This is a genomic window from Actinomadura miaoliensis (assembly GCF_039536785.1).
Taxonomy (GTDB): Bacteria; Actinomycetota; Actinomycetes; order Streptosporangiales; family Streptosporangiaceae; genus Spirillospora; species Spirillospora miaoliensis.
Window position 1 is genome coordinate 1 of record NZ_BAAAZG010000064.1, and the last position, 41,832, is coordinate 41,832.

General features: G+C 73.8%; 39 protein-coding genes and 1 pseudogene. 22 read left to right on the top strand and 18 right to left on the bottom strand.

The window, feature by feature from the left end:
* The 7 genes and pseudogenes from ABD811_RS39165 to ABD811_RS39195 all read left to right on the top strand — a co-directional run.
* Positions 1–391, top strand: a pseudogene (locus ABD811_RS39165) (cell division protein FtsZ); the annotation flags it as partial.
* Between the two features lie 8 nt (positions 392–399).
* The gene (gene pgeF / locus ABD811_RS39170) at positions 400–1,155 is read left to right on the top strand and encodes a peptidoglycan editing factor PgeF (RefSeq protein WP_344957963.1); all 756 of its coding nucleotides are present in this window, start codon (positions 400–402) and stop codon (positions 1,153–1,155) included.
* On the top strand, positions 1,148–1,903 hold the full coding sequence (locus ABD811_RS39175; RefSeq protein ID WP_344957965.1) for a YggS family pyridoxal phosphate-dependent enzyme: 756 nt from the start codon (positions 1,148–1,150) through the stop codon (positions 1,901–1,903). The genes pgeF and ABD811_RS39175 overlap by 8 nt, the downstream gene beginning before the upstream one ends.
* Before the next feature lie 103 nt (positions 1,904–2,006).
* A complete protein-coding gene (locus ABD811_RS39180; protein WP_344957967.1) occupies positions 2,007–2,558 on the top strand; it encodes a cell division protein SepF in 552 nt (183 codons plus the stop codon).
* 28 nt (positions 2,559–2,586) lie between these two features.
* Positions 2,587–2,871, top strand: coding sequence for a YggT family protein (locus ABD811_RS39185; protein WP_344957969.1), 285 nt, complete (start codon positions 2,587–2,589; stop codon positions 2,869–2,871).
* A gap of 48 nt (positions 2,872–2,919) precedes the next feature.
* Positions 2,920–3,837: a DivIVA domain-containing protein gene (locus tag ABD811_RS39190; RefSeq protein ID WP_344957972.1), complete on the top strand. Its 918-nt coding sequence runs from the start codon at positions 2,920–2,922 to the stop codon at positions 3,835–3,837.
* Positions 3,838–4,005: 168 nt separating this feature from the next.
* Positions 4,006–5,232 (top strand): hypothetical protein, encoded by a 1,227-nt coding sequence (locus ABD811_RS39195; protein ID WP_344957974.1) that lies wholly within the window; start codon positions 4,006–4,008, stop codon positions 5,230–5,232.
* Between the two features lie 32 nt (positions 5,233–5,264).
* Here the strand turns inward: ABD811_RS39195 and ABD811_RS39200 are convergent, their stop codons facing one another.
* A complete protein-coding gene (locus ABD811_RS39200) occupies positions 5,265–6,026 on the bottom strand; it encodes a DUF1707 SHOCT-like domain-containing protein (RefSeq protein WP_344957976.1) in 762 nt (253 codons plus the stop codon).
* 204 nt (positions 6,027–6,230) lie between these two features.
* Entirely contained in the window at positions 6,231–9,419 is a 3,189-nt protein-coding gene (gene ileS / locus ABD811_RS39205) for an isoleucine--tRNA ligase (RefSeq protein WP_344957978.1), read from the bottom strand.
* Between the two features lie 957 nt (positions 9,420–10,376).
* Here ileS and ABD811_RS39210 point away from each other — a divergent pair.
* From ABD811_RS39210 to ABD811_RS39220, 3 genes are all read left to right on the top strand, one after another.
* Positions 10,377–10,757: a TraR/DksA family transcriptional regulator gene (locus ABD811_RS39210; RefSeq protein ID WP_344958036.1), complete on the top strand. Its 381-nt coding sequence runs from the start codon at positions 10,377–10,379 to the stop codon at positions 10,755–10,757.
* A gap of 65 nt (positions 10,758–10,822) precedes the next feature.
* Complete coding sequence (locus ABD811_RS39215; RefSeq protein WP_344957980.1) at positions 10,823–11,626, top strand: signal peptidase II; 804 nt, start codon at positions 10,823–10,825, stop codon at positions 11,624–11,626.
* Entirely contained in the window at positions 11,626–12,555 is a 930-nt protein-coding gene (locus ABD811_RS39220) for an RluA family pseudouridine synthase (RefSeq protein WP_344957982.1), read from the top strand. Before ABD811_RS39215 ends, ABD811_RS39220 begins: the two co-directional genes overlap by 1 nt.
* Before the next feature lie 4 nt (positions 12,556–12,559).
* On the opposite strand, the gene ABD811_RS39225 is transcribed toward ABD811_RS39220, so the two are convergent.
* The 4 genes from ABD811_RS39225 to ABD811_RS39240 all read right to left on the bottom strand — a co-directional run bounded on the left by ABD811_RS39225 (position 12,560) and on the right by ABD811_RS39240 (position 14,718).
* A complete protein-coding gene (locus ABD811_RS39225; RefSeq protein ID WP_344957984.1) occupies positions 12,560–12,865 on the bottom strand; it encodes an AzlD domain-containing protein in 306 nt (101 codons plus the stop codon).
* Complete coding sequence (locus ABD811_RS39230; RefSeq protein WP_344958038.1) at positions 12,862–13,533, bottom strand: AzlC family ABC transporter permease; 672 nt, start codon at positions 13,531–13,533, stop codon at positions 12,862–12,864. The genes ABD811_RS39225 and ABD811_RS39230 overlap by 4 nt, the downstream gene beginning before the upstream one ends.
* A gap of 66 nt (positions 13,534–13,599) precedes the next feature.
* A complete protein-coding gene (locus tag ABD811_RS39235) occupies positions 13,600–14,028 on the bottom strand; it encodes a chorismate mutase (protein WP_344957986.1) in 429 nt (142 codons plus the stop codon).
* A gap of 267 nt (positions 14,029–14,295) precedes the next feature.
* On the bottom strand, positions 14,296–14,718 hold the full coding sequence (locus tag ABD811_RS39240) for a GNAT family N-acetyltransferase (protein WP_344957987.1): 423 nt from the start codon (positions 14,716–14,718) through the stop codon (positions 14,296–14,298).
* Between the two features lie 18 nt (positions 14,719–14,736).
* Here ABD811_RS39240 and ABD811_RS39245 point away from each other — a divergent pair, with 18 nt between their 5' ends.
* Both ABD811_RS39245 and dnaE read left to right on the top strand, forming a co-directional pair.
* Positions 14,737–15,561, top strand: coding sequence for an AraC family transcriptional regulator (locus ABD811_RS39245; protein WP_344957988.1), 825 nt, complete (start codon positions 14,737–14,739; stop codon positions 15,559–15,561).
* A 257-nt stretch (positions 15,562–15,818) separates the two neighbouring features.
* Entirely contained in the window at positions 15,819–19,349 is a 3,531-nt protein-coding gene (gene dnaE, locus ABD811_RS39250) for a DNA polymerase III subunit alpha (RefSeq protein ID WP_344957990.1), read from the top strand.
* 174 nt (positions 19,350–19,523) lie between these two features.
* Here the strand turns inward: dnaE and ABD811_RS39255 are convergent, their stop codons facing one another.
* Positions 19,524–20,243, bottom strand: a complete 720-nt coding sequence (locus ABD811_RS39255; RefSeq protein ID WP_344957992.1) for a DUF6882 domain-containing protein — start codon at positions 20,241–20,243, stop codon at positions 19,524–19,526.
* A gap of 208 nt (positions 20,244–20,451) precedes the next feature.
* Between ABD811_RS39255 and ABD811_RS39260 the strand changes: the two genes are divergently transcribed.
* Positions 20,452–21,003, top strand: coding sequence for a hypothetical protein (locus tag ABD811_RS39260; RefSeq protein ID WP_344957994.1), 552 nt, complete (start codon positions 20,452–20,454; stop codon positions 21,001–21,003).
* Here the strand turns inward: ABD811_RS39260 and ybaK are convergent.
* Complete coding sequence (gene ybaK, locus ABD811_RS39265; RefSeq protein ID WP_344957996.1) at positions 20,884–21,399, bottom strand: Cys-tRNA(Pro) deacylase; 516 nt, start codon at positions 21,397–21,399, stop codon at positions 20,884–20,886. The genes ABD811_RS39260 and ybaK overlap by 120 nt on opposite strands.
* A gap of 67 nt (positions 21,400–21,466) precedes the next feature.
* Complete coding sequence (locus ABD811_RS39270) at positions 21,467–22,129, bottom strand: LON peptidase substrate-binding domain-containing protein (RefSeq protein WP_344957998.1); 663 nt, start codon at positions 22,127–22,129, stop codon at positions 21,467–21,469.
* 290 nt (positions 22,130–22,419) lie between these two features.
* Here ABD811_RS39270 and ABD811_RS39275 point away from each other — a divergent pair, with 290 nt between their 5' ends.
* The 8 genes from ABD811_RS39275 (at position 22,420) to hisF (ending at position 28,678) form a co-directional block, all read left to right on the top strand.
* Positions 22,420–23,217, top strand: coding sequence for a PhzF family phenazine biosynthesis protein (locus ABD811_RS39275; protein WP_344958000.1), 798 nt, complete (start codon positions 22,420–22,422; stop codon positions 23,215–23,217).
* Between the two features lie 100 nt (positions 23,218–23,317).
* Positions 23,318–24,634 (top strand): histidinol dehydrogenase, encoded by a 1,317-nt coding sequence (hisD, locus tag ABD811_RS39280; RefSeq protein ID WP_344958002.1) that lies wholly within the window; start codon positions 23,318–23,320, stop codon positions 24,632–24,634.
* The gene (locus tag ABD811_RS39285) at positions 24,631–25,719 is read left to right on the top strand and encodes a histidinol-phosphate transaminase (RefSeq protein ID WP_344958004.1); all 1,089 of its coding nucleotides are present in this window, start codon (positions 24,631–24,633) and stop codon (positions 25,717–25,719) included. Before hisD ends, ABD811_RS39285 begins: the two co-directional genes overlap by 4 nt.
* A complete protein-coding gene (gene hisB, locus ABD811_RS39290; RefSeq protein WP_344958006.1) occupies positions 25,647–26,312 on the top strand; it encodes an imidazoleglycerol-phosphate dehydratase HisB in 666 nt (221 codons plus the stop codon). Before ABD811_RS39285 ends, hisB begins: the two co-directional genes overlap by 73 nt.
* A 2-nt stretch (positions 26,313–26,314) precedes the next feature.
* Positions 26,315–26,485 (top strand): hypothetical protein, encoded by a 171-nt coding sequence (locus ABD811_RS39295; protein WP_344958008.1) that lies wholly within the window; start codon positions 26,315–26,317, stop codon positions 26,483–26,485.
* Entirely contained in the window at positions 26,482–27,123 is a 642-nt protein-coding gene (gene hisH / locus ABD811_RS39300; RefSeq protein ID WP_344958010.1) for an imidazole glycerol phosphate synthase subunit HisH, read from the top strand. The genes ABD811_RS39295 and hisH overlap by 4 nt, the downstream gene beginning before the upstream one ends.
* Before the next feature lie 62 nt (positions 27,124–27,185).
* Positions 27,186–27,905: a bifunctional 1-(5-phosphoribosyl)-5-((5-phosphoribosylamino)methylideneamino)imidazole-4-carboxamide isomerase/phosphoribosylanthranilate isomerase PriA gene (gene priA / locus ABD811_RS39305; protein ID WP_344958012.1), complete on the top strand. Its 720-nt coding sequence runs from the start codon at positions 27,186–27,188 to the stop codon at positions 27,903–27,905.
* Positions 27,902–28,678, top strand: a complete 777-nt coding sequence (gene hisF, locus ABD811_RS39310) for an imidazole glycerol phosphate synthase subunit HisF (RefSeq protein ID WP_344958014.1) — start codon at positions 27,902–27,904, stop codon at positions 28,676–28,678. The genes priA and hisF overlap by 4 nt, the downstream gene beginning before the upstream one ends.
* A 73-nt stretch (positions 28,679–28,751) precedes the next feature.
* Here the strand turns inward: hisF and ABD811_RS39315 are convergent, their stop codons facing one another.
* Both ABD811_RS39315 and ABD811_RS39320 read right to left on the bottom strand, forming a co-directional pair.
* The gene (locus ABD811_RS39315) at positions 28,752–30,011 is read right to left on the bottom strand and encodes a YeeE/YedE family protein (RefSeq protein ID WP_344958016.1); all 1,260 of its coding nucleotides are present in this window, start codon (positions 30,009–30,011) and stop codon (positions 28,752–28,754) included.
* A gap of 215 nt (positions 30,012–30,226) precedes the next feature.
* Positions 30,227–31,948 carry a CocE/NonD family hydrolase gene (locus tag ABD811_RS39320; protein WP_344958018.1) on the bottom strand — a complete coding sequence of 574 codons (1,722 nt, stop codon included), beginning with the start codon at positions 31,946–31,948 and terminating at the stop codon, positions 30,227–30,229.
* Between the two features lie 226 nt (positions 31,949–32,174).
* Between ABD811_RS39320 and ABD811_RS39325 the strand changes: the two genes are divergently transcribed.
* Positions 32,175–32,771 (top strand): hypothetical protein, encoded by a 597-nt coding sequence (locus ABD811_RS39325; RefSeq protein WP_344958020.1) that lies wholly within the window; start codon positions 32,175–32,177, stop codon positions 32,769–32,771.
* A gap of 49 nt (positions 32,772–32,820) precedes the next feature.
* Here ABD811_RS39325 and ABD811_RS39330 read toward each other — a convergent pair whose 3' ends face one another.
* The 7 genes from ABD811_RS39330 to ABD811_RS39360 form a co-directional block, all read right to left on the bottom strand.
* Positions 32,821–33,990, bottom strand: coding sequence for an acyl-CoA dehydrogenase family protein (locus tag ABD811_RS39330; protein WP_344958022.1), 1,170 nt, complete (start codon positions 33,988–33,990; stop codon positions 32,821–32,823).
* Positions 33,991–34,051: 61 nt separating this feature from the next.
* A complete protein-coding gene (locus ABD811_RS39335; protein WP_344958024.1) occupies positions 34,052–35,257 on the bottom strand; it encodes a winged helix DNA-binding domain-containing protein in 1,206 nt (401 codons plus the stop codon).
* Positions 35,258–35,317: 60 nt separating this feature from the next.
* Complete coding sequence (locus ABD811_RS39340; RefSeq protein ID WP_344958026.1) at positions 35,318–35,650, bottom strand: hypothetical protein; 333 nt, start codon at positions 35,648–35,650, stop codon at positions 35,318–35,320.
* Positions 35,651–35,780: 130 nt separating this feature from the next.
* On the bottom strand, positions 35,781–36,251 hold the full coding sequence (locus ABD811_RS39345) for a hypothetical protein (protein ID WP_344958028.1): 471 nt from the start codon (positions 36,249–36,251) through the stop codon (positions 35,781–35,783).
* A gap of 98 nt (positions 36,252–36,349) precedes the next feature.
* Positions 36,350–37,600 carry a hypothetical protein gene (locus ABD811_RS39350; RefSeq protein WP_344958030.1) on the bottom strand — a complete coding sequence of 417 codons (1,251 nt, stop codon included), beginning with the start codon at positions 37,598–37,600 and terminating at the stop codon, positions 36,350–36,352.
* A gap of 104 nt (positions 37,601–37,704) precedes the next feature.
* A complete protein-coding gene (locus ABD811_RS39355; protein WP_344958032.1) occupies positions 37,705–39,486 on the bottom strand; it encodes an ABC transporter ATP-binding protein in 1,782 nt (593 codons plus the stop codon).
* A complete protein-coding gene (locus ABD811_RS39360; RefSeq protein ID WP_344958034.1) occupies positions 39,483–41,306 on the bottom strand; it encodes an ABC transporter ATP-binding protein in 1,824 nt (607 codons plus the stop codon). The genes ABD811_RS39355 and ABD811_RS39360 overlap by 4 nt, the downstream gene beginning before the upstream one ends.
* Positions 41,307–41,832: the final 526 nt, after the last annotated feature.

Genomic DNA, 41,832 nt, shown 5'->3' on the forward strand with positions numbered 1-41,832 from the left:
GCCCGCCGCGCCGCCCCCGGCGCCACCGCGGCCCGAGCAGGAGCGCCCGCAGGCCGGCGGCCCGTCCTCCGACGAGGGGGAACGGTCCGGCGGCCGTTCCGCGTCCGGCGGCGAACGCGCCGACGGCGGCGGTCCGGGTGCGCACAGCCCGTCGGCCCAGGACGGTGGCGACACCGGCGGCCCCGGTCTCGCCCCGGCGTCCGACCGCGACGCCGGACGGGGCGAGGAGCCGTCGATCCGTCCGCCCGCGCCGCGTCCCGCCCCCGACTCGTCCTCCGGCCGCGGGCCGGGCGGGGAGGGCGAGCCCGGCTCCGGCCCGGCCGGCCAGCGCCGCCGCCCCGTGGTGTTCGACGAGGACGACGATCTCGACGTGCCCGACTTCCTGAAGTGATCGGTGCAGTGATCACGACCGTCCCCCTGGGCGCGGGCGTGGGCGCCGCGTTCACCGGCCGCGCCGGCGGCCGCAGCGCCGCCCCGTTCGACGGCCTCAACCTCGGCGGCGCCGTCGGCGACGACCCCGCCGCCGTCCGCGACAACCGCCGCCGCGTCGCCGCGGCGCTGGGCGTCGACCCCGAGCGCACCGTCTGGATGCGCCAGGTGCACGGAGCCGACGTGGCGTTCGTCACCCGCCCGTTCACCGGCGACCCGGCGCCCGGCGTGGACGCGGTCGTGACGACCGAACCCGGGCTCGCGCTGGCGGTGCTGGTCGCCGACTGCGCACCCGTCCTGCTGGCCGACCCGGTCGCCCGCGTGGTGGGCGCCGCCCACTCCGGCCGTCCCGGAACGGCCCTGGGCGTCGTCCCCGCGCTGGTGGCGCGGATGCGCGAGCACGGCGCCGAGCCGGCGCGGATCGCCGCGGCGATCGGCCCGGCGGCGTGCGGCGGCTGCTACGAGGTGCCCGCCGCGATGCGCGACGAGGTCGCCGCACGGGTGCCCGAGGCCTACGCGACGACGCGGGCGGGCACGCCGGGCCTGGACATCCGCGCCGGGATCGTCGGGCAGCTCAAGGCCGACGGCGTCGCCGACATTCACGTCGACCCGCGCTGCACGATCGAGACGCCCGAGCTGTTCTCGTACCGCCGCGAGGGGCGCACCGGCCGCTTCGCCGGTTTCGTCTGGCTCACCGACGACGCGGCGGAGGCCGGTCATGGGTGACGCGGTGGCCGGGGGCGAGGCGCGCCGGGAGGAGCTGGCCGCCAACCTCGCCGAGGTCCGCAAGCGCATCGCGGCCGCCTGCGCGGCGGCCGGACGCGACGCCGGCGAGGTGACGCTGGTCGCGGTCACCAAGACGTTCCCCGCCTCCGACGTCCGGCTGCTGGCCGAGCTCGGCGTGACCGACGTCGCGGAGAACCGCGACCAGGAGGCCCGCCCCAAGGCGGAGGACTGCGCGGGGCTGCCGCTGCGCTGGCACTTCGTCGGGCAGTTGCAGACCAACAAGGCGCGTTCGGTGGCCGCCTACGCCGACGTTGTGCAGTCGGTCGACCGGGTGCGGCTGGTGCGGGCGCTGTCGGACGCCGCGACCCGCGCGGGACGGACGCTGCGCTGCCTGATCCAGGTGTCGCTGGACGAGCCGGAGCCCGGGCAGGGCGGGCGCGGCCCGGCCGCCGCCGGGGCGCGCGGCGGCGCCGACCCGGCCGACGTTCCCGCGCTGGCCGACGCGATCGCCACGGCGGACGGACTGGAGCTGGACGGCGTCATGGCGGTCGCCCCGCTGGGCGGCGACCCTTCCGTCGCGTTCGCCCGGTTGGCCCGGATTGCCGCGGACCTGCGGCGGGAGCATCCGGGGGCCGCCGTGATCTCGGCAGGGATGAGCGGCGATCTGGAGCAGGCCGTCGCGTGCGGCGCGACACATGTGCGTGTCGGTACGGCGTTGCTCGGCGGCAGGCGGGCAATCGTCAGGTAATGTCCCCCCAGGGGTACCTGCCGAAACGGCGGGGTATACGGACGGGCGGTCCGAGGCGGCGTCGAGGCGCCGGTGCCGCGGCCACAGGACGACGGAGGGGCGTATGGCCAGCGCGATGCGCAAGATGGCGGTCTACCTCGGCCTTGTGGAGGACGACCGCTACGACGACAAGTACGGCAAGTATGACGAGTACGACGAGTACGAGGTCTACGACGACGACGCCGACACCCTCACCGGCCGCCGTACCGGACGCGACGAGGAGTCCGGCGGCCAGCTTACACGGGCCGAGGACGCCGCGGAGCGGGAACGCGATCATCACAGCGCGTCACCGGGCGACCGACGCTCCGTGGCACTGTACGAGAGCGGTTCCACCGACCTCGCGCGCATCACTACGCTGCATCCCAGGACCTACAACGAGGCGAGGACCATCGGGGAGCACTTCCGTGAGGGCACACCAGTGATCATGAATCTGACCGAGATGGTCGACAGCGACGCCAAGCGCCTGGTCGACTTCGCGGCGGGTCTGGTATTCGGCCTGCACGGGAGCATCGAGCGTGTTACGAACAAGGTGTTCCTGCTGTCGCCCGCCAACGTCGAGGTGACGGCCGAGGACAAGGCCCGGATGGCAGAACGAGGGTTCTTCAACCAGAGCTGACGGCGAACATGCGAGAGACTGATACTTCGTGACCATCGTTGGATCCGTGCTCAGCGCGGTGCTGTACATCTTCCTGCTGTTCCTCATCGGGAGACTGATCCTGGAGGTGCTGCAGTCGTTCGCCCGGTCATGGCGTCCCACGGGGCTGGTGCTGGTGATCGCCGAGACCACCTACACCATCACCGATCCGCCACTGAAACTGCTGAGGCGTTTCATCCCACCGATACGGCTGGGTAACGTGGCCCTGGACCTCAGCTTCACGGTCCTCATCCTTGTGGTCTGGGTCATGATCATCTTCGTGCAGAGGCTCTGATCGGATACCGTCCTAGCGGACAGACTCCAAGCGCGCCAAGGAGACGACATGCCACTGACACCCGCCGACGTGCGGAACAAGCAGTTCAGTACCACCAGGCTGAGGCCGGGTTATGACGAGGAGGAGGTGGACGCCTTCCTCGACGAGGTCGAGGCCGAGCTCGACCGCCTCATCCAGGAGAACGAGGAGCTGCGGGCGAAGCTGGCCGAGTGCCTGCGCGGCAAGGTCCCCGCCATGGCCGCGCCGATCGTCGAGCCCAAGCCGGACGTGCCGCAGATCCCCGAGCCGCCCCGGCCCGAGCCGCAGCCCCAGCCCGAGCCGGAGCCCGCCCCGCTCGGCGGCGGCCTCGGCATGGCCCCCGCCCCCTCCGGCGAGGACAACATGGACACCGCGGCGCGCGTGCTGGCGCTGGCGCAGCAGACCGCCGACCAGGCGATCGCCGACGCCCGCCGGGAGGCCGACGAGACGCTCGGCCGGGCCCGCCGCGAGGCCGAGGAGATCCTCGGCAAGGCCCGCCGCCAGGCCGACCAGATCGTCAGCGAGGCCCGCTCCCGCGCCGAGGCCCTCGACCGGGACGCCCAGGAGCGGCACCGCCAGGTCATGGGCTCGCTGGTGCAGCAGCGCGAGGAGCTCGAACGCGAGGTCGACAACCTGCGCGCCTTCGAACGCGAGTACCGCAGCCGCCTGAAGGTCTACCTGGAGGGACAGCTGCGCGACCTGGAGGCCGGCAGCACCGAGACCGGCGCGTTCCAGCCCGGCGCCCCCGCGCAGCCCGCCCCGACCGCCACCGGCCCGCAGAGCACCCTCGCCCACGACGGCCGCACCGGCGCCCCCGGCGGCTCCGCTCCCACCGGACCCACCCCCTTCCCTCCGCCCGCCGAGCCGGCCCAGCACGCCCAGCAGGTCCAGCACTCGGCGACCGGCGCCTTCCACGCGGCTGACAACCCGCCGCACGAGAGGCGCTGAGCCCCGGCCCGCAGGCGATAGTGTCTTCCCGACCGCCGCGTCGCGCGGCCGGTCCGTCGCGGCGACCGCGCGGGCCGAAGCCGTTCCGGCGGCGTTCCGGTACGTCGGTGAAGGCCGTCCGGAGCGACGTGCTCCGGAGAGCGCCCGGCCCTGGAAGGGGAGAGACCCTTGATCATCCTCAGTGGCGTCCTCGTGGTGGTGGCGATCGCCCTGCTGGTCGCGGGCATCGTCGCGGGCAGCGGAGACAGCGCACAGGTGCTCGGCGTGGACGCGCTGGTGGTGATCTACACCTCGATCGCCGTCAGCCTGGTGTCGTTCCTGTGCCTGGCCATCGGGGTCTTCCTGCGGCGCAAGGAGCTGTTCGGCGCGGTCCCCGCCCCCGCCGCGGCCCCGCCGCGCAAGGCCAGGTCCGGCCGTAAGGACAAGAAGGAGAAGAAGAAGGGCGCCACGTCCGGCCGGTCCTCGACCGCCCCGGCGCCCACCGCCGCCCCCGCCGGCACGGCGGCCCCCGGCAAGGACGCCGGTGCCCCGCCCGCCGACGAGCCCCTGGACATTCCCGTCCAGCCGGCGAACGTCCCCGACGACGCCCTGGTGTACGTGGTGCGCGGCCGTCGCCGCTACCACCTGGACACCTGCCGCCAGCTCGCGGGACGCGACAAGGACGAGCTGACCTACATCGAGGCCAAGGAGGAGGGGTTCAGCCCCTGCACGGCCTGCATGCCCGACACCGCTCTGGCGGCGCGCGCCGCGGTGTCGGTGCCCGCACGGTCCGGTGCGCAGGGCCGCTCCTCTTCGTCGGCCTCGCCGGCCGAGAGCGTGGCCGGATCCGGCCGCTCCTCGGCGTCGTCCGCGACGGCGTCCGCGTCCGCCGAGACCGCCCCCGTCAAGCCGGCCCCGGACAAGCCCGCGGCCGGCAAGCCCGCGGCCGGGGCGGGCGCGCCGCCGTCGGCGTGGCCCGTTCCGGGAACGGCCTCCGCATCCTCCGCCGCTGCGCGTCCGTCCGACGGCGCCTCCGGGCAGGAGGCCGCCCCGACCACGCCGGCGAAGGACGGGTCCGCCAAGGACGTTCCGTCACGGGCCGCCGAGGGCGGCACGGCTGACGCTTCCCCCGCCGACACGACGACGACGCGGCCCATCTCGCCCACGGCCCCCCAGGGGGACGGGCCCGCGCGAGGCGAGGCGCACGCGGACGCGCCCGCGGCGGGCGACGGCGACGGCCCGCAGGTGCGCATCCTCAGCGGCACCAAGCGCTACCACCGCGTCGACTGCGCGCTGATCGAGGACATCGGCGACGAGGCCGAGGACCTGGAGACCCTGTCCCGGGCGGAGGCCGTGGCGCGGGGCTGCACGCCCTGCCTGGTCTGCCAGCCCGACCGCGACCAGGCCTCCTCGTAACGCCCGAGCTCCGGACGCCGGGACGCCCGGGGTCAGTGCCCCAGGTGGCCGCGGTGGCGCCTGTCGCGTGACTCGCGCAGGTGGGCGCGCCGTTCGTCGCGGACCTCCCGTTGCCGTTCGCGCAGCTCCCGGCGCCGCCGCCTGCGGTCGGCGCGGGTGCCGTCCAGTTCCCGGCGTTTGACGTTGACGCCGCCGAACAGCACGAACCCGGTGAGCCGGATGACGGGCGCGTCCGGCTCCAGCGGATCGTCGTCCGGCAGCTCCACCCCGCCGAAGATCGCCGCGGTGGAGTTGGTCACCCGCACGCCCGGCGGCACCGTGATCTCCACGCCGCCGAAGATGCAGGACACGTTGACGGTCACCTCCGCCTGCGCCAGCACGGCCTGCCGGAAGTCCAGCTCGGCCCCGCCGAACACGCAGTTGACGTGGGTGGTGGGCTCGGCCAGCCAGCGGCCCCGCCGCTGCGCCCCGGAGAAGATCGCCACGACGGCCGAGGGCTGCCGCTCGGGCGGCGGCAGGTCCGGGGCGATCTCCTTGCGCAGGTTGACGCGGGGCTGGGCCGCGCCCGGCGGGACGGGGGCCCGCTCGGCGGCCCCCGGGATGTCCGACACCAGGGGCACCAGCTCGGCGTAGGTCTTGGCCCGGTACACCGCGTCGATCCGCTCGGCGTGCTCCTCGGCGGTGATGCGGCCCTCGGCGAGGGCCTCGCGCAGCAGGTCGGCGATCCGGTCGCGGTCGGCGTCCGAGGCCCGCATGAGCGCCGGGTCCGCCGTGGCGTCGGCCTCCGCGAACACGACCCCCGCGGGCGTGGGCTCGGAGCGAACGGGCTCGGACGGAACGGGCTCGGAGGGAACGGGCTTTGAGGGAACGGGCCCGGACGGGGCCGGATCGGAGGAAGAGGGAGGTTCGGGCAGGTTCACATCGCCATCATCGCAAACGCGATGTGTCGCGATGAACCCTTTCCTCACGACCGGCCCGTCAGGCGGTCGACCGGCCCGTCAGGCGGTGGAGCGGCGCAGCCAGAACGTCAGGCCCAGCTCGTCGTCGCGGCGGGCGGGCAGGTCCCCGTCCGGGCGGCCCTCGTGGAACTCGACGGCCAGCACCTCGGCGGCGATCTCCGGGCCGTGCTCGCGCAGGGCCTCGGCGAGGTCGTCGCCGGAGGCCCGCCACCACAGGGCGACCCGGTCGGTGACGTCCAGGCCCGCGGCCTTGCGGGCGTCCTGCAGGAGCCGGACGACCTCCCGGACCTGACCGGCGCGCCGCAGCTCGGGCGTGACGGTCAGGTCGAGCGCGACGGTCTCGCCGGCGGCGCTCTCCACGGCCCAGCCGGTGCGCGGCCGTTCGGTGACGATGACCTCGGCGGGGGACAGGGCCACGGCGCCGATCCCGGGAGCCTCGACGGTGGCCGTGCCGTCGGCGCGCAGCGCGGCGACGAGCGCGGCGGGGTCGGCGGCCGCGACCGCCCCGGCGACCTTGGGGGTGTCCTTGGCGAACCGGCGGCCCAGCTCACGGAAGTTGGGCTTGACCTGGTAGTGGACGAGGTCGCCGCCGATCGACGACAGGTCCTGCAGCGCCGCGACGTTCAGCTCCTCGGCGATCTGGGCGCGCAGCTCCTCGGGCAGGTCCGGCCAGCCGGGCGCGCCGACCAGGGCGCGGCCGAGGGGCTGGCGGGTGCGCACGCCGCTGGCGGCCCGCGCGGACCGTCCCAGCTCCACCAGCCGCCGGACGAGCCCCATCCGCGCGGTCAGCCCGGGGTCGAGCAGGTCCTCGCGGACGGTGGGCCAGTCGGCCAGGTGCACCGACTCGGGGCCGTCGGCGGGACGGATGACGTCCCAGACGTAGTCGGTGACGAACGGCACCATCGGCGCCATGAGCCGGGTCAGGGTCTCCAGGCACTCGTACAGGGTGGCGAACGCGGCGGCCCCGGCGGGGGTGTCCGGGCCCTCCCAGAAGCGCCGCCGGGAGCGCCGCACGTACCAGTTGGACAGGTCGTCGACGAACTCGGCGAGACGGCGTCCCGCCGCGGCCGAGTCGAACCGCTCCAGGGCCGCGTCCACCTCACCGACGGTGCGGTGCAGTTCGGCCAGGGCCCAGCGGTCCAGCAGGGGCCGGTCGGCGGGGGCGGGGGCCTCGTCCATCCGCTCCGGCGTCCACGGGCGTCCACCCTGGGACGCGGCGGCGTCGGCGTACAGCACCAGGAACGACGCGGTGTTCCAGTAGGTGAGGAGCACCTTGCGGACGATCTCCTCCAGCGCGTTGTGGCCGACCCGGCGCGACGCCCACGGCATGCCGCTGGCGAGCATGAACCAGCGCAGCGCGTCGGCGCCGTGCTGTTCCATCAGCGGGATGGGCTCCAGCATGTTGCCCAGGTGCTTGCTCATCTTGCGGCCGTCCTCGGCCAGGATGAGCCCCAGGCACAGCACGTTCTCGTAGGACGAGCGGTCGAACACCAGGGTGCCGACGGCCATCAGGGAGTAGAACCAGCCGCGCGTCTGGTCCTGCGCCTCGCAGATGTACTGGGCGGGGTAGGAGGACTCGAAGACCTCCTTGTTGCGGTGGGGGGCGCCCCACTGCGCGAACGGCATGGAGCCGGAGTCGTACCAGGCGTCGATGACGTCGGGCACGCGGCGTGCCTGCGCACCGCACTGCGGGCAGGGGAAGGTGACGTCGTCCACATAGGGGCGGTGCGGGTCCAGGGCGGACAGGTCGCGGCCGGCCAGTTCCCCGAGTTCGGCCAGGGAGCCCACGCACGTGATGTGGTCGTCGTCGGCTTCGCACACCCACAGCGGAAGGGGCGTGCCCCAGTAGCGGCTGCGGGACAGCGCCCAGTCGACGTTGTTGCGCAGCCATTCGCCGTAGCGGCCGTACTTGACGGTCTCGGGGAACCAGCTGGTCTTCTCGTTCTCCTCCAGCAGCCGCTGCTTGATCTGCGTCGTGCGGATGTACCAGGCGGGCAGCGCGTAGTAGAGCAGCGGCGTGTGGCAGCGCCAGCAGTGCGGATAGCTGTGCTCCAGCTCCCCGTTCCGGTAGAGCAGACCGCGCTCCCGCAGGTCGGCGGTGAGGGGTTCGTCGGCGTTCTTGAAGAACCTGCCGCCCACCAGGGGGACCTCGCGCAGGAAGCGTCCGTCCGGGCCGATCGGGTTGACGACGGGCATGCCGTAGGCGCGGCAGACGGTCATGTCGTCCGCGCCGAACGCTGGGGCCTGGTGGACGAGACCGGTGCCGTCCTCCACGGTGACGTAGTCGCCCAGCACCACGTAGTGGGCGTCGGGGATGTCGACCAGGTCGAACGGGCGCCGGTAGGAGGTGCGTTCCAGATCGGTGCCCCGGAAGGTGGCGACCCGGTCCGCCCCCTCGCCCAGCACCTGCTCCAGGAGCGGCTCGGCGACGACGAGCACCTCGTTGGAACCGGCGGGACGGGCCGCGACATAGACGACGTCCGGATGCACGGCGACCGCAGTGTTGGACACCAGCGTCCACGGGGTGGTGGTCCAGATGAGCAGGGACGCGCCCATGTCGGCCAGGGGGCCGGACGTGACGGGCATGCGCACGTACACCGACGGGCTGGTGACGGTCTCGTACCCGCCGGGCTGGCCGAGCTCGTGGTCGGACAGGCCGGTGCCGCAGCGGGGGCAGTAGGGCGTGATGCGGAAGTCGCGGAACAGCAGCCCCTTGTCGAACACCACCTTCAGGGACCACCACACGGACTCCACGTACTCGGGGTCCATGGTGCGGTACGCCTGGGCGGTGTCCACCCAGAAGCCCAGCCGGTCGGACATCTCCTCGAAGGCGTCCACATGGCGCAGCACGGACTCGCGGCACCGACGGTTGAACTCCGCGACGCCGTAGGCCTCGATGTCCTTCTTGCCGGACAGGCCGAGCTCCCTCTCCACCGCCACCTCGACGGGCAGGCCGTGGCAGTCCCACCCGGCCTTGCGGGGGACGTGGAAGCCCTTCATCGTCTTGAACCTGGGGAAGACGTCCTTGAAGACGCGGGCCTCCACGTGGTGCACGCCCGGCATGCCGTTGGCGGTGGGCGGGCCCTCGTAGAACGTCCAGCGCGGCCCGGACGCGGTGCGCTCCAGGGACCGTTCGAAGACCTTGTTCTCCTGCCAGCGGCGCAGCATCTCCCGCTCCAGGGCGGGCAGGTCGACCTGCGCGGGCAGCGGGCGGAACCGACGACTCACGGGGCGGACCTCCGGATGCTCACATGTGACGGCACGTGGACCGGAGGGACGAGGCGCCATGGGGCCCCCGCGGTACCACCCTCCTTGGCCGCGCCCTGGGCGCGACCCGCTTCGTTCACCTCTCGACTGCCGGGTCTACTGGGCCCGTCCGGTCGCCGTGGGACGCGTGCGTCCCGCCGGGGCGCGGGCGGGCGGTTCTTCCGGCGGCTCCGGGGTGATCTGGCCGCCGGGCCCGCCCCCGGGCTCGCACCGTCCCCGGGTCGCTCATGGCTGCCTTCGGCGGCAGGTGTCCCCATCAAGGCCGTGCCGATGAGGCCGCTTGCTGTGACCGTAACGCACCCTGGCCCGAATCTCTTCCCTCCGCGCCACCGGCCCCACCCACGACCACGAGAATGTGGCGTAGGTCACTCTTGCGATCTGGCCGGCGGGAGGTTCCCGTGCGGTCGTGACGGGGCATATGCGGTCAGTAATCTTCGCCGGCGTCTCTGGGGCGTCGGCGCACGTCGTTTGCCGTCCCGCGAAAGGGGACCTATGCTGCCCGCACTGCGTGTGGAGGACATCAGCGCGAGGGGGGCCGAAATGGCCGGCGCGGCGAAGGGGGACAAGCCTCCCGGTGGGCGCGCCCGGGGTGGACGCGCGGCCTCGGGGAACGCCTCCGGTGCGGCCCCGTCCTCCGGGACGGACGCGCGCGCCCCTGGCAGGAAACCCGCGGGCACCAAGGGCCCCAAGGACCGGACGGCCGACGCCGTCACCCGGCGGGCGGACGCCCCGTCCGAAGGGGCGGCGGGCGCCACGGGCCCGGCGAGCCCGGCCGGGACGACGGGCACGACGACCAGGGCCGCGTCGAGGGCCGCGGCCAAGGACGGGGCGGCCACGTCGTCCAAGAACACCGCCAAGGCCCCGGCCAGGACGGCGCCGGGCGAGGGCGCGGGGGGCGCCGCGGCCAAGGCGGCCGAGCTGCCGGTCCGTGAGGACGAGGAACGCTGGACCGAGGAGGAGCTGGCCGAGGTCCGCTCGCGGCTGCGCGAGGAGAGCAGCGCGCTGGAGGCGGAGATCGCGGCCACCACCACGCACATCGCCGACGGCGACTCCACCGCCTCGGCGGGTGACGACCAGGCCGACGCGGGGGCCAAGACGTACGCGCGCGAGCACGAGCTGGCGCTGACCTACAATGCGCGTGACCTGCTCGCCCAGAACGAGCGGGCCGTCCAGCGGATGGACGCGGGCACGTACGGGATCTGCGAGTCGTGCGGCAGGCCGATCGGCAAGGCGCGCCTCCAGGCGTTCCCGCGTGCGACCCTATGTGTGAGATGCAAACAACGCGAGGAACGTCGCTGAGCGACACGAAGAAGTCGTCGACGAGCGGGGCCGAGGGATCGTCCGGATCGCCTCGGCCGCGCCGTGTGGGCACCCTGGTCGCGGTCGCGCTGACCGCGCTGGCCCTGGACGTGGTCACGAAGGTCGTCGTGGTGGCCACCCTGTCCGACCGTGAACCGATCCGGCTGCTGGGCGGGCTGCTGACGCTGCGCGAGACGCGCAACAGCGGGGCCGCGTTCTCCATCGGCACCGGCTACACGATCGTCTTCACGCTGATCGCCTGCGGGGTGGTCGTGGCGATCCTGCGCACCGCCCGCAACCTGCGCAGCCTGCCGTGGGCGGTGTGCCTGGGCCTGCTGCTGGGCGGCGCGGTGGGCAACCTGGCCGACCGGATGCTGCGCGCGCCCGCGCCGCTGAAGGGGCACGTGGTCGACTGGATCGAGCTGCCGTACTGGCCGGTCTTCAACCTCGCCGACTCGGCGATCGTGTGCGGCGGCGTGCTCGCGGTCGTGCTGGCCGCGCGCGGCCTTCAGCTCGACGGCACCCGCCTGGGCGACGAGGAGCCCGACGAACCCGATGAGCCCGACACGTCCGGCTCCGACGCGTCCGGTTCTGGCGCGTCCGGCGCCGGGACGGGCGAGGGCGACGCCGCCGGTGACCCGGCCGCGCGAGAAGGGGCCGCCGGAGCGCGTGAGGAGGCGTCTGCGGGCCCCGTCCCCGCCGACGCGGCTCCCGCGTCCGAGAGGGCGGCGAGCGCCGCCGACGGCGGCTCTGACGGCCGCGGCGGCGACGAGCCCGCCGCGTCGGCCGGGCACGGGCCGGCCGAGGAGGGCGGGACGGCCGCCGGGCCGGGCGCCCGCGGGTCCGCGGCTCCGGAGGAGAAGTCCTGATGGCCGACGTACGCAGTCTCCCCGTCCCCGACGGCCTGGAGGGCGAGCGCGTGGACGCCGCGCTGGCACGGCTGTTCGGGCTGTCGCGCGGCCGGGCCGCCGACATCATCGCCGCCGGTGACGTGCTGCTGGACGGCCGGGAGGTCGCCAAGTCCGAGCGGCTGCACGCCGGGGCCTGGCTGGAGGTGACCCTGCCGCCCCCGCCCACCGCCCCCGCCCCGGTCGCCGAACCCGTGCCCGGGATGGGAATCCTGTACGAGGACGCCGACATCGTCGTCGTCGACAAGCCCGTCGGGGTCGCCGCCCACCCCACCACGGGGTGGACCGGCCCGACCGTCCTCGGCGGGCTGCTGGGCGCCGGGCACACCGTGGCCACCAGCGGCGCCGCCGAACGGCAGGGCATCGTCCACCGGCTGGACGCCAACACCACCGGGGCGATGGTCGTGGCCAAGAGCGAGGTCGCGTACTCGCGCCTGAAGCGGGCCTTTAAGGAGCGCCGCGTCGACAAGCGCTACCACGCCCTGGTGCAGGGCCACCCGGACCCGTTCCGCGGCACGGTGGACGCGCCCATCGACCGGCACCCGTCCGGCGACGGCCGCTTCGCCGTGGTGGCCGGGGGCAAGCCGTCGGTCACCCACTACGACACGGTGGAGGCGTTCCGCGCGGCCACCCTGCTCGACATCAACCTGGAGACCGGCCGCACCCACCAGATCCGCGTGCACATGTCGGCGATCCGGCACCCGTGCGTCGGCGACCTGGCCTACGGGGCCGACCCGACGCTCGCCGCCCGGCTCGGCATGACCCGCCAGTGGCTGCACGCGGTGCGCCTGGGGTTCGAGCACCCCACCCAGGGGGACTGGGTGGAGTTCGAGAGCCCGTACCCGGACGACCTCGCGCGCGCCCTGGAGATCGTCGACGCCGAGTCCTGACCGCCTAGAACAGGCGCAGGGCGGCGGTCACGCCGGCGGCCACGACCAGCACCACCAGGAACGGGGCGCGCAGCAGCAGCGCGGCCACGGCGGCGCCCAGCCCGGCCAGGCGCGGCGCGTCCAGTTCCAGGGGCCCGTTCTGGGCCAGGGCCTGCACGGCGATCAGCGCGGTCAGCAGCGCGACCGGGATGAGGTCGGCGAACCGGCGCACCCGGGGGTCCTCCAGCACCCGCTGGGGCGTGACCAGCCCGCCCAGCTTGAGCGCGTAGCAGCCGACACCGGTGGCGATCACGGCGATCCACACGTTCACGGCCGCTCCTGCGCGTCCGGGCGGGCGCCGCGCCTGGGCCGCAGCAGCGCGGGCAGGGCCGCGGCGGCGGCCAGCATCACGGGCACGCCGGACGGCAGCAACGGCGTCGCCCCGACGGCGATGACGGCGGCGGCCGCCGCCACCCAGCGTTCCGTGCCGCCCGCGGTCAGCCGGGGCCACAGCAGCGCCAGGAACGCCGCGGGCCCCAGCGTGTCCAGGCCGAAGGCCGTGGGGTCGCCCACCCGGGCGGCGCCGAGCGCCCCCAGAAGCGTCGTCAGGTTCCAGGCCACGTAGAGGCTGACCGCGGTCACGTAGAAGCCGGTACGGGCCGAGGCGCGGTCCGGCTGGGCGGTCGCCACGGCCGTGGTCTCGTCGATGACGACATGGGCGGTCGCCAGGCGGCGCCAGCCCCGCACCCGCAGCAGGTCCGCCAGGCGCAGCCCGTACAGCGCGTTACGGCCGCCCAGCAGCACCGCGCCCAGCGCCCCGGTCGCCAGCGCGCCCCCGCCGCCGATCACGCCCACCAGGGCGAACTGCGACGCGCCGGTGAAGGCCACCAGGCTCAGCACGCACGCCTGCGCCACCGACAGTCCCGCCGTGACCGCGGCCGCCCCGAAGGCCAGCCCGGACACCCCCACTCCCAGGCCCACGCCCAGCCCGTCCCGCATGGCCGCGGAACGCCGCTGAGCGGTCCCGACATCCGATTCCGTCACCGTCATGGGCATGGACGCTAGTCAGCGGGCCCGGGAACCGTCTTGAACGTTCTTGCGGTCGCGTTCGGAGACCTCGAGACCCGCCTCGATGACGACGTTCATGATGCGGGCCAGGCGCTCGGGCCCCAGCGTCGGGGCGCGCTCGGCCATCGCCGCGACGATCTCCCGCTCCCGGTCCGGGCAGCGGCCCGCGAAGCCCCCGACCGGTTTCAGGCGCTGCACGACGCCCGCCACGGCGGCGCGCCGTTCGAGCAGCGCGGCCAGCGCCGCGTCGATCCCGTCGATGGCCGCGCGCGCCTCCTCCACCGTGGAGAGCCTGTCGGGGCGCGGGATCGTGACGCGCAGTTCCTCGTGCTGAAGCGCCTCGTTCTCGAGCGCCTCGTTGCGGAGCGCGTCGGTCTGGAACGTCTCGGTCTGGAGCGTCTCGGTCTGGAGCGTCTGGTCTGGCATGTCCGGTTCCCTTCTGCGGTGGCGGCCCGCGTCAGGGAAGGTGATGCCGTCCGTACCCGGGCCGCGCTCTGAACGCGAAAAGGCAGAGCCCTCTGGGGCTCTGCCTTCGCCGGCTCCGGGGTCGTCGCCGGGTCAGCCCGCGCCGACCGGCTCGCCCGGAGCCGGCTGCATAAACACGGGATAGCGACGGTTCACGCTTGTCATCGTAGGCTCCGCCCCTCCCGACACGCCAATGCACGGAACGAACATCTCGCATGTTGAGACGACTTAGAGGGGTTTGCGCATCCAGATGTGCGGGATGCCCGCCTCGATGTCCTCCTCGCCGTACGCCTCGTACCCGAGCCGCTCGTAGAACGCGCGCACCGCCGTCTGCGCGTGCAGCTCCACCGACCGCAGCCCCGCCTCCCGCGCGCGCTGCTCGACCGCCCGCACCAGGGCGGCGCCCAGGCCGGTGCCCCGCGTCTCCGGCAGCACCGCCAGCCGCCCCAGCACGCCGCAGCCGTCGCGGCGCAGCATCCGCGCCGTGCCCACGGGACGGCCCTCCAGGCGGGCCAGGAAGTGGTCGGCGTCCGCGTCGTGCTCGTCCAGTTCCAGTTCCGGCGGCACGCCCTGCTCGCCGACGAAGACCCGCAACCGGATCTCCTCGGCGGCGGCCCGCTCCTGTGGGCCGGTGACCAGCGAGATATGCATCCTCCTATGATTTCAGTCGTGTCACAGGAGGTCGCTCATTACTGGCGACATCCCGCTCAGCCCGATGTGGACCTGCTGCGGGCCCGTTACGTCACCCACCGCTTCGGCCGTCACACCCACGACGGGTACGTCGTCGCCCTCATCGAGGCCGGAGTGGAGGCGTTCGAGCACGCGGGCAGCACCGAGCGCGCCCCCGAGGGCGCCCTCATCGTGGTCAACCCCGACGTGGTGCACACCGGGTACGCGGGCGCGCCCGAGGGGTGGGCCTACCGGGTCCTGTACCCGGCGGTGGACGTCGTCGCCGACGTCGCCGCCGAACTGGGCGCGCGGGCGGGCACGCCCTACTTCCCCGAGACCGTCATCGAGCGGACGCCCGCCGCCGCCCTGGTCCGCGCCGCCCACCGCGCCGGTGAGGGCGGCGACGCCCTGGCGGCCTCGTCGCTGTTGCGCACGGCCCTGGGGGCCCTGCTGCGCCACCACGCCCGCGACATGCCCGCCGAGTACGGGACGGCCCTGTCCCCGTCCGTGCGCGCCGCCCGCGACATCCTGCACGACCGCCTGGTGGACCCGCCCACGCTGGAGGAACTGGCCGAGACCGTGGGCACGCGCCCGTTCCGCCTCATCCGGGCGTTCAGGGCCGCCACGGGCCTGCCGCCCCACGCCTACCTCAACCAGGTGCGCGTCCGGCGCGCACGCGGGCTGCTCGACAGGGGGCTGCGCCCGGCCGAGGTGGCCGCCCGCACGGGTTTCGCCGACCAGGCCCACCTCACCCGCCATTTCAAACGTGTCGTCGGCGTTCCGCCCGGCGCCTACCAGCACGCCCGGGGTGCCGCCCGGTCCTGACCGTCCCCACGGGGCGCGGGCGCGACATCCGGCTGATCAGCGCCATAAGGGCAGGTTAGGGACGTGGCAGGGCGAACATGGGGTGAGCGGGCATCCCGGAGTGTCGAGGCGCGAGGTGTCCCGGGGGCGGGTTAGGCTCTCAGAGCCGCGTCGTCCCGGGCGCTCACCCGGGCGGCGATCTTCCCCCGGAACGGATAACACAGCCACGCACCGGCAGGTGCGTGCGCGGTCGCGTGCAACCAGGAGGCGCAGCGGGCATGGCGGACTCGTTCGTCCATCTACATGTTCATACCGAGTACTCCATGCTGGACGGGGCCGCGCGGCTCAAGCAGCTGTTCGACGAGGTCCAGCGGCAGAAGATGCCCGCGATCGCCATGACCGACCACGGCAACATGCACGGCGCCTACGACTTCTGGAGGCACGCCAAGGACGCCGGCGTCACTCCCGTGATCGGCATCGAGGCGTACATGGCGCCCGAGTCGCGCTTCCACAAGAAGAAGGTCCAGTGGGGCGAGCCCAGCCAGAAGCGCGACGACGTGTCCGGCGGCGGCCTGATCAACCACAAAACCATCTGGGCGCGTAACCGGACCGGGCTGCACAACCTGTTCAAGCTGTCCAGCCGCTCCTACACCGAGGGCTTCGTCTTCAAGTACGCCCGTATGGACGAGGAGTTGCTGGCCGAGCACGCCGACGGGCTGATGGCCACCACCGGCTGCCCGTCCGGCAAGATCCAGACGCGGTTGCGGCTGGGGCAGTTCGACGAGGCGCTCAAGGCGGCCGCCACCTTCCAGGACATCTTCGGCAAGGAGAACTACTTCCTGGAGCTGATGGACCACGGGCTGGAGATCGAGCGCCGCGTCCGCGACGGCCTGGTCGAGATCGGCAGGAAGCTGAACATCCCGCCGGTGGTCACCAACGACTCGCACTACACCCATGAGAGCGAGGCGACCGCGCACGACGCCCTGCTGTGCGTCCAGGTCGGCAAGCAGCTGGCCGACCCGGATCGGTTCCGGTTCGACGGCAGCGGCTACTACATCAAGTCGCCGGACGAGATGCGCGCCCTGGACGGCTCCGACATTTGGGCCGAGGGCTGCCGCAACACCCTGCTCATCGCCGAGAAGGTCGACACGGCGGGGATGTTCGAGCACCACGACCTGATGCCGCGCTTCCCGGTGCCCGAGGGCGAGACCGAGGAGACCTGGTTCCGCAAGGAGGTCTGGAAGGGCCTGGAGCGGCGTTTCCCCGACGGCATCCCCGACCAGTACCGCGAGCAGGCCGAGTACGAGATGGGCGTCATCCTCGCCAAGGGGTACCCGTCGTACTTCCTGGTCGTCGCCGACTTCATCATGTGGGCAAAGAACAACGGCATCCTGGTGGGGCCGGGCCGAGGCAGCGCCGCGGGTTCGCTGGTGGCCTACGCGATGGGCATCACCGACCTGGACCCCCTTCCGCACGGGCTGATCTTCGAGCGGTTCCTCAATCCCGAGCGCGCGTCCATGCCCGACATCGACATCGACTTCCCTGAAGATCGGCGCGCCGAGGTCATCCGGTACACCACCGAGAAGTGGGGCGAGGACAAGGTCGCCTTCATCGCCACGTTCGGCACCATCAAGGCGAAGGCCGCCATCAAGGACGCCGGGCGCGTCCTGGGCTTCCCGTACGCGCTGGGCGACCGCATCTCCAAGGCGTTCCCGCCCGCCGTCATGGGCAAGGACATCCCGCTCTCGGGCATCTTCGACGACAAGCACCCCCGCTACAGCGAGGCGGGGGAGCTGCGCAAGCTCTACGAGGAAGAGCCCGACGTCAAGCAGATCATGGACCTGGCGCAGGGTCTGGAGGGCCTGATCCGCCAGACCGGCGTGCACGCCGCCGGGATCATCATGAGCGGCGAGACGATCACCGACCACGTCCCGATCATGCGCCGCGACTCCGACGGCGCGATCATCACGCAGTTCGACTACCCGACCTGCGAGACGCTGGGCCTGCTGAAGATGGACTTCCTGGGCCTGCGCAACCTGACGATCATCGACGACGCGCTCAAGGGCATCAAGCTCAACAAGGGCATCGACGTCAACCTGCTCGAACTGCCGCTGGACGACCCCAAGACCTACGAGCTGCTCGGCCGCGGCGACACCCTCGGGGTGTTCCAGTTCGACGGCGGGCCGATGCGGGCGCTGCTGCGGCTGATGAAGCCCGACAACTTCGAGGACATCTCCGCGGTCGGCGCGCTGTACCGGCCGGGTCCGATGGGCGCCAACTCCCACACCAACTACGCGCTGCGCAAGAACGGCCAGCAGGAGATCACCCCGATCCACCCCGAGCTGGAGGAACCGCTCAAGGACATCCTCGGCACGACCTACGGCCTGATCGTCTATCAGGAGCAGGTCATGTCCATCGCCCAGAAGGTCGCCGGGTACACGCTGGGACAGGCGGACCTGCTGCGCCGGGCGATGGGCAAGAAGAAGAAGGAGGTCCTCGACAAGGAGTTCAAGCCGTTCTCCGAGGGCATGCGCGAGCGCGGCTACTCCGACGAGGCGATCAAGACGCTGTGGGACATCCTGGTCCCGTTCTCCGACTACGCGTTCAACAAGGCGCACAGCGCCGCCTACGGCCTGGTGTCGTACTGGACGGCGTACCTGAAGGCCAACTACCCGGCCGAGTACATGGCGGCGCTGCTGACCTCCGTCGGCGACGACAAGGACAAGAGCGCCCTGTACCTGAACGAGTGCCGCCGCATGGGCCTGACCGTCCTGCCCCCCGACGTCAACACGTCCGACGCCGACTTCACCCCGATGGGCGACAAGGAGATCCGCTTCGGCCTGTCGGCGGTCCGCAACGTCGGCACCAACGTCGTCGAGGGCATCATCGCGGCGCGCAGGGAGAAGGGCGCGTACACCGACTTCAACGACTTCCTCAACAAGGTCCCGCCGCACGTGTGCAACAAGCGGGTCGTCGAGTCGCTGATCAAGGCGGGCGCGTTCGACGAGCTCAAGCACCGGCGCCGGTCGCTGCTGATGGTGCACGAGCAGGCCATCGACTCGGTCATCGACATCAAGCGCAAGGAGGCCATCGGCCAGGACTCGCTGTTCGGGGCCCTGGAGGAGGACTCCGGCGGCGGCGCGTTCGCCGTGGCCATCCCCGACGGCGACGAGTGGGACAAGACCACGCTGCTGTCGTTCGAACGCGAGATGCTCGGCCTGTACGTCTCCGACCATCCACTGCTGGGCGTCGAGCACATCCTGGAACGCGAGGCCGACTGCACGATCGCCGCGCTGAGCGAGGGCGAGCGGCCCGACGGCCAGGTGGTGATCGTGGCGGGTCTGCTGTCGGGTCTGCAGCGCAAGGTCACCAAGCAGGGCAACTCGTGGGCCATGTTCCAGCTGGAGGACCTGGGCGGGTCCATCGAGGTGATGTGCTTCCCGTCCACCTACCAGCTGTGCTCCACGCTGCTGGCCGAGGACGCCATCCTGGTGGTCAAGGGCCGTGTCGACAAGCGCGAGGACGTCGCCAAGATCATCGCGATGGAGGTGACCCAGCCGGACCTGACCATCACCGAGGGCACGGGTCCGCTGGCCGTCACCATGCCGATCGCCCGCTGCACGCCGCCGGTGGTGGCGCGCCTGAAGGAGGTCCTCACCGACCACCCGGGCACGTCCGAGGTCCACCTGCACGTGCAGAACGGCCCGCGCACCACGGTCGTCCGCCTGGACGACCGGCTGCGCGTCGCCCCGTCCCCGGCCCTGATGGGCGACCTCAAGCAGCTCCTCGGCCCCTCCTGCCTGGGCTGACCCGCTTCGAGGGGGAGGCCCCTGTTCGCAAGCCTCCGGCTTGCTTCCGGGGGCCTCTTCGCTTGTCCCCCAGGGGGGCGACCCCCTGGAACCCCCGCATGGCGGAGGCCCCTGTCCGCAAGTCTTCGGCTTGCGCTCAGGGGCCTCTTTCGCATGTGCCGCCCGGGGGCGGGGTTACGGGGTGACCGGGGTCTTGGGCGGGGCGGGGGCCGGGTGTTCGGCGTGCCAGTCCATGAAGCGGCCCAGGTCGTCGAAGCGGGCGCGGGCCACGCCGCCGCCGGGGAGGCGGGCCTCGGTCGTGCCGGCCGTCTCGCGGAAGGGGACGCGGTGGTGGCTGAGCAGCCGCGCGAGGGTGAGCTGCGGGTGGTGCGGGAACAGGCTGACGGCGTTCATCAGCAGCCGCGGCACCGGCACCGGGTCCCACGTGGCGGGGGGCGCCTGCGGGTCGTCGACGTGCAGGTAGGCCGAACCGCCGTCGTAGCCCGCGCCGATGTAGCCGCCTCCGCCGAGGACGCCCCCGGCGGCCATGGCGATCAGCTCGCCGCCGTGCCCGGCCGGGCCGGTGTACCAGGACAGGTCGATCTCGGGCGTGGTGAACTCGGGGATGCCGAGCCGCTCGCCGAGACCGCGGATGACCAGGGTCGGCTCGACGGACGGGTGGTCGTCGCCGAACTGGGGGTTGGCCCAGCCCCACAGCCAGGTGCGCTCGCGGGCGGCGTAGCTGCCGAGCAGCGAGACCCGGACCGTGACGCCGCCGCTGGTGTAGGTGCGGGCGGTCAGGTCGGCGCTCCAGTCCTCACGGGGGAGGAACTCGGCGAGGGTCTCCTGCTGCTGGAGGACGACCGCGGCAAGGGCGGCGCCGAGGCGCTGGAACGCGGGGCTGAATCCGGACATGTCGGGCACATTATCCCAAGGAAACGGCCGCTCTGGGGCGGGAATCGGACACCACACGGCAGTCGATCGGCTGACCTGGGCAGGCTAGGCTTTCGCTGTCAGGAGACATCACGTCTCGCAAGGGGACGCACGGCCATACCAGGGAGCGTACGAGGTGCGGCGACCGACGGGGAGTGCCTTGCGGACCTGTGCGGTCATCACCCTCCTCATGGCGGTCCTCGGAGTGCCCGCCGGGCTGCTGTGGGCCTGGCTCGCCCCCGACGTGAGCTTCGTCGTCATCCGCGGCCAGGCGCTGCCGCTCGACCCCGAGGGGCAGGGCCCCATCGCCGTTGACGGGACGTTCGCGCTCGTCGCGGTCGTGGCCGGGCTGGTCTGCGGCTTGCTGGCCTACCTGGCCGGGGGACGCGGCAACGACGTCCCGCTGCTGCTCGGCCTGACCGCGGGCGGGCTGGCCGCCTCGCTGCTGGCCTGGCGGGTCGGCCACCAGGTGGGCCTGGCCGAGTACGAGCGCGCGGTGCGCGCCGCCCAGGACGGGCGCACCGTCACCGGCGTGGCCGACCTGCGCGCCACCGGCGTGCTGGTGTTCTGGCCACTGCTGGCCGTGGCCGCCTACGGCGTGGCCGAGCTGGTCGTCCGCCGGCTACCCGGCGCGCGCGACCGGGGCGACCTCGGCGCCGGTGAGCCGGAGCAGATCGTCCGGGGACAGCTCGATCTGCAGGCCGCGCCGGCCGGCCGAGACGTAGACGGTCGCGAACCCTGACGCCGAGTCGTCCACCACGGTCGGCAGCCGGCGCCGCTGGCCCAGCGGGCTGATGCCGCCCACGACGTACCCGGTGGCGCGTTCGGCGTCGGCGGGGTCGGCCATGCGGGCCTTCTTGCCGCCGGCCGCGGCGGCGAGCGCCTTGAGGTCGAGCGTGGCCGACACCGGCACCACGGCCACGGTCAGCCTCCCGTCCACCTCGGCCACCAGGGTCTTGAACAGCCGTTCGTGCGGCACGCCCAGGGCGTCGGCCGCGGCCTGCCCGTAGTTGTCGGCCTCGGGGTCGACCTCGTAGGCGTGCAGGGTGAAGTCGATCTCGGCCTGTGCGGCCGCCACGGTCGCGGGCGTGCCGCCGGCCTTGGCCTTCTTCCTGGACGGGGACTTGGCTGAGCTCATGCGGCCAGTGTGCCGACCGCGCCGCACGAGCGCACGCCGGTTTCGGCTCGCGGGCCCGGCCCGGGGCTCAGTTCGGGTTGAACGCGCCGTCCAGGAACTGCCCGGCGGGCACGGTCGGCAGCATGTCCAGCAGCCGCGTCTCGCGGACCAGCAGTTCGCGTTCGGCGCGCAGCCGCCGCGCCGCGTCCTCGGCCTCCAGCAGCCGCTGCTTGTCGGGGCCGTCCAGCACGACGGCGGCGGCGATCAGGTACGACAGCCGCACCGGGTCCTCGGGCAGGTCCACCGGCTCGGAGATCTCGGCGCCCGCGGCGGCCAGCCGGTGCCGGTACAGCTGGTACAGCAGCCGCACCCGGTGCGCCAGCGGTTCGGCGTCCGCGCCCGCCTCCTCGGGCAGGAACTCCACGTCGCCGCGCAGGTAGGGCAGCGACCGGTCGACCCGCTTGAGCCGGAAGCGGCGGCCGCCCACGGTGACGATGTCGTAGCGCCCGTCGGGGTGCGGGGTCACGCTGTGCACCTCGGCGACGCAGCCGACGCCCGCCAGGCGGCGCGCCGACTCGGCGCCCACCTCGTGGCCGAGCTCGATGCCGACCACGCCGAACCGCCGCGGCTCGGGGCGCTCCAGCAGGTCGCGGACGAGCAGGCGGTAGCGCTCCTCGAACAGGTGCAGCGGCAGCACCAGGCCGGGGAACAGCACCGTGCCCAGCGGGAACAGTGGAAGCCGTTCGGTCACCGCTCCTCCCGGTCGCCTGCGGCCCCCTCGGGGCTGTCGTGGTTCGCGCCCCCGACGCCGTGCGGCGCCCACGGCGTCAGGGTACGTCCGGCGCCGATGATCAAGAAGGCCGGGATTGTCACAGTCTGAAGCCCGGCGCCGCGACGCCCGGCACCGGGCCCGGCCGCCGGTTCCGCGGCCGGCCGGATCGCCGCCCCACCGCCTGCCGCCCCGCCGCGCGGCGACCGGGCGGGCCACTGGTCGCGATTGGCTCTGCCGCCGTCCCGCACGCGGTGGTTAGCGTCGGCGGTATGAGGATGCTGGTTGTCGACGCGTTCACCGATCGCCCGTTCGCCGGGAACCCCGCCGGGGTCTGCCTGCTGGACGAGGCGGCCGACCCCGCCTGGATGCAGCGGGTGGCGGCGGAGATGAGGCACTCGGAGACGGCGTTCGTCCGCCCCGTCGGCGAGGAGTTCGAGCTGCGGTGGTTCACGCCGCAGGTGGAGGTGGCGCTGTGCGGCCACGCCACCCTGGCGAGCGGGCACGCCCTGTACGAGACGGGCACGGTCCCCGGCGACCGGCCCATCCGGTTCCGCACCCTGCACAGCGGTGTGCTCACCGTCACGCGCGCCGACGACGGCGCGCTCGGCATGGACTTCCCCGCCGCGCCGCCGGAACCGGTGGACGCGCCCGAAGGGCTCGCCGAGGCGCTCGGCACGCCGTTCTCCTGGGTGGGCCGCAACGACCAGCCCGACCTGCTGGTGCGGGTGGCGGACGAGGCCACCGTCCGCAAGCTCGCCCCCGACATCGCCGCGCTCGCCCGCCTCGACGCGCGGGCCGTCATCGTCACGGCCCCCGCCGACCCGGACGCCCCGCACGACTTCGTGTCCCGCGTGTTCGGCCCGGCGGTCGGCGTCGACGAGGACCCGGTGACCGGCTCGGCCCACTGCGCGCTCGCCCCGTACTGGAGCGCCGAGCTCGGCCGCGACGCCCTGCTCGGCCACCAGGCGTCCGAGCGCGGCGGCGACGTCCGGACCGTCGTCCGCGGCGACCGGGTGATGTTGGGCGGGCGCGCCGTCACCGTCCTCGACGGCACGCTCCGGGCGTGATGTCGGCCACCCGTCCGGCCCCTCGGCAAGCCGCTGACCTGGACGTCTCGTTGCGTGAGACGTTGCGCGAGGGGCCTGCGGCACTCCGTAGACTGGACGGGTGATTTCCCGTATCGACCTGCGCGGCTCGCTACCCGGCGACCTGCGCGACGTGCTGCCCCGCGCCGATCTCGACGTCGAGGCCGCCCTGGAGAAGGTGCGGCCGATCTGCGAGGACGTGCGGCATAGGGGCTCGGCGGCGGTACGGGAGTACACCAAGGCCTTCGACGGGGTCGACCTGGAGTCCGCCCGCGTCCCGGTCGAGGCGATCGGCGAGGCGCTGGAGGCGCTCGACCCGGCCGTGCGGGACGCGCTGGAGGAGTCGATCCGCCGTGCCCGCCTGGTGCACCGCGACCAGCGCCGCACCGACGTCACCACGCAGGTCGTGCCCGGCGGCACCGTCACCGAGCGGTGGGTGCCGGTGGGGCGCGTCGGGCTGTACGTGCCGGGCGGGCGGGCCGTCTACCCGTCCAGCGTGGTCATGAACGTGGTCCCCGCCCAGGAGGCCGGGGTCGAGTCGCTGGCGGTGACCTCGCCCGCGCAGCGCGAGTTCGGCGGTCGCCCGCACCCGGCGATCCTGGCGGCGTGCGCGCTGCTGGGCGTGGACGAGGTCTACGCGGTCGGCGGCGCCCAGGCGATCGCGATGTTCGCCTACGGCACCGCCGAGTGCCCCCGCGCCGACCTGGTCACCGGGCCCGGAAACGTGTACGTCGCGGCGGCCAAGCGGCTGCTCAAGGGCGTGATCGGCATCGACTCCGAGGCGGGCCCGACCGAGATCGCGATCCTCGCCGACGGCACCGCCGACCCGATGCACGTGGCCGCCGACCTGATCAGCCAGGCCGAGCACGACACGCTCGCCGCCGCCGTGCTGGTCACCACCGCGCCCGAGCTGGCCGACGCGGTGGAGCGGGAGCTCAAGGCGCAGGTCGCTCGCACCCGCCACGTAGAGCGGATCACCGAGGCGCTGGCCGGGCGGCAGTCCGGCATCGTCCTGGTCGACGACGTCGACGCCGGTCTGCGGGTGGTCGACGCCTACGCCGCCGAGCACCTGGAGATCCACACCGCGGACGCCCGGCAGGTCGCCGCGCGCGTCCGCAACGCCGGCGCGATCTTCATCGGGACGCACGCGCCGGTGTCGCTGGGCGACTACCTGGCCGGGTCCAACCACGTGCTGCCCACCGGCGGTTGCGCCTGCCACTCCTCGGGGCTGTCGGTGCAGTCGTTCCTGCGCGGCGTCCACGTCGTCGAGTACGACCGCGACGCCCTGGCCGAGGCCACCGCCCGCGTCGTCGCGCTGGCCGAGGCCGAGGACCTGCCCGCGCACGGCGCCGCGCTCAAGGCCCGCTTCGGCTGGCAGATCCCGGGGGAGGGCCGGTGACGTCGCTGTCCGACCTGCCGATCCGCGACGACCTGCGCGGCCAGGAGCCCTACGGCGCGCCGCAGCTGGACGTGCCCGTCGCGCTCAACACCAACGAGAACCCCTATCCGCCGTCCGAGCGGCTGGTGAAGGCGATCGGCGAGGCCGCCGCCGGGGTCGCCGCGGGCCTGAACCGCTACCCCGACCGCGACGCGACGGCGCTGCGCGAGGACCTGGCGGCGTTCCTCAACGCCGACACCCCCGGCGCCGGGCTGACCGTGCGGCACGTGTGGGCCGCCAACGGCTCCAACGAGATCATCCAGCAGATCCTGCAGGCGTTCGGCGGGCCGGGCCGCACCGCGCTGGGCTTCGAGCCGTCGTACTCGATGCACCCGATCATCACCCGCGTCACCGCCACCACCTGGGTGAACGCGCACCGCGACGCCGACTTCGGCATCGATCCGGACGGCGCCGTCGCGGCGATCGAGGAGCACCGGCCGGACGTGGTGTTCCTGACCTCGCCCAACAACCCGACCGGCACCGCCCTGCCGCCCCAGGTGATCGAGGCGGTGCTGGCGGCCGCGCCGGGCATGGTGGTGGTGGACGAGGCGTACGCCGAGTTCCGCCGCGAGGGCACCCCCTCGGCGCTGACGCTGCTGCCCGGCAACCCGCGGCTGATCGTCACCCGGACCATGTCCAAGGCGTTCGCGATGGCCGGCACCCGCCTGGGCTACCTGGCCGCCGATCCCGCCGTGATCGACGCCCTGCTGCTGGTGCGGCTGCCGTACCACCTGTCGGCGGTGACGCAGGCGGTGGCGCGCGCCGCCGTCGCGCACGGCGACGAGCTGCTGGCCACCGTGGAGCTGCTGCGCCGCGAGCGCGACGACCTGGTGGCCTGGCTGCGCCGCGAGGGCCTCACGGTGGCCGACTCCGACGCCAACTTCGTGCTGTTCGGCACCTTCCCCGACCGGCGGCGGGTCTGGCAGGGCCTGCTCGACCGGGGCGTGCTGATCCGCGAGGTGGGCCCGCCCGAATGGCTGCGGGTCAGCGTGGGCACCCCCGAGGAGATGGCCGCCTTCCGCACCGCACTCAAGGAGATTCTGTGACTGCCCGTACTGGACGTGTCGAACGCGGGACCAAGGAGACCGAGGTCCTGGTCGAGATCGACCTGGACGGCACGGGCCGCGTCGACGTGGCCACCGGCGTCGGGTTCTTCGACCACATGCTGGCCCAGCTCGGCAAGCACGGGTCGTTCGACCTGACCGTCAAGACCAGCGGCGACCTGCACATCGACAGCCACCACACGATCGAGGACACCGCGATCGCGCTCGGCCAGGCGTTCCGGCAGGCGCTCGGCGACAAGGCGGGCATCCGCCGTTTCGCCAACGCCTCCGTTCCGCTGGACGAGGCGCTCGCCCAGGTCACCGTGGACATCGCGGGCCGCCCGTACCTGGTGCACTCCGAACCGGACGGCATGGCGCCGATGATCGGGCCGGAGTACGACACCACGATGACCCGGCACGTCCTGGAGTCGTTCGTCGCCAACGCCCAGATCTGCCTGCACGTGCACGTGCCGTACGGCCGCAACGCGCACCACATCGTCGAGGCCCAGTTCAAGGCCCTGGCGCGGGCGCTGCGCGACGCGGTCGCGTTCGACCCGAAGGTGCACGGCATCCCGTCCACCAAGGGGGCTCTGTAGCCGTGGAGGTCGGCGGCCTGCACTTCACCTACGGCAACGTCGCGCTCTTCGGGCTGGCCGTCTTCCTGCTCATGGGCGTCATCAGCTTCCTCCGGCAGGGGCTCAAGGTCGCCGCCGGGGTGGTGTTCGTGCTGATGGCGCTCGCCGCCACCGCGGGGGTGCTGTACCTGTGACCCACAAGATCGTCATTCTGGACTACGGCTCGGGCAACCTGCGTTCGGCCGAGCGCGCGGTCGCCCGGCACGGCGTGGACGTCGAGGTCACCGCCGACTGGGACGCCGCCCTCGCCGCCGACGGGCTGGTCGTGCCGGGCGTCGGCGCGTTCGCCGCCTGCATGGCCGGGCTGCGGTCGGTGCGCGGCGAGCAGATCATCGGGCGGCGGCTGGCGGGCGGCCGTCCCGTGCTGGGCATCTGCGTCGGCATGCAGATCCTGTTCGCCAAGGGCATCGAGCACGGCGTAACCACCGAGGGCTGCGGGGAGTGGCCCGGCACCGTCGACCGGCTGGACGCCCCCGTCGTGCCGCACATGGGCTGGAACACCGTCGAGGCGCCCGCCGGCACCGCGCTGTTCCGCGGCATGGACCCCGGCACCCGGTTCTACTTCGTGCACTCCTATGCGGTGCGCCGCTGGGAGCTGGCGCCCGACCCGACGGGACGGCTCGCGCCGCCGCTGGTGACCTGGTCCGAGCACGGCGACCGGTTCGTGGCCGCCGTGGAGAACGGGCCGCTGTGCGCCACGCAGTTCCACCCGGAGAAGTCCGGTGACGCGGGCGCCGAGCTGCTGCGCAACTGGCTGTCCACGCTGGGCTGACCGCCCGGCCCGCCGCGATCCCCCGAACGTCGCGTTTCACCTGCACCGATAGGGTTTCGTTCATGACTCTCACGCTCCTTCCCGCAGTCGACGTCGCCGACGGCCAGGCCGTCCGCCTGGTCCAGGGCGAGGCGGGCACCGAGACCTCCTACGGCGCCCCGCTGGAGGCCGCCCTGGCCTGGCAGAAGGCGGGAGCGGAGTGGATCCATCTGGTCGACCTGGACGCGGCGTTCGGCCGCGGCTCCAACCGCGAGCTGCTGGCCGAGGTGGTCGGGCGGCTGGACGTGCGGGTGGAGCTGTCGGGCGGCATCCGCGACGACGCGTCCCTGGAGGCGGCCCTGGCGACCGGCTGCGCCCGCGTCAACATCGGCACGGCCGCGCTGGAGAACCCCGAGTGGTGCCGCAAGATCATCGCCTCGCACGGCGAGAAGATCGCGGTGGGGCTGGACGTGCGCGGCGACGTGCTGGCCGCGCGCGGCTGGACCCGCGAGGGCGGCGACCTGTGGGAGGTGCTCGACCGGCTGGAGGACGACGGCTGCCCGCGTTACGTCGTCACCGACGTCACCAAGGACGGCACCCTGCGCGGTCCGAACGTCGACTTGCTGCGCCGCGTGTGCGCCCGCACCGACAAGCCCGTCATCGCCTCCGGCGGCGTCTCGTCCCTGGACGACCTGCGCGACATCGCCGCCCTCGTCCCCGAGGGCGTAGAGGGCGCGATCGTGGGCAAGGCGCTGTACGCGGGGGCGTTCACGCTGGAGGAGGCCCTGGAGGCGGTCAGATGAGCCCGCAGGCGAGCAAGGTCGCGGTGCGCGTCATCCCGTGCCTGGACGTGGACGCCGGGCGCGTGGTGAAGGGCGTCAACTTCCAGAACCTGCGCGACGCGGGCGACCCGGTCGAGCTGGCCCGCCGCTACGACGCCGAGGGCGCCGACGAGCTGACCTTCCTGGACATCACCGCGTCCAGCGCCGACCGGTCCACCACCTACGACGTGGTGCGGCGCACCGCCGAGCAGGTGTTCATCCCGCTGACCGTCGGCGGCGGCGTGCGCACCGTCGACGACGTGGACCGGCTGCTGCGCGCGGGCGCCGACAAGGTGTCGGTGAACACCGCCGCGATCGCCCGTCCGGAGTTCCTGCGCGAGGCCGCGCACCGCTTCGGGTCGCAGTGCGTGGTGCTGTCGGTGGACGCCCGCCGCGCCGAGGGCACCCCGTCGGGGTTCGAGGTGACCACGCACGGCGGCCGCCGCGGCACCGGCATCGACGCGCTGGAGTGGGCGCGGCGCGGCGAGGAGCTGGGCGTGGGGGAGATCCTGCTCAACTCCATGGACGCCGACGGCACCAAGGCCGGGTTCGACCTGGACATGCTGCGCCGGGTCCGCGAGGCGGTCTCCGTGCCGGTGATCGCCAGCGGCGGCGCGGGGGCGCTGGAGCATTTCGCGCCCGCCGTCGACGCGGGCGCCGACGCCGTGCTGGCCGCCAGCGTCTTCCACTTCGGCGACCTGAAGATCTCCGCCGTCAAGGACGCCCTGCGCGCCGCCGGCCACCCCGTCCGCTGAGCCCGCGCGTCCGCCGAGCCTGCGGGGCGTCCCGCCGGGCCGGCGGACGTTCCGCCGGCCCGGCGCGGCGGCGTCAGCAGACGCTGTCGCGGGGCGCGGGGTTGGGCAGGGAAAACAGGGTGCGGGCGCGCAGGCCGACCCACGTGCCGCCGAGGGCGACCACGCCCCACAGCCAGCCGTGCAGGCTGCCGGAGGCGATGCCCGCCAGGTAGGCGCCGATGTTGCAGCCGCCCGCCAGCCGGGCGCCGACGCCCATCAGCACGCCGCCCAGGACCGACGCGACGGCGGTGCGCCACGGCAGGCCGCGGTGCAGCGTCCAGGCGCCCGCGGCGGCGGAGGCCACGGCCGCGCCGAGGATGATCCCGATGTCGGTGAGGCTGTTCTTGTCGGCCAGGACCGGCCCCGCGAGCATCTTGGCGTTCCTGGCCTCCTGCCAGTACGTCCAGTGCTCGGGGTGCAGGCCGACCGCCTGCAGGATCCTGGCGCCCCACAGCGCGAACGCGCTGGTGATCCCCCAGGCGCCGCCGGAGACCAGCAGCACGCCCGCGCCGAGCACGGCCAGCGCGACCGCTCCGGCGGCCAGCGGCCAGGATCCGCGGACGATCCGCAGTGCCCCGCGCGCGGTGGGCGGCGCGCCGACCGGCGGCGGGTTGCGGCGGGCCTGTACCACCCGGGTCAGCGCGACGATGCCCGCCAGCGCCGCGATCGTGACCGCCCAGGACCCGAACCAGCCGATGTGGTCGGCCAGCACCACGCCCGGCACGGCGGGCAGGTCGTCGACCAGGTCGTACTGCCAGGTGTAGAGCACCGACCCGGCGACGAACCCGCCGAGGGTGAGCAGGACCGCCGACTGCCCGGAGCCGACGGCGAACAGCGTGCCGGACGCGCAGGCGCCGCCGAGCTGCATGCCGACGCCGAACAGGAACGCCCCGGCGACCACGCCGACGCCCAGGTCGCCCGACGACGGGGCCGGGACCGTCCCGAACAGCCCGGTGCCCGTGCCGATGATCAGGGCGAACAGGGTGGCGGTGGTGCCGAGCAGCAGGGCGTGGGCGCGCAGGCCGGTGCCGTTGCCCACGGCCACCAGCTGCCGCCAGGCCGAGGTGAATCCGAAACGGGAGTGGAACAGGGCCAGCCCGAGGCCCAGGCCCAGCAGCAGCAGGACGCCGGGCTTGGCCCCGTGCCGCGCCCACACGTACGCGGTGAGCGCCACCGAGATGAGGGACGCGACCAGGAGCGGTACGCGGCGTACGGGCGGGGCGGGCTCGGCGTCCGGGGGCGGGGAGGCGGTGACGGCGGGGGACAGCAGGCGGGACGGAGCGAGGGTCGTCACAGTGCGGACTCCAGGGGTTTCCCAAGCGCGCGCGGACGTAGGGGAGCACACGCGGCCGGGGGGATGGGGAAGAAGATCGGGTTTCGGCTCAGCGGACGGGGACGGCGGGGATCGCGGTCAGGCGCGACACAGGCCGTCGTCGACGCAGGCCAGCGTCATGGTGAACAGCACCATGCGCAGCGACGTCGTCGAACCGATCACAACACGCAAGAATATCAACACGCCCCAAAATCGGACGAATCCTCGGCTCCGGGGTCGGAGACGGCGGCCTCGGGGGAGCGTTCCACGACGGGCAGCAGGATCGCCGACGGGTGGTCGGGGTCGTGGAAGACCTCCTGGTCGGCGGGGACGCCGGGGGCCGCCGCGGTGGCCAGCGGCTCGCCCGTGCCGGGATTGACGGCCACCTTCGGGTAGGCGCCGCTGGTGACGTGCACCCGGACGCGGTGGCCGCGGCAGAAGCGGTGTCCGATCGGCCACAGGTCGATCGCCACCCGCCGCACGCCCTCCGTCCCCACCGGCTTGTCGGCGACCGGATGGTCCGGATCGAGGCGCAGCCCGCCCTCGCAGACGTTGCGCGACGTGCCGTCGGGCGCCACGTCGCACAGCCGGACCAGGAAGTCGGTGTGCTCGCGGCTGGACCGCACGAACAGGTCCGCGACGACGGGCCCGATGAGATCCAGGTCCTTCCTCAGCACGGCCGAGGTGAACACCAGCACGTCCCGCCGCTTCTCCAGGGGCCGGTTGTCGACCGGCTTGGACGAACCCAGCAGCGAGGGGCCGCCCAGGGCGGGCGTGGGGTCGGACGGGTCGAAGCGGTAGGCGCTGGGCCGGATGTCCTGGGGGCCGTCCTCGCCGAGCCCCCCGCCCCCGTGCAGGTGCCAGCGTTCCTGCCGCATCCCGGGGGGCGGCCAGTCGCGGTAGTCGCGCCACTCGCGCGACCCCGTCACGTAAAGGCGGACGGGGTTGGCGCGCACGGCGGAGAAGTCGCCGCGCAGGTGCGCCTTGAACCAGGCCAGCGCCTCGCGGAACGACACCAGGTTGTGCCGGGCGTCGGCGTGCCACCACGGCCCGATGGTCAGGTACGGGCGGTGCCCCGCGGCCCGCAGCGCCAGGTAGTCCTTGATCTCCCAGGGCAGGAACACGTCGTACCAGCCGCCCAGCAGCGTGACCGGCGCCCCGACCTGCCCGACCGTGCCGCTGAAGTCGCGGCGCCGCCAGTAGTCGGCACCGGACTCGTGGTTGGCCAGCAGGTCGCGGTAGAAGCGCATCGGCTCGCCGCCCGCCAGCACGTCCAGCTCCGACAGCGGGCGCAGCGAGCGGGCCGCGCGCAGGGCGCGGCGCCGCGACAGCAGCGGCGCGGTGAGCAGGCCGAGCGTCGAGGTCTGGCGGCGGGTCAGCTCCGTCCAGCCCAGCGTGGACTCCAGGGCGAAGGAGCCGCCCACGTACGCGGCCTCCCGGAACGACGACGCGGTGATCTGCAGGGCCATCGCCTTCAGCTCGGGCCCGGCCTCGGCCGCCAGCGCCCACGCCGAGTAGCCCAGGTAGCTGGCCCCGTAGGTGGCGAACGACCCGTCGAACCACGGCTGCTCGCGCAGCCAGGCGACCGTGGCCAGCCCGTCCTCCCGCTCGTTGCCGAGCGGGTCGAACTCGCCCCCCGACCCGAACGTGCCGCGCACGCTCTGCACCAGCAGCTGGAACCCGAACGGCACGAACGGCAGGCCGTTCAGCACGGCGGCGGGGCCGCGCCGCCCGTACGGCGTCCGCACCAGGATGGTTGGCGCGGACCGCACGCCGCGCGGGACGTACCGGTCGGCCAGCAGCGTCACCCCGTCCGGCATGGCGACCGGGATGTCGCGCTCGACGGTGTAGCGGGGGAGGGAGCGGGTCAGGCGGATCGGCGGCGGCGGCAGTCGATCCAGGCGGTCCCTGAGGGCCATGGGAACTCCGCATCTCGTGGCTACTACCTGGTAATAACGGTAGCCGCTCGCGCGGCGTCTGGCCATGGCCGCCCTTCTCCTGGCCAGGACCCCCGCCGGGGCCCGCGCGGCGACGCTTCGCCATCATTTCCTTACGTGACGTGACCGTGAATTCGGGCAGGTCAACACGGAGGCAGGGGTCCCGACGGCTGGCATCGGGCGATCACGGGTACGGGGAGGGCCGACAATGTGGGCCGGGCACTACTCGCCGACAGGGCCGCGTGCGCGCGGGGCGCTGCGGAGCGCGGGCCCGCCGCCGGTCCGCCCGGCCGTCGGCTGGTACGCCCTGCCCGTCGTGCTGCTGCTGGCCGCGGTCATCGGGATGACGGCCGTGATCGCCGCCACCTGGGACGCCTCCGAGGCCGCCCAGGCCGACCCGGTCGTCGTCGACGGGCGCGGCACGATGCGGCCCGACCTGGCCGCCGGACGCCGCTACCTGCTGTACGTCCCGAGCGGGACGCCGGCGCCCGCCTCGTGCGCGGCCACCGTCGGCGCGTGGTCGGTGCCGCTCGCGCTGACCAGGACGGACCCGTGGAGCGCCACCCGCCGGCACGGCTACCGCTTCGTCGCCTCGTTCCGGGCTCCGGCGTCCGGGCCGACCCGGCTCACCTGCGCGGGCGCCGTCTCCCGCCTCATGATCGCGCCGGACGACGCCGTGCACGGCCTGCTGGGACTGGCCGCCCTGGCGGCCATGGCCCTGGCCGTCACCGGCGCGGTGAGCCTCGTGGTGATCTTCGTGCGGCGCCGTCTCACCCGGCGCCGCCTGTTCTACGGCATGCCCTGAGCCCCGCCCCGGCGGGCCGCCGCCGGTGCCGTCGCCGGTGCCGGCGCCGTCACGTCGCGTCGTGCAGCGCCGCCGTGCGAGCCAGGTGACGGCCGATCACCATGCGCTGGATCTGGTTGGTGCCCTCGAAGATCTGCATGACCTTGGCCTCGCGCATGTACCGCTCGACCGGGAAGTCGCGGGTGTAGCCGTACCCGCCGAGAACCTGCACCGCGTCGGTGGTGACGCGCATCGCCGCGTCCGTCGCCACCAGCTTGGCCACCGACGCCTGGCGGGAGAACGGCAGGCCCCGGTCGCGGCGGCGGGCCGCCTCCAGGTACGTGGCCCGCGCCGACTCCACCGCGGCCGCCATGTCGGCCAGCATGAACGCCAGCCCCTGGTTGGCGATGACGGGACGGCCGAACTGCTCGCGCCGCGCCGCGTACCCGACCGCGTGGTCCAGGGCGCCCTGCGCCAGGCCGACCGCGCAGGCGGCGATGCCCAGGCGGCCCGAGTCCAGCGCCGACAGCGCGATCGGGAACCCCTGGCCCTCGTCGCCGACCCGCCGCTCCGCCGGCACCCGCACGTCGTCGAAGTGCAGCTGCGCGGTGGTGGAGCCGGTCAGCCCCATCTTGCGCTCGGGCGGCCCGAACGTCAGGCCCGGCATCCGCCCCTCGACCAGGAAGCAGCTGATGCCGCGCGAGCCCGTGTCGGAGGTGCGGGCGAACAGCGTGTAGAAGTCGGCCTCGCCGCCGTGGGTGATCCAGGTCTTGGTGCCGGTGACGCGGTAGGCCGCGCCGTCCTCGTCCGGCACGGCCCGGGTGCTCAGCGCGCCCGCGTCCGAGCCGGCGTGCGCCTCCGACAGCGCGTACCCGCCCAGCAGCTCGCCGCCGAGCAGCTCGGGCAGCCGCTTGCGCTGCTCGTCGGTGCCGAACACCGCCAGCGGGTAGCACGACAGCGTGTGCACGCTGACGCCCACCGCCACCGACGCCCACACCGCCGCGATCTCCTCCAGCACCTGCAGGTAGACCTCGTACGGCTGGCCTCCGCCGCCGACCTCCTCCGGGTAGGGCAGGCCCAGCAGCCCGGACCTGCCGAGCAGCCGGAAGATCTCGCGCGGGAAGTCCTCGGCCTCCTCGGCGGGCGCGGCGCGCGGCGCCAGCTCCTTGCGGACGATCTCGCGGGTCAGCGCGAGGAGGTCCTCGGCCTCGGGAGTGGGAAGCATGCGTTCGGCGGGCATGCCCCCATCTTGACGGATCATCCGCGCGTTCGGTGAGGGGGGCGGCCCCCTGCGGCCCCCGTCAGGACGAGAGTTCACGCTCCAGCGGCGTGCGGAAACGCGGAGTGACCCGCACGTCGCCGAGGAAGGCGGCGATGCGGGCGGCCTCGGCGTCGATCGCGGCGCGGGCGTCGGCGCCCACGTCCTCCAGCAGGCGCGTGACGACCTCCCCGTCCGGCCGCTGCGCCCAGCCGCCGACGACGCGGCCGTCCCACCAGACCGTGGGGCCGATGTTGCCGCTGCGGTCGAACAGCATCGGCGCGTGCCCGCCGAGGAACCAGCCGCGCTCCTGCCAGCCCATGGGGGTGGGGTCCAGGGCGGGCAGCAGCGCCGCCCACGGGTCGGCGTCCCGGCCCCCGGCGGGCGCGTCGGCGTCGGCGTCGGCGGCCAGCATGACGCCGGTGCCGCCGCCGTCCAGGCCGACCTCGACGACGTCCAGGCTGGCCAGGGTCTTCTTCACCTCGCCCGCGGTCCAGCCCGTCCACCACTTCAGGTCGGAGACGGGGGCGGGGCCGAACGACCGCAGCCAGCGGGTGACCAGCTCGGCGCGCGCGTCGTCCGCGGGCATCTCGGGGATGCCGCCGGGCAGCCACGTCTCGACGGGCGACCACACGTACTGGCTGCTGATCCACGAACCGTTGGGGCGGCCCCGCACGACCCGTCCCTCGCAGCCCAGCGTGACCAGCACCCACGTGGTGATGCTGGTGGGACGCGAGTACGACTTGCCCGGCGCCGGGTCGACCTGCGTGCGCAGGCGCGGCTCGTCGGCGCTGAGCTGCGCCCCGGTCGCCTCACCGCGCGCCAGCAGCGCGCGGTGCGCCGCCTCCAGCACCTCGCCGAACCAGGCGTCCACGTCGTCGACGACCCCGGCCCGCTCGATGATGCGGCTGTAGGTGCGGCGCTGCTTGGCGGCCAGGGGCGTGGCGCAGGACGCCTGCAGCGCCGGGACCAGGTCGACGGGGACGACGAACATGGTGCGGCGCATCGCCAGCATCCGCAGCAGCGTCCGGTCGTCGTAGAGGGCCTTCTCCACCGCCTCGTGCGTCGCGGTGCGGCTGCGCGCGGCCACCGACAGGAACACCGTGGCCGGGTCGGTGGCGTGCAGCGCCACGAGGGAGCGGGCGATCTCGGCGACGTCGTCGGTGCGCGCCGCCGGGGCCAGCCGGTGCCGCGCCGCCGCCCGCGCGCGGCGCGCGGCATCCCCCATCGAACGGGTCATCGAACGCATGAGCGGATCCTACGGGGCGGGACCGACATCCGCCGGAGGCCGGCCCGCCCCGCCGTCGCGTCAGCCGTTGTTGGAGATCTTGACGACGACCTTGTCCTGGGTGACCGACTGGACGGAGACGTCGAAGCCTTCGGCCTGCTCGGCCTCGCCCCGGGGCACGGTGATCTGCTGGCCGGCCACCTTGAGCGTGACGGTGTCGCCCTGCACGCTCACCAGCTCCGCCTTGACGCCCAGGATGGACGCGCTGGCCTCGACACCGCGGTCGAAGGTGATGGTGCAGGAGTTCACGTTGCAGTCGGTCGTGGCGCCCTCGCTGCTGCACGCCGCCACGGCGGTCAGGGGCAGCAGCGCGAACGGCAGTACGGTCAGTGCTCGCCGAACAGAGGGGAACATGCCCGTGAGTCTAGGCGCCGGGCCCCCGCCCGCCGCCCCTCCTGGAGAGTGAACTCCCCGAGGCCGAAAGTAGTACCCGGCGGCGATGCCCGCGCCTTCCCGCGAGCCCCTGCGCGCCTGCCCTGGCGTGTCAGCCGCCCTGGTGGCCCGCCCCGCCGCCCTGGTGGCCTCCGCCGCTGTGGTCGGCGCCGTGCTGGATCTGCCCGCCCAGGTCCTCCTGCAGCGACTTCAGCGTCTGCTCGGTGCTGACGACGACCCACCGCGGCCCCACCAGGTACGACCCGCCCCAGGGCTTGGCCTCCTCCAGCCAGGCCTGCTGCCCCTGGTCGGTGGTGAAGCTGACCACCGTGAAGCGTCCCTTGCCCGTCTGGCAGGCGCCCTGGGACAGGTCCGCCACCTTGCGGACGCCGCTCAGCGTGCACCCTGTCTGCTGGGCGAGCTGCTCGGCGGTGGCGGGCTGGGCCTGCTTCACCTGGCCCTGCCCGCCCGCCTCGCTGCCGTCCGCCTGCCCCGTGCAGCCGGCCGCCAGCGGCAGCAGGACCGCGGCGGCACCGCACAGCAGGGCGGCCCTCAAGGGCGATCGGTGATTGTCGGAGACCATGGCCCGTCCTCCCCGGGAAGAGTTGAGCGATTCGCCCACAGGTACGGGCGGACGCTTCCACGGGGTTCAGCCGTGGCCGGGGGAGGGGGCGCGGTGGTTCAGGTCATGAGACGCCCGGCGGCGGAGGCGCGCACGGAGGGTTCCTCGGCGGCGTCGTGATGGAGGCGCTGCAGGCGGATGCGGGTCTCACGGGTGAGGGGGACGGTTTCGGCGGCGACCTGGCGCACGCCCTCCTCGCAGTCCCACAGCCCCTCGACGGTGTAGGACTCGGCGGTGTGCGGCGCGGTACGGGTCAAGGCGGTCAGCACGCGCGGACGCAGGAACGCGTAGGTCGACTCGGTCCAAGCGGTCTTCAGCAACGGCACGGCCTCACCGGCGCGCAACCTGCCCAGGCCCTCGATCGGCCCGGCCGCGTCGCCCCAGTCGCGCCGGTCCAGGGCGTCGCGCAGCTCGCTCATCAACAACGGGATGTCCTGGCGGGTGCCGTAGCGGGCCAGGATGTCCAGCGCCATGTCCTGGCACCCGCCGCGGGCCGTCGCCCACGCCCGCGCCCGTGGCACCGCCTCGGGGCCGTACTCGCGCAACGCCCGGCACACCGCCCCGCCCCATCGGCTCGGCCGCTGCGGCAGCAGCTCCTCGGCCAGGTCCAGCAGGGCCGGGGCGCGTCTGCGGCCGAGCTCGAATATGGCCGCCACGGCCCCGTCGTCGCGCCGCCGGGCGGCCTCCAGAAGCTCGGCCTCGGTCCGCTGGGCCCGGTCGCCGCCGACCCCGGGGCGGCGGGCACGACCGGTCTCGCGGCGCCGGGCCAGGGCGTCGGCGATCCGCGGCTGCCGCGCCGCCCAGCTCTCGATCACCGGATTGTGCGGGCCCGCCACCAGGGCGTCCAGCGCGGACTCGTTGCACCGTGCCGTCACCAGCTCGTCCAGGCCGTGCGTCAACGCCGGATCGCCCAGGTCGACCAGCGTGTCGATGGCGTCGAACCAGTGGGTGCCCTCCTCGGCGTACCGGTACAGCGCCGACGCCGCCTCCCGGCGGCTGAGCCGCACCAGGTCCGCCAGCACGTCCAGCGCCAGCTGCACCCGCCGGCCGTCGCCGTCGGTATGGTCGGACGGGTCGAACAGGTGCTCGGCCACCGGGCCGACGGGCAGTTCCAGGTCCACCATCAAACGCGCGTAATAGAGGCCGCGTGCTTCACAGAGCGGGTCCCAGCGTGGGTCCCGGCGTATGCAGTCGTAGACGAACTCGCCCGCACCCGGCTTGTCGGCCGCGCGACGCGCGGCCCGTCCCAGGCCCCGCTGCAGTTGTCCGTGCAGCGTGCCAGCTGATTCCAACACGACCTCGTTGCTCACCCAAGCAGAATGCGCACCCGACCACAAAACCGGCAAGTGCTTTACCTCGGCGAATCGCCGGCCGCCGCGGGAGCGGACCGCGGCGGCCCTCCGGCTCGGTACGGCTAGATGCGGCGCTGGGCGATCCACGACGCGTGCAGGTCGGCGTAGACGCCGGGGACGGCGACCAGCTCGGCGTGGGGGCCGCGCTGGACGATCCGTCCCGCGTCGAACACCAGCACCTCGTCGGCGGCCTCGGCCGTGGACAGCCGGTGGGCGATGGAGATGGCCGTGCGGCCCCGCGTCACCCCGTCCAGCGCGCGCTGGATGCGCACCTCGGTGGCCGGGTCGACGGCGGACGTGGCCTCGTCCAGCACCAGCAGGTCCGGGTCGGCGATGTAGGCGCGCGCCAGCGCCACCAGCTGCCGCTCGCCCGCCGACAGGGACTCGCCGCGCTGCCCCACGGGCGTGTCCAGGCCGCGGGGCAGGCCCTCCAGCCAGTCGCCCAGGCCCAGCTCCGTCAGCGCCCGCAGCACCTCCTCGTCGGTGGCGTCCGGCCGCCCGTAGCGGATGTTGTCGCCGAGGGTGGCGTCGAACAGGAAGCCGTCCTGCGGCACCATGACGATGCGCTCGCGCAGGGAGGAGAACCGCACCCGGTCCAGGGGCACGCCGTCCACCAGCACGCGCCCGGACGTCGGGTCCATGAGCCGGGTCAGCAGCTTGGCGAACGTCGTCTTGCCCGAGCCCGTCTCGCCCACGACCGCGACGCGGCTGCGGGGGGCGATGTCCACGTTCACGTCGTGCAGCACGGGCGGCCCGCCGGGATAGGCGAACTCGACGTCCTCGAACCGCACCTCGATGGGCCCGCGCGGCAGCACCTCGCCCTCGCCGCCCGGGTCGGCCACGTCCGGCACGGTGTCCAGCACGCCCAGCACCCGCCGCCACCCGGCGATCGCGTTCTGCGCCTCGTTGAGCACCTCCGTGGCGGTCTGCATCGGGCTGACGAACAGGGTGACCAGGAACAGGAACGCCACCAGCTCCCCGGCCGTCAGGTCGCCGCCCACGCCCAGCAGCGTCCCCGCCACGACGACGGCGGCGGTCGCCACGGCCGCCACCAGCTCGCTGGACGGGAACGTCAGCGCCACCAGGCCCTGCGCCCGGGTCTGCGCCCGCCGGTGCTCCTCGACGGTCTCGTCGACGCGGCGGGCGGTGCGGTCCTCGGCCGCGTAGGCGCGGATCACCGAGGCGCCCACCACCGCCTCGCTCACCACGGCCAGCAGGTCGCCCATCCGCTCCCGGACCCGGGTGTAGGCGCCCGAGATCAGCCGCTGGAAGCGGCGCAGCGCGAACGCCAGCGGCACGAACGCCGCCCACACCAGCAGCGCCAGCGGCCAGGAGTACACCGCCATGAGCACGCTGGCCACCACCAGCTGCCCCGTCGACACGATGATCAGCAGCCCGCCCCACTGCATGAACTGGCTGATCTGGTCCACGTCGCCGGTCACCCGCGACACCAGCGCCCCGCGCCGCTCGGAGCTCTGGGTGAGCATGGACAGGTCGTGCACGTGCCGGAACGCCTTGATCCGCAGCGTGGCCAGCCCGGACTCGGTGGTCCGGTAGAGCCGCACGTTCATCGCGTAGGCGCTCAGCGCCGTCACGGCCACCGCCAGCGCGCACGCCAGCACGGCGGTGCGGACGAACCCGATGTCGGGGCCGTCGGGCCCGCCCAGCCCCTTGTCGATCGTCTGCTGCACCGCGATCGGCACCACCACCCGGCCCGCCGTCGCCAGCAGCGCCAGCAGCAGCGTCCCGGCCAGGCCCGCGCGGAACTCGGGGCTGAGCCGCAGTCCGCGGCGCAGCGTGGTCAGGGCGCCCTCGCCGACGGCCGCCTCGTTGAGCGTGGTCACGCCACAGCCTCCTCGCTGTCGGCCTCCCCGGGGCCGGCCTGCTCGCCCATGAGCTGGTGCTCGACCTCGGCGCGCTCGTAGGCGTTGACGAGCGCGCGGTAGCCCTCGGAGCGTTCCAGCAGCTCGGCGTGGGTGCCCCGGGCGGCGACGCGGCCGTGCTCGACGTAGACGACCTCGTCGGCGAGCGCGATCGTGGCCTTGCGGTAGGCGACCACCACCACGGTCGCGCCGCCCCCGCCGGCCGACTGCGCGTCCCGCAGCGCCCCCAGGATCCGCGCCTCCACCTGGGGGTCGACGCTGGACGTCGCGTCGTCCAGCACCAGAAGCCGGGGGCGCCGCACCACGGCACGTGCCAGCGCCAGACGTTGCCGTTGCCCGCCCGACAGGGTCGCTCCGCGTTCCCCCACGCGGGTGTCGAGACCGTCGGGAAGGGCCGCGACGAAGCCGTCGGCCTGCGCCAGACGCAGCGCCTCCCACACGCGCTCGTCCGGGACGTCCAGACCCAGGGTGACGTTGCCGCGCACGGTGTCGTCGAACAGGAACGTCTGCTGCGGCACCAGGGCCGCCGTCTCGGCCACGCCGCCGCGTCGCAGGTCGCGGGCGTCCACGCCGTCCAGCAGCACCGACCCGTCGGCCGGGTCGACCAGCCGTACCAGCAGGGACGTCAGGGTCGACTTGCCCGAACCCGTGGGGCCGACCACGGCGATCGTCCGGCCGGGTGTGGCGGAGAACGACACGTCGTGCAGCACGTTGACGGAGGCGTCCCCGTCCTCGTCCGCGGACTCATAGGCGAAGCGGACGTCGCGCACCTCCAGCGCCGCCGCGTTGCCCTGGCCCAGGGAACGGTCGCCGTACGGCAGGGAACCGGTGGCGTCCAGCACCCCCCGGACACGCTTCCAGCCGACGACGCTGCGCGGCACCTCGGCCAGTACCCAGCCCAGCGCGCGGATCGGCCAGGCCAGCAACGTGAACAGATACGCCACGTGAACCAGGTCGCCCTCCGTCATGGCCCCGGCCTCCAGACGGATCGACCCCACCAGCAGCACCGCCAGCACCCCCAGGTTGGGCAGCGCCTCCAGCACCGGATCGAACAGCCCCCGGATGCGGCCGACCGCCACGTTGGCGTCGCGCAGCGCCCGCGCGCGCTCGGCGAACCGCTCCGTCTCGTCGTGCTCGCGCCCCAGCGTCTTGACCACCAGGCCGCCCTCGAAGCTCTCGTGCGCGACCTCGCTGACCTCGGCGCGCAGCTGCTGGGCGCGGGTGGCGACGGGCGACAGACGCCGCTGGTACAGGACGTTCAGCAGCGCCACCGCCGGAAAGACCAGGAAGCCGACGACGGCCACCATCACGTCCGTGAGCAGGATCGACACGGCCGCGATCAGCAGCATGAACACCACGCCGACCGCCATCGGCAGCGGCGCGATCGGCGCCCACACCGCCTCCACGTCCGCGTTGGCGTTCGACAGCAGCTGCCCGGTGGGATGGCGGTGGTGCCAGGCCAGGGGGAGCCGCAGGTACTGGCGGGTGACCGCCCGCCGGTAGCGGGCCTGCATGCGGTACTGCATGAGCCCGGCGTAGAACCGGCGGCCCGCCACGCCGAGCGCCTTGAACAGCGCGACCGCGAGGATCGCCGTCGCGGCCCCGGCCAGCGCGCCCGCCGTGGTGTCGCCGGAGCGGAACGCCGGGAGCACCACCTCCTCGGTGACCCAGCCCAGCACCTGCGCGGTGCCCACGGTCATCGCCGCGTACAGCCCGCTGGCCAGCACCGACAGGGTGAACACCCGCGGCTCGGCCTTGACCGCGACCCACAGCACCCGCATCCCCTCGCGCAGGACGCCGGGGCTGACGCGGGGTCTCGGAGGATGCTCTCCATCAGGACGGCGGCTGGCCCGGGGGCGGGCCCCATGACGGCGGCTGGCGCGTGTCGACCCTGATGGCACGGCATCTCCTTGTAGACGGCGGCGCCCGCACACCCCGACGGGAGGAACCACCGGGGCCGGCGGGCTCGCCCAATGCCTACCATCCGTACTGATCGCTTATTCCCGGGCATACTCGGACGAGCTGCCGAAGTCAGGTGATTCCCCCCTCGGCGGGACATGCGCGCCGTGCGGCCCGCGGCCGGGCCGCCCGCGCCCGCCAGAGCGCACGGCGGGCGCAGCGGCCGCCCCGCCGCCGGACCGTGGAGGGTGATCGGAGCGGATTCGTTCCAGCTCGCCCCGGTTTTCCGTGTAGGCACCGTCCGGCGGCGAGGAAATCGTCAACACGGCGGCGTTCTTTGTTCAAAATCACCTGATTCGCACGCCCGAAAATCATCGGCCGACATCCCGCCCGGCGGGCCGGACGGCG

Bases quoted from the DNA above. Each gene is read 5' to 3' on its own strand.
- ABD811_RS39235 (WP_344957986.1), bottom strand. From the start codon at position 14,028: ATGCCAGACCAGACGCTCCAGACCGAGACGCTCCAGACCGAGACGTTC.
- ABD811_RS39325 (WP_344958020.1), top strand. From the start codon at position 32,175: ATGTGGGCCGGGCACTACTCGCCGACAGGGCCGCGTGCGCGCGGGGCG.
- ABD811_RS39335 (WP_344958024.1), bottom strand. From the start codon at position 35,257: ATGCGTTCGATGACCCGTTCGATGGGGGATGCCGCGCGCCGCGCGCGG.
- ABD811_RS39320 (WP_344958018.1), bottom strand. From the start codon at position 31,948: ATGGCCCTCAGGGACCGCCTGGATCGACTGCCGCCGCCGCCGATCCGC.
- priA (WP_344958012.1), top strand. From the start codon at position 27,186: ATGACTCTCACGCTCCTTCCCGCAGTCGACGTCGCCGACGGCCAGGCC.
- ABD811_RS39175 (WP_344957965.1), top strand. From the start codon at position 1,148: ATGGGTGACGCGGTGGCCGGGGGCGAGGCGCGCCGGGAGGAGCTGGCC.
- hisB (WP_344958006.1), top strand. From the start codon at position 25,647: ATGGCTGCGGGTCAGCGTGGGCACCCCCGAGGAGATGGCCGCCTTCCG.
- ybaK (WP_344957996.1), bottom strand. From the start codon at position 21,399: ATGAGCTCAGCCAAGTCCCCGTCCAGGAAGAAGGCCAAGGCCGGCGGC.
- ABD811_RS39230 (WP_344958038.1), bottom strand. From the start codon at position 13,533: ATGCGGGACGGGCTGGGCGTGGGCCTGGGAGTGGGGGTGTCCGGGCTG.
- hisF (WP_344958014.1), top strand. From the start codon at position 27,902: ATGAGCCCGCAGGCGAGCAAGGTCGCGGTGCGCGTCATCCCGTGCCTG.
- ABD811_RS39260 (WP_344957994.1), top strand. From the start codon at position 20,452: ATGGCGGTCCTCGGAGTGCCCGCCGGGCTGCTGTGGGCCTGGCTCGCC.
- ABD811_RS39240 (WP_344957987.1), bottom strand. From the start codon at position 14,718: ATGCATATCTCGCTGGTCACCGGCCCACAGGAGCGGGCCGCCGCCGAG.
- ABD811_RS39220 (WP_344957982.1), top strand. From the start codon at position 11,626: ATGGCCGACGTACGCAGTCTCCCCGTCCCCGACGGCCTGGAGGGCGAG.
- ABD811_RS39340 (WP_344958026.1), bottom strand. From the start codon at position 35,650: ATGTTCCCCTCTGTTCGGCGAGCACTGACCGTACTGCCGTTCGCGCTG.
- dnaE (WP_344957990.1), top strand. From the start codon at position 15,819: ATGGCGGACTCGTTCGTCCATCTACATGTTCATACCGAGTACTCCATG.
- ABD811_RS39180 (WP_344957967.1), top strand. From the start codon at position 2,007: ATGGCCAGCGCGATGCGCAAGATGGCGGTCTACCTCGGCCTTGTGGAG.
- ABD811_RS39275 (WP_344958000.1), top strand. From the start codon at position 22,420: ATGAGGATGCTGGTTGTCGACGCGTTCACCGATCGCCCGTTCGCCGGG.
- ABD811_RS39345 (WP_344958028.1), bottom strand. From the start codon at position 36,251: ATGGTCTCCGACAATCACCGATCGCCCTTGAGGGCCGCCCTGCTGTGC.
- ABD811_RS39190 (WP_344957972.1), top strand. From the start codon at position 2,920: ATGCCACTGACACCCGCCGACGTGCGGAACAAGCAGTTCAGTACCACC.
- ABD811_RS39330 (WP_344958022.1), bottom strand. From the start codon at position 33,990: ATGCCCGCCGAACGCATGCTTCCCACTCCCGAGGCCGAGGACCTCCTC.
- ABD811_RS39255 (WP_344957992.1), bottom strand. From the start codon at position 20,243: ATGTCCGGATTCAGCCCCGCGTTCCAGCGCCTCGGCGCCGCCCTTGCC.
- ABD811_RS39360 (WP_344958034.1), bottom strand. From the start codon at position 41,306: ATGCGGGTGCTGTGGGTCGCGGTCAAGGCCGAGCCGCGGGTGTTCACC.